51 protein-coding genes (2 of these 51 only partly in view) are annotated in these 56,871 nt (G+C 64.5%); 19 read left to right on the forward strand and 32 right to left on the reverse strand.

Annotated features, from left to right (window positions below; all coding sequences use genetic code 11):
* Both malQ and A3AS_RS0115670 read left to right on the forward strand, forming a co-directional pair.
* Positions 1-199 carry the 3' end of a 4-alpha-glucanotransferase gene (gene malQ / locus A3AS_RS0115665; protein ID WP_018318522.1) on the forward strand. The gene continues 1,763 nt to the left of window position 1, outside the view, so 199 of the gene's 1,962 nt are visible here — the last part of the coding sequence; the start codon falls outside the window, past its left edge; the stop codon is at positions 197-199.
* Between the two features lie 41 nt (positions 200-240).
* A complete protein-coding gene (locus tag A3AS_RS0115670; protein WP_026202032.1) occupies positions 241-2,043 on the forward strand; it encodes a glycoside hydrolase family 15 protein in 1,803 nt (600 codons plus the stop codon).
* A 16-nt stretch (positions 2,044-2,059) separates the two neighbouring features.
* On the opposite strand, the gene A3AS_RS0115675 is transcribed toward A3AS_RS0115670, so the two are convergent.
* Genes A3AS_RS0115675 through A3AS_RS0115705 form a run of 7 tightly spaced genes read right to left on the reverse strand, consistent with a single transcriptional unit; the run spans position 2,060 to position 10,277 of the window.
* Entirely contained in the window at positions 2,060-2,737 is a 678-nt protein-coding gene (locus A3AS_RS0115675) for a phytanoyl-CoA dioxygenase family protein (protein WP_018318524.1), read from the reverse strand.
* Between the two features lie 27 nt (positions 2,738-2,764).
* Complete coding sequence (locus tag A3AS_RS0115680) at positions 2,765-3,577, reverse strand: Cof-type HAD-IIB family hydrolase (protein WP_018318525.1); 813 nt, start codon at positions 3,575-3,577, stop codon at positions 2,765-2,767.
* Positions 3,578-3,599: 22 nt separating this feature from the next.
* A complete protein-coding gene (locus tag A3AS_RS0115685) occupies positions 3,600-4,130 on the reverse strand; it encodes a gluconokinase (protein WP_026202033.1) in 531 nt (176 codons plus the stop codon).
* Complete coding sequence (gene pgl, locus A3AS_RS0115690; protein ID WP_026202034.1) at positions 4,117-4,866, reverse strand: 6-phosphogluconolactonase; 750 nt, start codon at positions 4,864-4,866, stop codon at positions 4,117-4,119. Before pgl ends, A3AS_RS0115685 begins: the two co-directional genes overlap by 14 nt.
* On the reverse strand, positions 4,866-6,377 hold the full coding sequence (gene zwf / locus A3AS_RS0115695; protein ID WP_018318526.1) for a glucose-6-phosphate dehydrogenase: 1,512 nt from the start codon (positions 6,375-6,377) through the stop codon (positions 4,866-4,868). Before zwf ends, pgl begins: the two co-directional genes overlap by 1 nt.
* A 17-nt stretch (positions 6,378-6,394) precedes the next feature.
* A complete protein-coding gene (gene gnd / locus A3AS_RS0115700; protein ID WP_018318527.1) occupies positions 6,395-7,414 on the reverse strand; it encodes a phosphogluconate dehydrogenase (NAD(+)-dependent, decarboxylating) in 1,020 nt (339 codons plus the stop codon).
* A gap of 13 nt (positions 7,415-7,427) precedes the next feature.
* Positions 7,428-10,277, reverse strand: a complete 2,850-nt coding sequence (locus A3AS_RS0115705) for a bifunctional transaldolase/phosoglucose isomerase (protein WP_018318528.1) — start codon at positions 10,275-10,277, stop codon at positions 7,428-7,430.
* Between the two features lie 303 nt (positions 10,278-10,580).
* On the opposite strand from A3AS_RS0115705, the gene A3AS_RS0115710 reads away from it, so the two are divergent.
* The 4 genes from A3AS_RS0115710 (at position 10,581) to A3AS_RS0115725 (ending at position 16,319) form a co-directional block, all read left to right on the forward strand.
* Positions 10,581-11,246, forward strand: coding sequence for an STM3941 family protein (locus tag A3AS_RS0115710; protein ID WP_018318529.1), 666 nt, complete (start codon positions 10,581-10,583; stop codon positions 11,244-11,246).
* A 297-nt stretch (positions 11,247-11,543) separates the two neighbouring features.
* Positions 11,544-13,487, forward strand: coding sequence for a PrkA family serine protein kinase (locus A3AS_RS0115715; RefSeq protein ID WP_018318530.1), 1,944 nt, complete (start codon positions 11,544-11,546; stop codon positions 13,485-13,487).
* Positions 13,488-13,506: 19 nt separating this feature from the next.
* Complete coding sequence (locus A3AS_RS0115720) at positions 13,507-14,784, forward strand: YeaH/YhbH family protein (RefSeq protein ID WP_026202035.1); 1,278 nt, start codon at positions 13,507-13,509, stop codon at positions 14,782-14,784.
* Positions 14,781-16,319: a SpoVR family protein gene (locus A3AS_RS0115725; RefSeq protein ID WP_018318532.1), complete on the forward strand. Its 1,539-nt coding sequence runs from the start codon at positions 14,781-14,783 to the stop codon at positions 16,317-16,319. The genes A3AS_RS0115720 and A3AS_RS0115725 overlap by 4 nt, the downstream gene beginning before the upstream one ends.
* Before the next feature lie 207 nt (positions 16,320-16,526).
* Here A3AS_RS0115725 and A3AS_RS0115730 read toward each other — a convergent pair whose 3' ends face one another.
* The 6 genes from A3AS_RS0115730 to A3AS_RS0115755 form a co-directional block, all read right to left on the reverse strand.
* The gene (locus A3AS_RS0115730; protein ID WP_026202036.1) at positions 16,527-16,976 is read right to left on the reverse strand and encodes a DUF1801 domain-containing protein; all 450 of its coding nucleotides are present in this window, start codon (positions 16,974-16,976) and stop codon (positions 16,527-16,529) included.
* 14 nt (positions 16,977-16,990) lie between these two features.
* Positions 16,991-17,185, reverse strand: coding sequence for a hypothetical protein (locus tag A3AS_RS0115735; RefSeq protein WP_018318534.1), 195 nt, complete (start codon positions 17,183-17,185; stop codon positions 16,991-16,993).
* 59 nt (positions 17,186-17,244) lie between these two features.
* Positions 17,245-17,676, reverse strand: coding sequence for an SRPBCC domain-containing protein (locus A3AS_RS0115740; RefSeq protein WP_018318535.1), 432 nt, complete (start codon positions 17,674-17,676; stop codon positions 17,245-17,247).
* A complete protein-coding gene (locus tag A3AS_RS0115745) occupies positions 17,673-17,996 on the reverse strand; it encodes a helix-turn-helix transcriptional regulator (protein ID WP_018318536.1) in 324 nt (107 codons plus the stop codon). The genes A3AS_RS0115740 and A3AS_RS0115745 overlap by 4 nt, the downstream gene beginning before the upstream one ends.
* A 275-nt stretch (positions 17,997-18,271) precedes the next feature.
* Positions 18,272-18,721 (reverse strand): DsrE family protein, encoded by a 450-nt coding sequence (locus A3AS_RS0115750; protein ID WP_018318537.1) that lies wholly within the window; start codon positions 18,719-18,721, stop codon positions 18,272-18,274.
* Positions 18,722-18,759: 38 nt separating this feature from the next.
* On the reverse strand, positions 18,760-19,380 hold the full coding sequence (locus A3AS_RS0115755; RefSeq protein ID WP_018318538.1) for a hypothetical protein: 621 nt from the start codon (positions 19,378-19,380) through the stop codon (positions 18,760-18,762).
* A 302-nt stretch (positions 19,381-19,682) separates the two neighbouring features.
* On the opposite strand from A3AS_RS0115755, the gene A3AS_RS0115760 reads away from it, so the two are divergent.
* Both A3AS_RS0115760 and A3AS_RS0115765 read left to right on the forward strand, forming a co-directional pair.
* A complete protein-coding gene (locus A3AS_RS0115760; RefSeq protein ID WP_018318539.1) occupies positions 19,683-21,248 on the forward strand; it encodes an SUMF1/EgtB/PvdO family nonheme iron enzyme in 1,566 nt (521 codons plus the stop codon).
* A 17-nt stretch (positions 21,249-21,265) separates the two neighbouring features.
* Entirely contained in the window at positions 21,266-21,715 is a 450-nt protein-coding gene (locus A3AS_RS0115765; RefSeq protein WP_020508690.1) for a DUF4399 domain-containing protein, read from the forward strand.
* Here the strand turns inward: A3AS_RS0115765 and A3AS_RS0115770 are convergent, their stop codons facing one another.
* From A3AS_RS0115770 to pqqA, 10 genes are all read right to left on the reverse strand, one after another.
* On the reverse strand, positions 21,716-22,771 hold the full coding sequence (locus A3AS_RS0115770; protein WP_018318541.1) for a 2-oxoacid:ferredoxin oxidoreductase subunit beta: 1,056 nt from the start codon (positions 22,769-22,771) through the stop codon (positions 21,716-21,718).
* Positions 22,768-24,615, reverse strand: coding sequence for a 2-oxoacid:acceptor oxidoreductase subunit alpha (locus A3AS_RS0115775; protein ID WP_018318542.1), 1,848 nt, complete (start codon positions 24,613-24,615; stop codon positions 22,768-22,770). Before A3AS_RS0115775 ends, A3AS_RS0115770 begins: the two co-directional genes overlap by 4 nt.
* Positions 24,585-26,384 carry an FAD-dependent oxidoreductase gene (locus A3AS_RS0115780; RefSeq protein WP_018318543.1) on the reverse strand — a complete coding sequence of 600 codons (1,800 nt, stop codon included), beginning with the start codon at positions 26,382-26,384 and terminating at the stop codon, positions 24,585-24,587. Before A3AS_RS0115780 ends, A3AS_RS0115775 begins: the two co-directional genes overlap by 31 nt.
* Positions 26,385-26,620: 236 nt before the next feature.
* On the reverse strand, positions 26,621-27,298 hold the full coding sequence (locus A3AS_RS0115785) for a DUF4286 family protein (RefSeq protein WP_018318544.1): 678 nt from the start codon (positions 27,296-27,298) through the stop codon (positions 26,621-26,623).
* A 24-nt stretch (positions 27,299-27,322) separates the two neighbouring features.
* Positions 27,323-28,309 carry a prolyl aminopeptidase gene (gene pip, locus A3AS_RS0115790; protein WP_018318545.1) on the reverse strand — a complete coding sequence of 329 codons (987 nt, stop codon included), beginning with the start codon at positions 28,307-28,309 and terminating at the stop codon, positions 27,323-27,325.
* Positions 28,299-29,498: a pyrroloquinoline quinone biosynthesis protein PqqE gene (pqqE, locus tag A3AS_RS0115795; protein ID WP_018318546.1), complete on the reverse strand. Its 1,200-nt coding sequence runs from the start codon at positions 29,496-29,498 to the stop codon at positions 28,299-28,301. The genes pip and pqqE overlap by 11 nt, the downstream gene beginning before the upstream one ends.
* Positions 29,495-29,806 carry a pyrroloquinoline quinone biosynthesis peptide chaperone PqqD gene (gene pqqD / locus A3AS_RS0115800; protein WP_018318547.1) on the reverse strand — a complete coding sequence of 104 codons (312 nt, stop codon included), beginning with the start codon at positions 29,804-29,806 and terminating at the stop codon, positions 29,495-29,497. The genes pqqE and pqqD overlap by 4 nt, the downstream gene beginning before the upstream one ends.
* 12 nt (positions 29,807-29,818) lie before the next feature.
* A complete protein-coding gene (pqqC, locus tag A3AS_RS0115805; protein ID WP_018318548.1) occupies positions 29,819-30,598 on the reverse strand; it encodes a pyrroloquinoline-quinone synthase PqqC in 780 nt (259 codons plus the stop codon).
* Positions 30,595-31,524, reverse strand: coding sequence for a pyrroloquinoline quinone biosynthesis protein PqqB (gene pqqB, locus A3AS_RS0115810; RefSeq protein ID WP_018318549.1), 930 nt, complete (start codon positions 31,522-31,524; stop codon positions 30,595-30,597). The genes pqqC and pqqB overlap by 4 nt, the downstream gene beginning before the upstream one ends.
* Positions 31,525-31,641: 117 nt before the next feature.
* The gene (pqqA, locus tag A3AS_RS43480; RefSeq protein WP_007595659.1) at positions 31,642-31,722 is read right to left on the reverse strand and encodes a pyrroloquinoline quinone precursor peptide PqqA; all 81 of its coding nucleotides are present in this window, start codon (positions 31,720-31,722) and stop codon (positions 31,642-31,644) included.
* 248 nt (positions 31,723-31,970) lie between these two features.
* Between pqqA and A3AS_RS0115820 the strand changes: the two genes are divergently transcribed.
* The 5 genes from A3AS_RS0115820 (at position 31,971) to tarD (ending at position 35,965) form a co-directional block, all read left to right on the forward strand.
* Complete coding sequence (locus tag A3AS_RS0115820; RefSeq protein ID WP_026202038.1) at positions 31,971-32,228, forward strand: hypothetical protein; 258 nt, start codon at positions 31,971-31,973, stop codon at positions 32,226-32,228.
* A 208-nt stretch (positions 32,229-32,436) separates the two neighbouring features.
* Entirely contained in the window at positions 32,437-33,837 is a 1,401-nt protein-coding gene (locus tag A3AS_RS0115825) for an amidase family protein (RefSeq protein WP_018318551.1), read from the forward strand.
* Between the two features lie 2 nt (positions 33,838-33,839).
* A complete protein-coding gene (locus tag A3AS_RS0115830) occupies positions 33,840-34,316 on the forward strand; it encodes a glutathione peroxidase (protein ID WP_018318552.1) in 477 nt (158 codons plus the stop codon).
* Between the two features lie 11 nt (positions 34,317-34,327).
* A complete protein-coding gene (locus A3AS_RS0115835; protein WP_038950952.1) occupies positions 34,328-34,570 on the forward strand; it encodes a DUF3297 family protein in 243 nt (80 codons plus the stop codon).
* A gap of 225 nt (positions 34,571-34,795) precedes the next feature.
* On the forward strand, positions 34,796-35,965 hold the full coding sequence (tarD, locus tag A3AS_RS0115840) for a D(-)-tartrate dehydratase (protein ID WP_018318554.1): 1,170 nt from the start codon (positions 34,796-34,798) through the stop codon (positions 35,963-35,965).
* Between the two features lie 189 nt (positions 35,966-36,154).
* On the opposite strand, the gene A3AS_RS0115845 is transcribed toward tarD, so the two are convergent.
* Together A3AS_RS0115845 and A3AS_RS0115850 are read right to left on the reverse strand one after the other, a co-directional pair.
* Positions 36,155-37,507, reverse strand: coding sequence for a malonyl-CoA decarboxylase (locus A3AS_RS0115845; protein ID WP_018318555.1), 1,353 nt, complete (start codon positions 37,505-37,507; stop codon positions 36,155-36,157).
* Between the two features lie 320 nt (positions 37,508-37,827).
* Positions 37,828-38,652: a helix-turn-helix transcriptional regulator gene (locus A3AS_RS0115850; RefSeq protein WP_018318556.1), complete on the reverse strand. Its 825-nt coding sequence runs from the start codon at positions 38,650-38,652 to the stop codon at positions 37,828-37,830.
* 50 nt (positions 38,653-38,702) lie between these two features.
* Between A3AS_RS0115850 and A3AS_RS0115855 the strand changes: the two genes are divergently transcribed.
* Positions 38,703-39,875 (forward strand): MFS transporter, encoded by a 1,173-nt coding sequence (locus A3AS_RS0115855; protein WP_018318557.1) that lies wholly within the window; start codon positions 38,703-38,705, stop codon positions 39,873-39,875.
* A 218-nt stretch (positions 39,876-40,093) separates the two neighbouring features.
* Positions 40,094-42,361 carry a cation:proton antiporter gene (locus tag A3AS_RS0115860; RefSeq protein WP_018318558.1) on the forward strand — a complete coding sequence of 756 codons (2,268 nt, stop codon included), beginning with the start codon at positions 40,094-40,096 and terminating at the stop codon, positions 42,359-42,361.
* Between the two features lie 81 nt (positions 42,362-42,442).
* Here A3AS_RS0115860 and A3AS_RS0115865 read toward each other — a convergent pair whose 3' ends face one another.
* A complete protein-coding gene (locus tag A3AS_RS0115865) occupies positions 42,443-45,601 on the reverse strand; it encodes an efflux RND transporter permease subunit (protein ID WP_018318559.1) in 3,159 nt (1,052 codons plus the stop codon).
* Between the two features lie 11 nt (positions 45,602-45,612).
* Positions 45,613-46,806 (reverse strand): efflux RND transporter periplasmic adaptor subunit, encoded by a 1,194-nt coding sequence (locus tag A3AS_RS0115870; protein ID WP_018318560.1) that lies wholly within the window; start codon positions 46,804-46,806, stop codon positions 45,613-45,615.
* A gap of 252 nt (positions 46,807-47,058) precedes the next feature.
* Between A3AS_RS0115870 and A3AS_RS0115875 the strand changes: the two genes are divergently transcribed.
* Together A3AS_RS0115875 and A3AS_RS0115880 are read left to right on the forward strand one after the other, a co-directional pair.
* On the forward strand, positions 47,059-47,850 hold the full coding sequence (locus A3AS_RS0115875; protein ID WP_018318561.1) for an ABC transporter substrate-binding protein: 792 nt from the start codon (positions 47,059-47,061) through the stop codon (positions 47,848-47,850).
* 13 nt (positions 47,851-47,863) lie between these two features.
* Positions 47,864-48,382 (forward strand): GNAT family N-acetyltransferase, encoded by a 519-nt coding sequence (locus tag A3AS_RS0115880; RefSeq protein ID WP_018318562.1) that lies wholly within the window; start codon positions 47,864-47,866, stop codon positions 48,380-48,382.
* Positions 48,383-48,421: 39 nt separating this feature from the next.
* On the opposite strand, the gene A3AS_RS0115885 is transcribed toward A3AS_RS0115880, so the two are convergent.
* The 4 genes from A3AS_RS0115885 to A3AS_RS0115900 all read right to left on the reverse strand — a co-directional run bounded on the left by A3AS_RS0115885 (position 48,422) and on the right by A3AS_RS0115900 (position 52,726).
* Positions 48,422-49,420 carry an NAD-dependent epimerase/dehydratase family protein gene (locus A3AS_RS0115885; protein ID WP_018318563.1) on the reverse strand — a complete coding sequence of 333 codons (999 nt, stop codon included), beginning with the start codon at positions 49,418-49,420 and terminating at the stop codon, positions 48,422-48,424.
* A 65-nt stretch (positions 49,421-49,485) separates the two neighbouring features.
* Entirely contained in the window at positions 49,486-50,553 is a 1,068-nt protein-coding gene (locus A3AS_RS0115890) for a hypothetical protein (protein ID WP_018318564.1), read from the reverse strand.
* Positions 50,554-50,647: 94 nt separating this feature from the next.
* Complete coding sequence (locus A3AS_RS0115895; RefSeq protein WP_026202039.1) at positions 50,648-52,138, reverse strand: NAD(P)/FAD-dependent oxidoreductase; 1,491 nt, start codon at positions 52,136-52,138, stop codon at positions 50,648-50,650.
* A gap of 108 nt (positions 52,139-52,246) precedes the next feature.
* Positions 52,247-52,726 carry a cupin domain-containing protein gene (locus A3AS_RS0115900; RefSeq protein ID WP_018318566.1) on the reverse strand — a complete coding sequence of 160 codons (480 nt, stop codon included), beginning with the start codon at positions 52,724-52,726 and terminating at the stop codon, positions 52,247-52,249.
* A gap of 187 nt (positions 52,727-52,913) precedes the next feature.
* On the opposite strand from A3AS_RS0115900, the gene A3AS_RS0115905 reads away from it, so the two are divergent.
* Positions 52,914-53,939 carry an AraC family transcriptional regulator gene (locus tag A3AS_RS0115905; RefSeq protein WP_018318567.1) on the forward strand — a complete coding sequence of 342 codons (1,026 nt, stop codon included), beginning with the start codon at positions 52,914-52,916 and terminating at the stop codon, positions 53,937-53,939.
* Positions 53,940-53,949: 10 nt separating this feature from the next.
* Here A3AS_RS0115905 and A3AS_RS0115910 read toward each other — a convergent pair whose 3' ends face one another.
* On the reverse strand, positions 53,950-55,815 hold the full coding sequence (locus tag A3AS_RS0115910; RefSeq protein ID WP_018318568.1) for an ATP-binding protein: 1,866 nt from the start codon (positions 55,813-55,815) through the stop codon (positions 53,950-53,952).
* A gap of 237 nt (positions 55,816-56,052) precedes the next feature.
* Between A3AS_RS0115910 and A3AS_RS0115915 the strand changes: the two genes are divergently transcribed.
* Positions 56,053-56,871, forward strand: partial view of an FAD-binding oxidoreductase gene (locus A3AS_RS0115915; RefSeq protein ID WP_018318569.1) — the 5' portion only. The gene runs 510 nt beyond the window's last position; the window shows 819 of its 1,329 coding nt (coding positions 1-819); its start codon is at positions 56,053-56,055; the stop codon falls past the right edge of the window.

The following is a 56,871-nucleotide window of genomic DNA, read 5'->3' on the forward strand; positions in this document are numbered from 1 at the left end:
CACGCCGTCGCGGCTGCTCGCGGTCTCAATGGAGGATCTGCTCGGCGTGATCGACCAGCCCAACATTCCCGGCACGATCGACGAACATCCGAATTGGCGTCAGCGCTTGCCGGTCGCGCTCGACAAGATCGCCGCGAAGGTCGACCTCACGGCCTTGCGAGCCGCGACGCGGGAACGTTCGCTGAATGGCGGGAGTTGACGCGCGAGGGTTACAAGGGCTCTTTCAAGGCTCGCACGACATTGTCTCAGAGGATCGAGGACTATGCGCTGATCGGTGATTGCGAGACCGCGGCGCTGGTCGGGCGCAACGGCTCGATCGACTGGCTGTGCTGGCCGGCCTTCGATTCCGATGCCTGCTTTGCCGCCATCCTCGGCACCCACAAGAATGGCCGCTGGCTGATCGCACCGGGCGAGGACGTCACGAAGATTTCGCGCCGCTATCTCGGCAACACTCTCATCCTCGAAACGCGTTTCGAGACGAAGAGCGGCACCGTCGCGCTGATCGATTTCATGCCGCCGCGCGGCAAGGCGTCCGACATCGTGCGGCTGGTCCGCGGCGTCAGCGGCGCGGTGAAGATGCGGATGGAGCTCGTCATCCGCTTCGGCTTCGGTACCGATATCCCCTGGGTGCGGCGGATCGACCATTCGCTGATGGCAATCGCCGGCCAGGACATGACGGTGCTGCGCACGCCGGTCGAGACCCGCGGCGAGGATCTGACCACGGTGTCCGATTTCGAGGTGAAGGCCGGCGAGACGGTACCCTTCGTGCTGACCTACGGCCCCTCGCATCTGGAGCCGCCCGCGCCGATCGATCCGGAGATCGCGCTTCAGGACACCGAAAAGTTTTGGCAGGATTGGTGCGGCCACTGCACCCGCGACGGCGACTATCAAGACCTCGTCATGCGCTCGCTGATCACGCTGAAGGCGCTGACCTTCGCGCCGACCGGCGGCATCGTCGCGGCACCCACCACCTCGCTGCCGGAAAAGCTCGGGGGCAGCAGGAACTGGGATTATCGTTTCTGCTGGCTGCGCGACGCCACCTTCACGCTGCTGGCGCTGATGAACTCGGGCTATACCGAGGAAGCCCTGGCCTGGCACAATTGGCTGCTGCGCGCGGCGGCCGGCTCGCCGGCGAACATGCAGATCATGTACGGCATCTGGGGCCAGCGGCGGCTCTTGGAATGGGAGGCGGGCTGGCTCGACGGCTATGAGGGCGCGAGGCCGGTGCGCGTCGGCAATGCCGCGCATGCGCAGCTCCAGCTCGACGTCTACGGCGAGCTGATCGACGCCTTCCACCAGTCGCGCATGGCCAAGCTCAAGCTCGATGATGAAACGACATGGGCGCTGGAATGTGCCGTGCTCAATCATCTGGCCGAAGTGTGGGACCGGCCCGATCACGGCATCTGGGAGCGGCGCGGCCAGCCCAGGCACTACGTCTTCTCCAAGGTGATGACCTGGGTCGCCTTCGACCGCGGCATCAAGAGCGCCGAGACCTTCGGCTTCAAGGCGCCGCTGCTGCACTGGCGTACCTTGCGCGAGGCCATTCATCGCGACGTCTGCAACCGGGGGTTCGACGTGGAGGAAAATGCCTTCGTCGAATCCTACAGCTCGAAGCTGCTCGACGCCAGCGTGCTGCTCCTGCCGGCCGTGGGCTTCCTGCCGCCGTCGGACCCGCGCATCCGTGGCACCATCGCCGCGGTCGAGACATGCCTGATGCGCGACGGCTTCGTGCTGCGGCACGATCCGCGCGAGCTGCCTGCGGGGCAGCCGCCGCTCGAAGGCGCGTTTCTGGCCTGCAGCCTGTGGCTCGCCGATGCCCATGTGCTCGCCGGCGATCTCGACAAGGCGCAGATCTTGCTCGATCGCGTCGTGGGCATCGCGAACGATGTCGGCTTGCTGGCGGAGGAATACGATTCAGTCGCCCGGCGCCAGACCGGGAATTTCCCGCAGGCGCTGACGCACATCGCGCTGATCAACACCGCGCATAATCTGTCGGCGGCAAGACAGGAGAGCGAGAAGCCGGCGGTGCAGCGGTCGAAGTAGTCATAGCCGCTTGCCCCTAGACCCCGAGCCACTCTAGGCCGCCCGCAAGCTCGCCTACGGCAAAGTCTACTTGCAGGACGCGGCGATGCATCGGAGTGGTCGCCGCGTCGGATGCATGGAGAATCGGCGTCGCATAGAGCCAGATATCGCCTGCCTCGGCCACACACGCGATGGTGCCACAATGCCGGACGACGTCCTTTACGTCCTCCTCGGCAATCCGCCCAAGCTTATGCGATCCGGGCGCGATCAGAAGCGGCGCATTGCTTGCCGGGACAGGATCAATATGAACTCGCAAAGTTACCATACCCGATAGCAATGCGAAGGGCGGCTCGACGTGTTGCATGCCGCTCTTGATGCTCCATGTTTCGAAGCCGTCGACCGGTACGCGCGCTTTCACGGCGACCGTGCGATCCTGATGCCAGCCCAGCGCCCAGTTCGTCGCAGCTGTCTTGTCGAACAGGATGGCCCTGACCGGGCGGCAGGCTTCTCCGAGCGCCGACGCGGCACAGCTTCCGATATCTCCGCTCGTGGCCAGGAAGGGCGCGAGGCCTTCGACGCCTCTTAGTCTCAGGCCCGCGTGGTCAGGCGGCAGATGGGACAGAATTGCCTTGAGCTGGCTCACCGCATCTGAGGTCAGCGCCCGCCGGAATAGCTGCGCGCCATCATCCAGAAGAGTGAGATGTTCAATTCCCAAGATCGCACACCGAATTAGGCCGATCGCTCAGCCCACCCCATTCCGCTTCAAGATCATCTCCATCGCTTCGGCAAAACCATCCTGCTCGTTGCTCGCGGTGACGTGCGTCGCCTGGTCCTTGACGTTGTCGGTGGCGTTGCCCATGGCGATCGAGATGCCGCTGACGGCGAACATCGCAAGGTCGTTCTGCATGTCGCCGATGGTGGCGACGGCGCCGGTCGCAATGCCCAGGCGCCTGGCCATCGCCTCGACGAAGGTGCCCTTGTTGAAGCCGGGCGGGGTGATGTCGAGATAATAGGTCTGCGAGCGCACTGCCGTTGCCTCGTTGCCTAGCGCCTCCTGCATCGCCTTCTCGCAAGCCTCGAGCCTGGCGGCGTCGGCGCTGGCGCCGACGATCTTGCAGGCGCTCGAAAGGTAAGGCGAAAAGTCCGTCACGATGGTGGGATCGGAGCGGATCGTATGCTGCTCGTGCGCGACGTATTTACCGCTGGGGTTGTCGATCAGCCACTTGTCGGTGGTGAACAGCCAGATGTCGGCGCCGAACTTGCGGAGGATCTGCAAGGACCGCTCGGCCGCGCTGGCCGGGATTAGGTGCTGCTCGACCGGCCGCATCTCCGGATCGACGATCGAGGAGCCGTTGAACGGGCCGACCGGCAGCCAGAGCGCCAGCGGCTCGATCAGGAAGCGCATGCCGATGGCCGGACGGCTGGAGGTGATGGTGAAGCCGATGCCGGCCTTGTGCAGCCGCTGCACCGCACTCCTCGCGCGTTCCGTCAGCGTCTTGTCCTTGGTCAGCAGCGTGCCGTCGACGTCGGACACTACGAGTGAGATTTGCGTCATGACAGGACCTAACGGTTTTGCCTCAGCGTTTCGCAGTACCCAGTTTCAGCTGCCGCACCACGCCGTCCACGATCGCTTCGACGGTCTCGTCGATCGAGACGGTGATGACGTGCTCGCCCGCCTCCGGCGGCTCCAGCGTATCGAACTGGCTCGTCAGTAGCCCAGGCGGCATGAAATGCCCCTTGCGCTGCGCCAGCCGTTCGGCGATCAGCTCCTTGGTTCCCTTCAGGAACACGAAGCGGACGTCGTCGCGTCCACGCAGCAGCACGTCACGATAGGTGTGCTTCAGCGCCGAGCAGGCGATGATGATATGCCCGCCCTTATCGCAAACCTGTGCGATTTCGTCGGCGATGGCGTTGAGCCAGGGCCAGCGGTCCTCGTCGGTGAGGGGATGGCCGGCCCGCATCTTCTCGACATTGCTGGCGGGATGAAAGCTGTCGCCGTCTTCGAAGCGCCAGCCGAGCCGCTCGCCGAGTGCTTCCGCAACCGTGCTCTTGCCCGAACCCGACACGCCCATCACGATCAATGCACAAGGTGCTTCAACGCCCGCCACGAATTCCCTCCGGAAGCGCGGCCCTGTCGACCAGCCAGACGGTCTCACCATTCGAGCGCGCGCGTAAGGCCGGCAGAGTCTCGCCATTGACGAGGCGCGTCAAGATCGGCTGCTTGTCATGCCCGGCAATCTCGAACAGCATTTCGTGGCAAGACGCCAAAGCGGGCAAAGTGAGCGAGACCCGCGGCACGAAAGGCGCGACATTGGCTTTGGGCACCCCGACGACCCAGCGTTCGGTCTCCTCGATTTCGGGGAAGCCCGGGAAGAGCGAGGCGGTGTGACCGTCAGGGCCGGCGCCCATCAGGACCAGGTCGAACAACGGCCGCGCCGGATCGAGACTTTCAGAACCGTAGAAGGCCTGCAGCTCGCGCGCATAGGCCTCAGCGCTTCGGTCCGGATTGTCAGCCGTGGTCGGGATCGGGTGGATATGGCCGGAGGGCGCATTGCGGTCGAGAAAGGCCGCGCGCGCGACCGCCATGTTGTTGAGCGGATCGCTCTCAGGCACGAAACGTTCGTCCCCGATGAACCAGTGTACGCGGTCCCACGGGATCTTGCCGCGGCAGGGGTCGCTGCCGAGCAATTGATAGAGCTTTTTCGGGCTGGAGCCGCCGGTGAGGCAGATCGCGATGCGCGAGGGGTTGGCCGTGATCCGCGCCATCACCCGTTCGGCCGCGGCTTGCGCCAGCGCCCCGGCGTCGGCCGCGACGATCAGCTCCGGCAGTCCGGCCGCCGCCATCACGAAAATTTCCGCCAGCTTCGTCCGTCGCGCCGGAGCAGCTCGTCGGCGCAGGCCGGGCCGTCGCTGCCGGCTTCATAGGTCTCGATGCCGTTGGTGCCCGCGCTTTTCCAGGCGTCCAGGAACGGCTGCACTGCCTGCCATCCGGCCTCGATGCCGTCGGCGCGCTGGAACAGGATGTTGTCGCCGATCATGCAGTCGTAGATCAGCGTCTCGTAGCCGGTCGAGGGATCGGCGCGGAAATAATCGCCGTAGCGGAATTTCATCTCGACGCCGTCGATGGTGACGCTCGGCCCCGGGATCTTGGCGTTGAACTGCAGCTCGATGGTCTCGGTCGGCGCGATGCCGATGGTGAGAAAATTCTGCGACAGGCGATCGACGGTCGTGCCTGAGAACATCGACAGCGGCGCCTGCTTGAACTTGATCGCGACTTCGGTGCGCTTGTGGCCCAGCGCCTTGCCGGTGCGCAAATAGAACGGCACGCCGGCCCAGCGCCAATTGTCGATCATCAGTTTCAGCGCAACAAAGGTCTCGGTGCTGCTGCCGGGCTTGACGTCCTGGGTCTTGTGGTAGTCCGGGATATCGTCGTCGCCGACGCGGCCCGCGAGATATTGCGCGCGGACCGAGTTTTTCAGCGCATCCTCCCGGCTCGGCTGCTGGATCGACGTGAGCACCTCGGCCTTCTCGGAGCGCACGGAATGGGCGTCGAAGCGCGCCGGCGGCTCCATCGCCACCAGCGACATCAGCTGGAACAGATGGTTCGGCACCATGTCGCGCAGCGCGCCGGTGGCATCGTAGAAGCCGCCGCGATGGCCGACGCCGAGCTTCTCTTCCACGGTGATCTGGATGTGGTCGATGTGGTTGCGATTCCAGATCGGCTCGAACATGCCGTTGGCAAAGCGCAGCACCAGGATGTTCTGCACGGTCTCCTTGCCGAGATAATGATCGATCCGGTAGATCTGGTGCTCGTCCATAATCTTCAGCAACTCGGCGTTCAGCGCCTTGGCCGAGGCGAGGTCGGTCCCGAACGGCTTTTCGATCACCAGCCGCCGCCAGGCGCCGTTCTCCTTCATCATGCCGGTGCGGCCGAGCTCGCGCGCCGTCGGTGCGAACGCAGTGGGCGGCGTTGCCAGATAGAACAGCCGGTTGCCGCCGGTATCCTGCGCGCATTCCAGCGAATCCAGGTGCTCGCGCAGGCGATCGAACGACGGCGGGTCCTTCGGATCGGCCTCGACGAAGGTCACGCATTCCAGCAGCTTCTTTGCGATGTCGTCGTCCACGGGACGGGTCGCGAACTGGCGCAGTCCCTTCAACAGGCTGTTGCGCAGTTCGTCATCCGACTGCCCCCTGCGGGCCACGCCGACGACGCAGAACTTTTCCGGCAACAGATGCTCGGCCGCCAGATTGTAGAGCGACGGCATCACCAGCCGATGAGTGAGGTCGCCGGTCACGCCAAAGATGACGAAGGCGCAATTTTCCGGCTTGCGCTTTACTTGCGGGTCTTTTGTCACGAATTGTCGGCCTTCGCTTAGTTACGCTTACTGAGCTCTAATTTGGGCTTCGCGGCGCCCGGCTGCTTCGGCTCCTTGTGACCGCCAAAACCTGCGCGCATCGCGGAGAGAATTTTTTCGGCGAAGGTGTGTTCCTGGCGGGAACGGAAACGTGTGTAGAGCGCCGCGGTCAAAACTTCGGCCGGCACGGCCTCGTCGATCGCCGCATTCACGGTCCAGCGTCCTTCGCCGGAATCTTCGACGAAGCCGGAATATTCCGTCAGCTGCGGACTGTCGGCGAGCGCCGTCGAGGTGAGATCGAGCAGCCAGGACGGGATCACGCTGCCGCGCCGCCACACTTCGGCGATGTCGGCGAGATCGAAATCGTAGCGGTGATCTGCCGGGAGAGCCGCGATGTTGGCGTTCTTGAGGATGTCGAAACCTTCGGCATAGGCCTGCATCAGGCCGTATTCGATGCCGTTGTGGATCATCTTGACGAAGTGGCCGGCGCCGACCGGGCCGGCATGGATGTAGCCCTGCTCGATGCGGGGATCGCGGCCCTCGCGTCCTTCCGTGCGTGGAATGTCGCCGGCGCCGGGCGCCAGCGCGGCGAAGATCGGATCGAGCCGGTCGACCACCTGCTTCTCGCCGCCGATCATCATGCAATAGCCGCGGTCGAGGCCCCAGACACCGCCCGATGTGCCGACGTCGACATAGTGGATGCCGCGTTCCTTCAGCGCCTTGCCGCGGCGGACATCGTCCTGCCAGAAGGTGTTGCCGCCATCGATGATGACGTCGCCTGGCTGCATCACGCCCGCGATCGTGTCGATCGTGGTCTGGGTGATGTGCCCCGCAGGCAGCATCACCCAGGCCGTGCGCGGCCGCTCAAGCTTCGAGATGAAGTCTTCGAGCGTCGAGGAGCCGACCGCACCGTCCGCGGCAAGGCCCGCTACGGCCTTGGCGTCCTTGTCATAGACCACGGTCGAATGTCCCTGGCGCATCAGGCGGCGAACGATGTTGCCGCCCATTCGGCCGAGGCCGATCATGCCGAGTTGCATCTGCGATATTCCCTTAGTTCAGCGCGTCGTTGAGTGCCGCATTGAGTGTCGCGAGACCCTTCTTGAGTCCGCCCTTGAGGTGCACGCGCAGCGCGCGCCGGCCGCGTTCGGTGAGCACGTCGAAATCGCCGCGTGCCTGCGCCGCCTTGATCACGCCGAAGCTGGCCTTCTGGCCCGGCACCGCCAGGTCCTTGGCATCATCGGCGGTAATCTGGAGGAACACGCCACTGTCGGGCCCGCCCTTGTAGGCTTGCCCCGTGGAGTGCAGGAAGCGCGGTCCGAATTCGGCACAGGTTGCGACCTGCCGCTTCTCGCGGACCTCTAGCCGCATGGCCTGAAGCGCGTCGATAGTCACCTTGTCCCGCGCGATGTAGCCGAGCAGGGCGACGTAATCGCCGTCGCCGGAGCGCGACAGATGCGCCTTGAGCCACGAGGTGAGGTCGCCGTTGGCGCCGGCGGCGCGCAGCGCGGTGGCGTTGGCCTCGTCGGTGTAGAGATCGGCCTCATCGGTGCTGACCACCGGCTGCTCTTCCGGCAAGGCGCCGGTCTTCTCGAACGACGCCGTGAGCTCGCGGGTCTTGATCTTGGCGGCTTCCACGTCCGGCTGGTCGAACGGGTTGATGCCGAGGATCGAGCCCGCCACAGCGGTCGCCATCTCGAAGCGGAAGAACTCCTGGCCGAGATGGTCGATCGACTTCATCACGATGCGCACGACGGGGTGGCCGGCCGCTTCGATCGCGGCAAGCTTGGAGTCATGCGCGGCATCCGCTTCGCCCTCGACGCGGATGTCGATGAAGAACCGATCGTTGCCGTAGACGGAAGGATCGCCCAGCGGCTCGCCCTCGATCGGGATCAGGCCCTTGCCTTCCTTGCCGGTCGATTCCGCGATGAGCTGCTCGGCCCAGGCGCCGAAATCGGCGATCTTCTTCGACGACAGGATCGTCACCTTATCGCGGCCTTCGAGGCCGGCGAGGCCGATGGCAAGGCCAAGCTGCACGCCCGGGTTTTCGCTCGGCGGCACGTCCGGTCCGCAGGAGCGCGCCATGGCCAGCGCATGCTTGACGAAGGTCTTGACGTCGATGCCGGCGGTCGCCGCCGGCACGAGGCCGAATGGCGACAGCACGGAATAGCGTCCGCCGATCGAGGGCTCGCCATGGAAGATGCGGGCGTAGTTCAGCTTCTTGGCGGCCTTCTCCAGCGATGAGCCGGGATCGGTCACCGCGATGAAGCGGAAGCCGGTCTTCGCCTTCGGGCCGAGTGCTTGCGCAACTCGCTCATGGAAATAGTCCTTCATCGCGTTCGGCTCGGTGGTGCCGCCGGACTTGCTGGAGACGATGAACACGGTGTTGGAGATGTCGATCCGGGCCTCCATCGCCCGCACCTGCGCCGGATCGGTTGAATCAAGCACATGCAGCTTCGGGAAGCCGGGCTTTTTCCCAAAAGTCTCGGCCAGCACCTCCGGCCCGAGGCTTGATCCGCCCATGCCGAGCACGACGGCGTCGGAGAACTTCTGCCCCTTCACGCGGCCGGCATAGTCCTCGTAATCGGCGACGTCGGCCTTGGCGGCGCTGTCGAGCCAGCCGAGCCATTTGTCCTCGTCCGTGCCGGTCCAGACCGACTTGTCGCGCTGCCACAGCCTGCGGATTTTCGCGGACGCCCGCCATTCCTCCGTGCTCTTGGTTACGGCCTTGTCGAGCCCGTCGCCGAGCGAGAGAGACTGGCGGTCCAGCGCGGGCCCAAGCACCGTGGCGCGCTTGTGGGCGACGGCGCCGTAGAGCTTGTCGGCGGCGTCCGCGAACAGCTTGACGCCGTCCTTGACGAGCTCCTCGGTGATGTCGTCGAGCGAGACGCCGGAGCGCTCCAGCTCTTCCAGCACGCGGTAGGCGTCCTCGACGTTCTCTTCCAGGCTGTCGCGCGGCTTGCCGTGGTCGCGGAACGCATCCAGCGTTGCCGGCGGCACGGTGTTGATGGTGTCTGGACCGATCAGCTCCTCGACATAGAGGACGTCGCTGTAATCCTTGTTCTTGGTGCCGGTCGAGGCCCACAGCATCCGCTGCGGCTTGGCGCCCTTGGCGGCGAGCTTGTCCCAGCGGGGACCCGAGAACAGGCGCTTGTAGTCCTGGTAGGCGACCTTGGCGTTGGCGATCGCGACCTTGCCCTTGAGCGCGGCGAGCCGCTCCTTCTCGGACGGATCGTTGGCGCGGGCGATCTTGTCGTCGAGCTGCTTGTCGACCACGCTGTCGATACGGCTGACGAAGAAGCTGGCCACGCTCGCGACATGCGAGGGGTCGCCGCCGCCTGCGACGTATTTTTCGAGGCCGGCGATGTAGGCTTCGGCCACCTGGAGGTAGACCGCCTTGGAGAACAGCAGCGTGATGTTGATGCTGATGCCGTCTCCGATCAGCTGCTCGATCGCCGGCAGGCCTTCCGGCGTCGCCGGCACCTTCACCATCAGGTTCTTGCGACCAACATCATTCCAGAGCCGGCGAGCCTCAGCGACCGTGCCTGATGTGTCCATGGCGAGATAGGGCGAGACCTCCAGGCTGACATAGCCGTCGCCGCCCTCGAGGCGGTCATAGACCGGGCGCAGCACGTCGGCTGCGTTCTGGATGTCCTCGATCGCGACGGCCTCGAACAGGTCGGTCACGGTCCGGTCGCCGCGCTTCAGCGCCTTGCCGATCGGGGCGTCATATTCGTCCGAGCTGCCGATCGCCTTCTCGAAGATCGAGGGGTTGGAGGTGACGCCCTTGACGCCGTCGGTCTCGATCAGCCGCTTCAGGTCGCCCTTGGCAATGAAGCCGCGGGCCAGGAAGTCCAACCAGACGGCTTGTCCGTGCTTTTCCAGTTCTTTGACGGGATTCATGATGCTTATTTATCTCCAAGCCTGCGGGCGAGGGGTTTCCGCGCCGGTCCTGACGCGCTATCCTCTAGCTTACATGCACCCGGGAGGGAACCAATCAAGGGTACAGGCGTCATACCTCCAGTGTAACTCCGTCGCGATCATGGCGATCCGGGCGGGAGTAGCGGTTGTTGCGTAAAAAGTCGTTGGCCGAAGGTTCGGCCGGGTCTCGTTGCGTAATGCCGGCCGCTTCGTCGTCAGCCAGTGGCTGCGTGGAGTGCCATCAGCGGATTCCGGTCCGTCTGGTGCATCGTGGTTCGGCCGCGAATGGCCATGCTGGGGAAGAGCATGCACGCCCATCCTGAAGGTCTGGCGTTTGGTGTCGCCGACAGCCAGCAATCTGCCATGACCATCGACGCATCCCGCGATCTCGAAATCAGGCGATGCGCGACGCGGTTGCGGCTGCTGGTCGCGGCGGGCTTTGCGATGACCCTGCTCAGCGCCAGCCTCGCCTTCGACTTGTGGGACGGTTTGGGCGACTACGACACGACGCTCGGCTATGCCGGCGTCGCGCTGTTCGGCCTGGTGACCTGTTGGCTGATCTGGATGCTGCCCGCAGAACGGGGGGCGGTGGTGGTCGTCACCCCCTACGGCATCCGCGATCTCCGCATCGGCAATGAATTTCTGCCGTGGGATTCGATTGCAGAGATTTCGGCTGAGGAAAGCCGCGGCCACAAGATGATCGTGCTGACGCCGACGCCGGCCTTGCAGCAGCAGCTCTGCGGCATCCGCGATTTGGCCCGTTGCGTGCGAAACGATCGTATCGTCATCCTGTCGGACGGCCTGGCGACCGATTTTGATACATTGCTGCTCGCTTGCCGCGACTGTCACGCTGCCAGCACTCCGCGCGCCGCATTGCAGCAGGAAGATGAACGCGGCACCCAAGGTGGAAACCAAGGCGGCGCTCAAGGCTTCGCCGTACAAGCGTCATAAGATCGCCGCTCGCAGATCGCTATGCTGCAACGCCGGATGGACTCATCCCCGGTAACGCCCGGATGTTGCGACTGAGTGACATTTTCTGGAAATGAGCCAATATAGACAGAGATTCGCACAAAATACGGGCAGGTGCCTGTTCGTAACTCAACGAGTGCCTACGTTGTGCGTTGCGTGGTGTCGGCACCCGGGTGTCCAATGATCGTCATGTGCTCACGCTGATTCGAAACGGCCTGAGGAACGGTCCGGTAACTGCTTTCGTTTCAGCTTGTAGCGGAACTCACGCGGAGAGGGATCATGTACAACGATTCTCTATTCAACGCTTTCGCTCGGTCGTTCGAGGCGAGAAGCCAGCACGACATGTCGATGGCGGAATATCTGGAATCGTGTCGAAGCGATCCCATGAAATACGCGAACGCGGCCGAACGACTACTAGCGGCGATCGGCGAGCCCCACACGATTGACACGGCCAAGGACCCACGCCTTGGCCGTATTTTTTTGAACCGCACGATCCGCACCTATCCGGCCTTCGCCGGCTTCTACGGCATGGAAGAAACCATCGAGCGCATCGTTGGTTTCTTCCGCCATGCGGCGCAGGGCCTAGAGGAGCGCAAGCAGATCCTCTATCTGCTCGGGCCGGTCGGCGGCGGCAAATCCTCGCTCGCCGAGCGGTTGAAGTCGCTGATGGAAGTGCATCCGATCTACGTGCTCAAGGCCGGCGACGAGCTCTCGCCGGTGTTCGAGAGCCCGCTCAGCCTGTTCGATCCCGATCATCTCGGACCGATGCTGGAAGAGAAATACGGCATTCCGCGCCGTCGTCTCACCGGCCTGATGAGCCCGTGGTGCTACAAGCGGCTGGAAGCCTTCGGCGGCGATATCTCCCAGTTTCGTGTCGCAAAAATCCAGCCGTCGCGGCTGCGCCAGATTGCGATCTCCAAGACCGAGCCCGGTGATGAGAACAACCAGGACATCTCCTCGCTGGTCGGCAAGGTCGATATCCGCAAGCTCGAAACCTACGCACAGAACGATCCCGACGCCTACAGCTATTCCGGCGGCCTCAACCGCGCCAACCAGGGCGTGCTCGAGTTCGTCGAGATGTTCAAGGCGCCGATCAAGATGCTGCACCCGCTGCTGACCGCGACGCAGGAGGGCAACTATATCGGCACCGAGAACATCGGCGCGATTCCGTTCACCGGCGTCATCCTCGCGCACTCCAACGAGGCCGAGTGGGCGAGCTTCAAGGCCAACAAGAACAACGAAGCCTTCATCGACCGCATCTGCGTGATCAAGGTGCCTTACTGCCTGCGCGTCACTGAAGAGCAGAAGATCTACGAGAAGCTGATCCAGGGCTCCGAGCTCGCGTCGGCGCCTTGCGCGCCTTCGACGCTGGAGACGCTGGCGCGGTTCTCGGTGATGTCGCGCCTGCGCAAGCACGAGAACTCCACCCTGTTCGGCAAGATGCGGGTCTACGACGGCGAGAGCCTGAAGGAATCCGATCCGAAGGCGCGCAGCGTCCAGGAATATCGCGACGCCGCCGGCGTCGACGAGGGCATGGACGGCGTCTCCACCCGCTTCGCCTTCAAGATCCTGGCTGCGACCTTCAACCACGATCCGCAGGAAGTCGCCGCCGACGCCGTGCATCTGATGTACGCACTGGAGCAGTCGATCCGCCGGGAGCAGCTGCCGGAGGAAGTCGAGAAACGCTATCTCGAATTCATCAAGGCGGATCTGGCGCCGCGCTACGCCGAGTTCATAGGCAACGAAATCCAGAAGGCCTATCTGGAATCCTACTCGGATTACGGCCAGAATCTGTTCGACCGCTACGTCGACTATGCCGACGCCTGGATCGAGGACCAGGACTTCAAGGATCCCGACACCGGCCAGCTGCTCGATCGCGAGCTTTTGAACCAGGAGCTGACCAAAATCGAGAAGCCGGCGGGCATCGCCAACCCCAAGGACTTCCGCAACGAGGTCGTCAAATTCTCGTTACGCTCGCGGGCCCAGAACGGTGGCAAAAATCCGACCTGGACCTCCTACGAGAAGATTCGCGACGTGATCGAAAAGAGGATATTCTCGCAAGTCGAGGACCTGCTTCCGGTCATCTCTTTCGGATCGAAGAAGGACGGCGAGACGGAGAAGAAGCACGGCGAGTTCGTCGCACGCATGGTGGAGCGTGGCTACACCGAGCGTCAGGTTCGCCGGCTCGTCGAATGGTACATGCGTGTGAAGCAGGCCGGTTGAGGCGGATGGTAAAGTGCCCATTCACATTATTGACAGGCGCCTGAATCCAGGCGGCAAGAGTCTTGAGAACCGCCAGCGGTTCTTGCGTCGGGCCAAATCCCTGGTGCAGGGCGCCGTCAAGAAGACCTCGCAGGAACGCGACATCAAGGACGTCCTGGAGGGTGGTGAGGTCACGATCCCGCTGGACGGCATGCACGAGCCGCGCTTCCGCCGCGAAGGCGGAACGCGCGACATGGTGCTGCCCGGGAACAAGAAGTTCATCGAGGGGGACTATCTGCAGCGCTCCGGCCAGGGCAGCGCCAAGAATTCCGGCCCGGGCGAAGGCGACAGCGAGGATGCCTTCCGCTTCGTGCTCTCCCGCGACGAGTTCGTCGATCTCTTCCTCGACGATCTCGAGCTGCCGGACCTGGCCAAGCGCAAGATCGCGCAGACCGAGAGCGAGGGCATTCAGCGCGCCGGCTACACCACGTCGGGCTCGCCCGCCAACATCTCGGTGAGCCGGACGGTGAAGCTGGCGCTCGCCCGCCGCATCGCGCTCAAGCGTCCCCGCAAGGAAGAGATCGAGGAACTGGAAGCCGCGATCGCCGCCTGCACCGACGAGGACGAGCTTGGGGTGCTTCTCGCCCAGCTCGAGAAGCTGAAGGCGAAGACCAAGCGGATTCCCTTCATCGATCCGCTCGACATCCGCTACCGCCGCTTCGAGACGGTGCCGAAGCCGGTGGCGCAGGCGGTGATGTTCTGCCTGATGGACGTGTCGGGCTCGATGTCCGAGCACATGAAGGATCTCGCCAAGCGCTTCTACATGCTGCTCTACGTGTTCCTGAAGCGCCGCTACAAGCATGTCGAGATCGTCTTCATCCGCCACACCGACCGCGCCGAGGAGGTCGACGAGCAGACCTTCTTCTATGGCCCGGCCTCGGGCGGCACGCTGGTCTCGAGCGCGCTGCAGGCGATGCACGAGATCGTGCGCGAGCGCTTCAATCCGTCGGACTGGAACATCTACGCCGCGCAGGCCTCCGACGGCGACAATTCCTATTCCGACGGCGAGCTCACGGGGCTGCTGCTGACCGACAAGATCCTGCCGGTCTGTCAGTTCTTTGCCTATCTCGAGGTCGGGGAATCCGGCGGCAGCGCCTTCGATCTCTCCGACTCCTCGCTTTGGACTCTCTACGACCGCCTGCGCAACAGCGGCGCACCGCTCTCGATGCGCAAGGTCAGCGAGCGCAGCGAGATCTTTCCGGTGTTCCACGATCTATTCCAGCGCCGCGAAACTGCCCAGGAGAAAGCCGCTCCATGACGGAACGATTGTTCGAAGGCGCGGATTGGGATTTCCACACCTTGCAGCGCATCACCGATGCCTGCGAGGCGGTGGCGACGAAGGATCTCGGGCTCGACGTCTATCCGAACCAGATCGAGGTCATCACCGCCGAGCAGATGCTGGATGCTTACTCCTCCGTCGGCATGCCGCTGTTCTACAAGCACTGGTCGTTCGGCAAGCAATTCGCTTACCATGAGGCGTCCTATCGCAAGGGCCTGATGGGGCTCGCCTATGAGATCGTGATCAACTCCTCGCCCTGCATCTCCTATCTGATGGAGGAGAACACGGCGACGATGCAGACTCTGGTGATCGCGCACGCCGCTTTCGGTCACAACCACTTCTTCAAGAACAATTACCTGTTTAAGCAGTGGACTGACGCCGACGGCATCCTGGATTATCTCGACTTCGCCAAGACGTATGTCATGCAATGCGAGGAGCGCTACGGCCGCGTCGAGGTCGAGCGGACGCTCGATGCCGCGCATGCGCTGATGTCGCACGGCATCGACCGCTATCCCGGCAAGAAGAAGCTGGATCTGCGGGCCGAAGAGAAGCGGGCAGGGCGCCGTCGCCAGCACGAGGAGGAGGTCTTCAACGACCTCTGGCGCACCGTCCCCAAGGGCGCGGCCAAGAGCCGGTCCGCGCTCAGCATCGAGCGCCGCCGCAAGCTGCTCGGCCTGCCGCAGGAAAACCTGCTCTATTTCCTGGAGAAGAGTGCGCCGCGACTGGCGCCGTGGCAACGCGAGCTGCTGCGCATCGTCCGCCACATCGCGCAATATTTCTATCCGCAGAGCCAGACCAAGGTGATGAACGAGGGGACGGCGACTTACGTCCACTATCGCATCATGACCAGGCTGCACGAGCAGGGCCGCATCACCGACGGCAATTTCCTCGAATTCCTGGGATCGCACACCAATGTGGTGTTCCAGCCCGAATTCGACGACCCGCGCTTCTCCGGATTCAACCCCTATGCACTCGGCTTTGCCGTGATGCAGGACATCGAGCGCATCGTCACCAAACCGGAGGACGAGGACCGCGAATGGTTCCCCGACATCGCCGGCAAGGGCGACGTGATGGGCGTGCTGCGCGACGTCTGGGCCAACTACCGCGACGAAAGCTTCATCGCCCAGTTCCTGAGCCCGAAGCTGATGCGGCACTTCCGCATGTTCCATCTGCACGACGATCCCGAGGAGCGCGCCGGCATCCGGGTCGATGCCATCCACGACGAGCGCGGCTTCCGCCGCGTCCGCCGCGAGCTGGCACGGCAGCATGATGTCGGCTTCATCGACGCCAATATCGAGGTGGTCGACGTCGATCTCTCCGGCGACCGCCGGCTGATCCTGCACCACCACGTCATCAAGGGCTCGCAACTCAACGAGACCGATGCCAAGCGGGTGCTGCAGCACCTGGCCGATCTCTGGACCTACGACGTCGCGCTGATCGAGGTCGATGCCAACGACAAGGTCATGCGCGAATACGTCGTGAGCCCGCGCCCGATCCCGGCGGCGGTGGCGTGAGGCTGCCGTCTGCGCGGCAATAAGGCGAGATGCGCGTTGATGTGCCCTCGCCCCTTGTAGGAGAGGGCAGGGAGGACGGCAGACACAAGCTCACTTCGGTGAGGGGTATCTTTCCACACCTTCCACTGCCGATAGAGACCCCTCATCCGGCGCTTCGCGCCACCTCCTCCTACAAGGGGAGAAGGAAGGCACTGCACTACGGCTGTTCTATGCCGAGCGCTTTACCGGCTTCTTCGCCGCCTTCTTCTTCGACCCATTCAGCTCCACCGCCGCGCGGATCAGCGCCTTCAACGCCTTCTCGTTGATTTTCTCGCCTTCGCGAATGTCGATGGCGCGCCGCACGTTGCCGTCGAGGCTGGAATTGAACAGGCCGGCCGGGTCGTCCAGCGCCGCGCCCTTGGCAAAGGTCATCTTCACCACTTCCTTGTAGGTCTCGCCGGTGCAGATGATGCCGTCGTGCTCCCAGACGGGAACGCCGCGCCATTTCCATTCCTCGACAACTTCAGGATCGGCCTGCTTGATCAGGCCGCGGACCCGCGCCAGCATTTCGCCGCGCCAGTCGCCGAGCTCCTTGATCCTGCCGTCGATCAGCTTGGAGGGCGACGGCCCAGTCGCGTCCTTGGTGCTGCTCTTCTTCTCCGCTACTGCCTTCTTCATCGTCTCGCCTCGCATCACGCGTTGCCGCGGCGGCCGAGATAGGGCAGCGCGAACAGATAGAGCCCGGTCGCCAGCAGCGGGATCAGCGGGACGAGCGCCAGGAAGCCTATCCAGACCGCCTGGAGCTGCATGGTCATGGCGACGATGTTGGCGATGACGGCGAGCGTGAAAGCCATCGACAGCCAGCGATGGATCTGACGAATCCACATGTCTGTGCTCACTGGGGTCTCCCTCTAGAAATGATTGGAATGGATACGGCCGGCCGGGGCTATTCCTCCCGCGCCAGCACCTCGTCCAGCTTGGCAAGGAACTGCTTCCAGCCGGCATGCGCGCCGCCGTAAGCCTGCTTTTGCGTCGGGCTGAAGCCCGCCTGCTCGACGCGTAAGTGAGTGCCCGCGCCGGTCGGCGTCAGCGTGAAGGTCACGACGCTCCTGAGGTCGAACGCCGCGTCCTCATGCGAGAAATTCCAGGTGTAGGCGAGCGTCTTCTGCGGCTCGATGGTGAGCACCTCGCAGTCCAGCACGCCACCCCATTCACCGCGAAGATTGAAGCGATGACCGACTGACGGCTTGAAGTCGTTCTTCATCAGCCATTCCTCGATCAGATGCGGCTGCGTCAGCGCGCGCCAGAGCCGCTCGGCCGGGAAGGCGAATTCGCGCTCGACGACGACGGAACGTGTTTCGCTTGAGGCTTCGGTCATTGGTCCATCCTCTTCAGGAGATCGTCGAGTGCGTCGAGCCGCCTCTGCCAGAATCCGGTCATCTGGCTGGTCCAGTCGCGCAGCGGATCGAGTGCGCCGGGCTGCGCGCTGTAGTGGGTCTGCCGCCCCTCATGGCGGTCCCGCACGAGGCCGGCCAGCTTCAACGCGCCGAGATGTTTCGAGACGGCCGGCTGGGAAACGCCGGATCTCACGGTCAGGGCCCCGACCGTCTGCTCCCCCTCGCGGCACAGCCGCTCGAAGATCGCCCGCCTTGTGGGGTCGGCGAGCGTCCGGAACAGGAGGTCGGGGGCGAGAGACATGGGAATCCATAACCAGGAAGTTATAGGTTAACTCATAACCGCGGGGTTATGGGTGAGTCAAGCGGGATGAAGATGAGTTTGGGGGGCGCTGCGAGCTCCGCCTTACCTCTCCCGCTTGCGGGAGAGGTCGGCGCGTCCGGCGATGCAAAGCATCGACCCGCGCGCCGGGTAAGGGCTTTTTCCTCTAGGGGATTGTCCCTCTGCGGAGCCACCCTCTCCCGAACCCTCGCAGGCGGGGGAGGGAGTGCACTTGTCGTGTGGGTAAGAAGCAGCCCCTACGGCCGCAGATAAAGATACCCCTGCGACTGCAGCTCAGCCAAACGAACCACGCCGCCCTTTTCCGCGCTGACGAAGCCCGGCAGCAGCTCGGTCAACGTCACGTTCTGCGCCTTCATCGTGTTGCCGCAGGCGGCGAGCTCGACGCCGTCCTTGGAGAATTCGCCGACGCGCTTGCTGATGTCGGGGTTCGCCTGCGCCGAGTGGAATGCCTTCAGCGCCGGGCCGTGGATCACCAGCGCGATCGTGACGTGATCAGGACCGCCGACGCCGTCGATGTGGTTCTGGATGTTGCCGAGCACGAAGTTGACCTTCTCGGCATCGCTGAGATGGTAGACCACTTTCAGCTTGTTGCCCGCGCCCGCTCCCGTCGCGGCTTTCGCGCCGGAGGCACCGAATGCCGCGCCGAGGGCCGAGATTGCGCTCCACAAGATGTTCCGCCGGTTCATGGCGATCTCCCTCGACTGACTTTGCCGGAGACATATCATCATTTGTGGCGGAGCGCGGCGAGTTCCTTGCGGTCGGTCACCAGCGAAGCGCACTCGCTGTTGTCGGTGCGATCAAGCCGAAAGATCCTGTCGTCGGCACCGCCGACCAGCGACCGCTCGGCCTCGTCATCCGGCTTGTTGTTCTGCCAGACCCGGACGCGTTCGAGCCGCACGATCGTCGACTTGTCGTCTTTGGACAGCGCAACGCCGATGCCACCGCCTTCGCAATCGACACCGCAACCGAGGCGAACCTCGTTGCCGTCCTTGGTGAATACGGCGTGGTTGCAAGAACCGCTGGAGTCGAAATCGCCGGAGCGATGGCGGTACCTGAAACCGAGGCGGAAGGAATTGTGCAGCTCCTTGTCTTCCTTGTCCAACTCGGCCGAGATCAGCAGCTTCATCGAAGCAACCTTCTGCTTCGGATGCCGCGCCAGGTGCTCCGCATCGTAGCGGCGGACGAAGCAGGCATAGGCCTTGTTGCCGGGCGCGCCCGCATACATGCGCGTGTTGAAGGTCTCGGCTTCGGCCTTGCTGGCTTCGCGGACGTCGTCGGCCTCTTCCGCGTGGGCCGTACTGATGAGTGCGGCAACGGCGAGGGCAGTCAGGAGAGAAAGCTTCATGATGGCCTCGAACGCAGGAGCGAGCTGTAGGCTTTAGACGCGGCCCAGGTGCGACGCGTTCAACCCGCGCAAGTCGTACATGATCATCACAGCGCGGAGCGGGATGGACAGTTCCAGGCACGGCGTTAGTCACCGGGAGGGCGAGGAAGGTTCAACCGATGCGATGCCTTCGCCTTCCGGAACTCGATCCCTGCGAGTCCTTCGACATTGCTCCATTTCATCAATGTGATAGCCTTCACAGACGATCGCCTTTAGCGGTCGTAAGCTGGGGCTGCCTTTGTAGGTTTGTGGAGTCCCCCGCAATGGGCGAAATTCGCAACTTCAGATCCGGAAATCAGGACGAGCCGCCTCCACACGGCCCCATGCCTCGTCGCCTCGCGGCGATCATTGTCGGCGACATCGCTTCCTACAGTCGCATCATGCAGGCCGACGAGGAGGGCACGCATGTCCGCGTCAAGCGGATCGAGCGGGATATCATCCAGCCCAGCATCGTCGAGCACCATGGCACGCTGGTGAAGACGACGGGCGACGGCTTCATCGCCATCTTCGACAGTCCTGTCGAGGCCGTTCGATGCAGCATCGTCATCCAGCAGAATCTCATCGGCCGCAACGCCCCGCTTCCCAAGCATTCACGGCTCGAATACCGGATCGGCGTCAATCTCGGCGACGTCATCGTGGAGCCGGACGATGTCTACGGCGACGGGGTCAACATCGCCACACGTATCGAGGGTATCGCCGAGCCCGGTCACGTCTATATCTCAGGCGCGATCTACGAGCAGATCAAGCACAAGGTGGTGTGCGGCTATGAGTCGCTCGGGGACCGCAAGGTCAAGAACATCACGGATCCGGTGCGCGTCTATCGCGTGCTGCCGGACGCAGACGCAGTCGGCAGGACGCGCGGCCGGCGCGAGAGCATGCTGCTCTTTCTTCTGATCATGGCATTGCTGGTGATTGCCGGCTACGTGCTTTGGTACGTGCTGGTGCAGCACCGCAGCCAGGTGGGGCAACAGGCTGCCGCTCCTCCGATCGCGGCGCCGTCGGCTTCGCCGATGCCGCAATCCGTTCCGTCGTTACCGAGCCCGGCGGCACCGGCGCCCCAAGCTGCACCCGCGGCTTCTCCCTTGCCCACAACGACGCCGTCGCCCGCAGCATCGCCTTCACCATCTCCGGCATCCGCTCCATCGGTGACGGCGGTCCGAGAACCCGAGATGATCCCCATTCGCGGCGGCAGCTTTGCGATGGGAAGCAATGACGATCCGACCGAACGTCCTGTCCACCAGGTCACGGTCAAACCGTTCTCGATCGGCAAATATCCGGTGACGGTGCAGGAATGGAACGAATGCGCGGCTGCAAAGGCGTGCGGCTTCACCGCCACCGGCAAAGAGGATGCGCCGATCGGCAATGTGAGCTGGACCGACGCGCAGCAATATGCCGCCTGGCTCGCGCAGGCGACGAAGAAGCCTTACCGGCTTCCGAGCGAGGCCGAATGGGAATATGCCGCGCGCGGCGGCACGCAGAGCAAATATTGGTGGGGCGACAAGCTTCAGCCAGGCATGGCCGGCTGCAAGGATTGCGGTGACCTCGCGGCCGAGCAGCCGGCGAAGGTCGGCAGCTTCAAGCCGAATCCGTTCGGCCTCCACGACATGGGTGGCGGTATCGATCAGTGGGTCGAGGACTGCTGGCACAGGACCTATCAGGGCGCACCCACTGACGGCTCGGCATGGGGTGGCGGCGACTGCAGCTCGCACGTTCTGCGCTCGGGCTCGTGGAAGAACGATGCGAGATATGTGAGGCCATCCAACCGCGATGGTTACGACACCAATGTCCGTTACCCCACGCATGGATTCCGCGTCGCGCTCAGTCCGTAAGTGCTGGAGTGGATTTGATGAAGATCATTCATTGTGTCGCACTGGCGACTGCGATCGCAGTGCACCCGGGCGCAGCCTGCTCGCAGGGAAAGACGGCGCCAAAGGACGCAAAACTGTATTTCATCACGCCGCACGATGGGCAGAAGGTTCGCGGTGGATTCTGGGTCCGGTTCGGCCTGCGCAACATGGGCGTGACGCATGCCGGCGACGATTACCAGAATGCCGGTCATCATCATCTGCTGGTCGACGTCAACGATCCCATCGATCCCAAGGAGCCGATCCCGCAGGACAAGTCGCACCTGCATTTCGGCGCAGGGCAGACCGAGACCATGCTGGACCTTGCGCCGGGGACTCACACCCTGCAACTGGTGCTCGGCGACGCCAAGCACTATCCGTTCGAACCGCCGGTCGTGTCGGAGAAGATCACGATACGCGTCAGGTCGCCGGCTTCGGCGCGGAGCAAATGATCAGCGCAGGCTGGCGTTGATCTTGTCCAGCACCGCCGAGCCCGGGCACAACGTGTCCGCTTCCAGCGTGTTGAGCGGCGTCTCGACCGTGTTGAGATGCTCGTGCAGATCTTCCGCGTCGGGGTCGACGTAAAGGAGACCGGTGACGATCTGCCCCTTGGCGGCGTGCCGCGCAAGGAAGGTCTGGGCGCCCAGCCGGTCATGCGGATCGTAGTCGGCGTCGATCTTGCGCAGCGCGATCTTGCTGCCGTCATGCTGCTCGACCATCTGCACGGTACCCGGCGCATAGTCCACCGCGATGGGATCGCGGCCGACCAGAACGTCGAGGCGGTTCACGGCGTCGTTGTGCTCGCGGACATAGTCGAAGCTCTTGGTCGAGCCGGCGTGGTTGTTGAAAGCGATGCAGGGGCTGATGACGTCGATGAAGGACGCGCCCTTGTGGCGGATCGCAGCCGCGATCAGCGGCACCAGCTGGGTCTTGTCGCCGGAGAAGCTGCGCGCCACGAAGGTGGCGCCCAGCTGCAATGCGATCGCAACGAGGTCGATGGCGTTGTCGGTGTTGGTGACGCCCTTCTTCGACTTCGAGCCGCGGTCGGCGGTGGCCGAGAACTGGCCCTTGGTCAGGCCGTAGACGCCGTTGTTCTCGACGATATAGGTCATGTTGACGCCGCGCCGGATCGAGTGCGCGAACTGGCCGAAGCCGATCGAGGCGGAATCGCCGTCGCCGGACACGCCGAGATAGATCAGATCGCGGTTGGCGAGGTTGGCGCCGGTCAAGACCGATGGCATGCGGCCGTGCACGGAGTTGAAGCCGTGCGAATTGCCGAGGAAATAATCCGGCGTCTTCGAGGAGCAGCCGATCCCGGAGATCTTCGCCACCCGGTGCGGCTCGATCGAGAGCTCGTAGCAGGCCTCGATGATCGAAGCCGTGATCGAATCGTGACCGCAGCCGGCACACAGCGTCGAGATCTTGCCCTCGTAGTCGCGATGGGTGTAGCCGAGCTCGTTCTTCTTCAGCCCCGGATGATGGAATTTTGGCTTTGCGATGTAGGTCATGACACGGCCTTGCGGAGCGGGGTCACCTTGAGGTGATCCTGGTGGTCGCCAATGGCTTTTGCGATGAAGCGGGCGGTGATCGGCGAGCCGTCGTAATGCACGATCGGCACGAGGCGCACCGGGTCGATGCCGTTCTCGTTGACGATGAGCTGGCGCAGCTGGCTGTCGCGATTCTGCTCGACGACGTAGACGAAGTCGTGCTCGGCGAGGAAGCTCGCCACGCTCGAATGGAACGGGAAGGCGCGGATGCGCAGGCGGTCGAGCTGATGCCCTCGCGCTTCCAAAAGGCCGATCGCCTCGTCCATTGCCGGTGAGGTCGAGCCGAAATAGATCACGCCGTATTTGGTCGGCCGTTCCGCATTGGCCTGCAGCGGTCGCGGCACCAGGTCCTGCGCGGTCTCGAACTTGCGCATCAGGCGCTGCATGTTGTCGGCATAGACCGAGCCTTCCTCGGAATAGCGCGCATAGCGATCACGCGAGGTGCCGCGGGTAAAATAGGAGCCCTTGGTCGGGTGCGTCCCGGGATAGGTGCGGTAGGGAATGCCGTCGCCGTCGACGTCGAGATAGCGGCCGAAGTCGCGGCCTTCCTCCAGCATCTCCGCGGTCATCACCTTGCCGCGGTCGTATTGCTTGGCATCGTCCCATTTCAGCGGGCGGCAGAGCCGGTGATTCATGCCGATGTCGAGGTCGAGCATCAGGAAGATCGTGGTCTGGATCCGCTCGGCGAGATCGAACGCGGCGGCCGCGAATTCGAAGGCCTCGGCGGGATCCTCGGGGAACAGCAACACATGCTTGGTGTCGCCGTGCGAAGCATAGGCGCAGGCGATGATGTCGCATTGCTGGGTGCGGGTCGGCATGCCCGTGGAGGGGCCGGCGCGCTGGATGTTCATGATCACGGCCGGAATCTCGGCGAAGTATGAGAGGCCGATGAATTCGGTCATCAGGGAGATGCCGGGGCCCGATGTCGCGGTGAAGGCGCGGGCGCCGTTCCAGGAGGCGCCGATGACGATGCCGATTGAAGCGAGCTCGTCCTCGCCCTGCACGATGGCGTATTTCGCCTTTCCGGTTTCAGGGTCGTGCCGATACTTCTTGCAATGGGCGGTGAAGGCCTCCGCCACCGACGAGGACGGCGTGATCGGATACCAGGCGCATACCGTGGCGCCGCCATAGACGGCGCCGAGCGCGGCGGCGCTGTTGCCTTCGATGAAGATGCGGTCGCCGACCTTGTCCGACTTTTTCACCCTGAGGCCGAGCGGGCATTTCAGGTTCTGCAGCGCCCAGTCGCGCCCAAGATGCAGCGCGTGGACGTTGGAGGAGAGCAGCTTTTCCTTGCCCTTGTACTGCTCGCCGATCAGCTGCTCGATCAGCTTCGGGTCCATGTCGAGCAGCGCCGAGAGTGCGCCGAGATAGATGATGTTCTTGAACAACTGGCGCTGGCGCGGATCGGTATAGGTCGAGTTGGTGATGGCGGTGAGCGGCACGCCGATCACCGTGATATCGTCGCGGAATTTGGTCGACGGCATCGGCTTGGTGGAATCGTAGAACAGATAGCCGCCCGGCTCGATGCCGGCGACGTCCTTGTCCCAGGTCTGCGGATTCATCGCCACCATCATGTCGACGCCGCCGCGGGCGCCGAGATGGCCGTCCTCGGTCACCCGCACCTCGTACCAGGTCGGCAGGCCCTGGATGTTGGAGGGGAAGATGTTGCGTGGGGAGACCGGAACACCGTGGCGCAGGATCGCCCGCGCGAACATCTCGTTGGCGCTGGCCGAGCCCGAGCCGTTCACGTTTGCGAAGCGGACGACGAAGTCGTTTACGCTGCTGATCGGCTTTTTGTCGGGCATGTCGAACCTGCGTGAGTCATGTCGATGAAATATTTCTGCATGTCCCAGGCGCCGGTGGGACACCGCTCGGCGCACAGCCCGCAATGCAGGCAGACGTCCTCGTCCTTCACCATCACGCGGCCGGTCTTGAGATCCGAGGAGACGTAGAGGTCCTGGTCCGGATGCGGCGAGGGCGCCTTCAGGCGCTGGCGCAGATCGCTTTCTTCTCCGTTGCCCGTGAAGGTGATGCAATCCATCGGGCAGATGTCCGCGCAGGCATCGCACTCGATGCAGAGCGAGGTCGAGAATACGGTCTGCACGTCGCAGTTCAGGCAGCGCTCGGCTTCGCCCAGCGCCAGCTTGACGTCGTAGCCGAGCTCGACCTCGGCGCGGATGTCCTTCAGCGCGATCACCTTGTCGCGATGCGGCACCTTGTAGCGCTTGTCGATCGAGATGTCGTTGTCATAGCTCCATTCGTGAATGCCCATCTTCTGCGATGAGACATGCACCTCAGGCAGTGGCCGCTCGGTGATGTCCTCGCCCGAGAGCATCTTGTGGATCGACAATGCGGCGTCATGGCCATGCGCGACCGCCCAGATGATGTTTTTGGGGCCGAACGCGGCATCGCCGCCGAAGAATACTTTTGGATTGGTCGAGACGAAGGTCTTGGGATCGACCTTCGGCATGTGCCATTTGTCGAACTCGATGCCGCAATCCTGCTCGATCCAGGGGAAGGCGTTTTCCTGACCGACCGCGACCAGCACGTCGTCGCAGGGAATGGTCTGATCGGGATCGCCCGACGGCACGAGGTTACGGCGGCCTTTGGCGTCATATTCGGCTTTGACGTGCTGGAAGGTGACGCCGATGAGCTTGCCGGCGACGTGCTTGAATGCCACCGGCACCATGTAGTTGAGGATCGGAATATCCTCGTGGAGCGCGTCCTCCTTCTCCCACGGCGAGGCCTTCATCTCCTCGAAGCCGGAACGCACGATCACCGTGACTTTCTCGCCGCCGAGCCGGCGCGCGGTGCGGCAGCAGTCCATTGCGGTGTTGCCGCCGCCGAGCACGATCACGCGCTTGCCGATCTTGTCGATATGGCCGAACGAGACCGAGGCCAGCCATTCGATGCCGATATGGATATTGCCAGCCGCTTCCTTGCGGCCGGGGATGTCGAGCTCTCGGCCGCGCGGCGCGCCGGAGCCGACGAAGATCGCGTCATATTTCTCCGCGAGCAGCGACTTCATGCTCTCGATGCGGTGGCCACCTTTGAACTCGACGCCGAGACCCAGGATGTAGCCGGTCTCCTCGTCGATCACCGAATTGGGCAGGCGGAATTTCGGGATCTGCGTGCGCATCATGCCGCCGGCTTCCGGATCGGCATCGAATACGGTGCAGTGATAGCCGAGCGGCGCGAGATCGCGCGCCACCGTCAGCGAGGCCGGACCGCCGCCGACGAAGGCAACGCGCTTGCCGTTCTTCGGTGCAGGGCGCGGCAGGCGCTGCTTGATGTCGTCCTTGAAATCGGCGGCGACACGCTTGAGCCGGCAGATTGCGACCGGCGTCTCCTCGACGCGTCCGCGGCGGCACGCCGGCTCGCAGGGACGATCGCAGGTGCGTCCCAGAATTCCGGGAAACACGTTCGACTTCCAATTGATCATGTAGGCGTCGCTATAGCGGCCTTGTGCGATCAGTCGGATATATTCGGGAACCGGGGTGTGCGCAGGACAGGCCCATTGGCAATCGACCACTTTGTGAAAGTAGTCGGGGGCCGCGATATCGGTCGGTTTCATTCCTACCCTGTCCGCGCAGGCTCAAAGACCCGGCGGCCTCTTCTGAGCTTGGCGAACGCTTAACGCGCTGCGATCTGGTTTCTGAATGACGTCATTGGGTTAGCTTATTAGAACCTTTCCGAAGTACAACGGCAAAGTTCGGTGCGTCCCCGCTTTCATGGGAGCTACGCGCGCACAGCATTAACGGCCGCGCGCGATGCGCGTGCGGTGCAATATGTTGCGATGCAGATGGTTGTTCAGCCGCGCGCGATGTCGCTCTTTGCGAGGTCCCACATCAGGCCGTAAGTGCCGACCGAGACGGGCAGCGGGAAGGGCGATGCAGCAGGGCCGGTGAAGCGCTCGGCGATCACGGCCGAGACCGCGCCGACATGCGTGCCGTCGATCAGCACGAACCAGTCGCGTGCGCCTTCGTTGCGTACCGCCGGAATGTCCGCGGTCGCGCCAGACAATTCCGGCTCGCTTTCGAGCAGATGCATCGAGATGATGCCGTCGCGCCGCTCCGGCGCCAGCTTTTCTTGCAGCGCATCACGCCATGCGCCAGCATTGTCAGCTGTGGGCCGCAGCCGCACGAGGCCGAGCGCAGCGCCGCGGCCGGTGCCGTTGCTGATGGTAATGCGCGCGACGACACGGAGCATGTCCTTGAAATGCGCCATGCTTTGCCGCGACCATTCGGTCTGGTTGGCCAGGCGCGCCCGATAGGCGGGACTGTCGAGCACGTCGAGCGTCGCGGTCGCGTACAGCGAGAGATATTTGGGATTGGCGGCATGCGCGACATAGCGCCGCGCTTCCAGGAAACCGTCGATCGCGACGCGCTCTTCCAGATGCTCTCGATCGTACCAGCGATTGAAATCGGCCTCATTGGCTGCGTCGATATTCATCGACGTCAGCAGCATGCCCTTTCCGGCGAGTGGCATTTTCTTGTTGTCCTTTTTCGCGCATTAGCGCGCGGCCTTCGACGCAAGGTCGGCAATCGACTTCATGACCGCATCCCTCACGCCGGCATCATAGAGCGAATGTCCGGCTTCTTCCACGAGGCGAATCTCGGAACCCGGCCAAACTTTCGCGAGCGCGTGTGATGTCTCAGGAGGGCACAACAGGTCGTAGCGGCCCTGCACGACAATGCCGGGAATCCCGGCGAGCCGGTCCGCGTTCCGCAGCAGCTGGGCTTCGTTCATGAAGGAGTTGTTGATGAAGTAATGCGCCTCCATGAACGGCGTCGCCGGCAGCGTGCGCCAGACGTTTAGCGACGCCAGGTCCAGCCGCATCTTGGCGGCCTTGTGCTCCGACAGGGCTCGCTCGGTGTCGTGCCAGGCGCGGGCCGCAGGTCCGTGAACGGCCGGATCGGCATCGAGGATGCGGCGATAATAGGCCTCCACCGGGCGCGCGCGTTCCTCGGGCGGCAGCACGCTCAGAAAATCCTCGTAGAGCGCGGGATAGAATTGCGGCAGGCGCACCGTGAAGGCCGTCTCGACCTCCGCTCGCGTGCCCAGAAAGGTCGCGCGGAGTGCAATGCCGGAGACGCGCTCGGGATGGGCCTGCGCATAGGCTAGCGCCAGCGTCGCACCCCAGGAGCCGCCGACCACCATCCAGCGGTCAAAGCCGAACTTTTCGCGGATTTTCTCCATGTCCGCGATCAGATGTGCCGTGGTGTTGTGCTCGCGCGATCCCTTGGGCCGGCTGCGGCCGCAGCCGCGCTGGTCGAACAGCACGGCGCAGAAGCGATCAGGGTCGAACAGCCGGCGATGATCGGGCTGGCAGCCGCTGCCGGGCCCGCCGTGCAGGTAGACCGCGGGAATGCCGTCGCTGCGGCCGACGCTCTCGACATAGAGCTCATGGCCGTCGCCGACGTCGAGCATGTCGGAGGTCAGCGGCGCAAAGGGATCGGCGCGCCTCGCGGCTGTACCTGCGTCGGCGTCAGGCCCCATTCTCGGATTCCAGGGTGCCGCCGGCGAAGTTGCGATAGAGGAAGCGGCTGGTCTCGCCCTCGGCCTCACGCTCGGCCTGCTTGAAGATGGTCTCGTGCAGCGGCGACAGCGCGCAGGCGGGGTCGGTGTTGGCGGCATCGCCGGTCAGCGCGAAGGCCTGGCAGCGGCAGCCGCCAAAATCGATCTCGCGGAATTCGCAAGACTTGCACGGCTCCTTCATCCAGCCGGTGCCGCGATAGCGGTTGAAGGCCTCGGAGTTCTGCCAGATCCAAGCGATCGAATGATTGGAGCGGACCGATTCGAAGTCGAGCCCGGTGATGCTCTCGGCGGCGTGACAGGGCAGCACCTTGCCGGCGGGCGAGATGTTGAAGAACTGCCGGCCCCAGCCGCCCATGCACTTCTTCGGCCGCAGCGCGTAATAATCAGGGACGACGTAGTCAATCGCGAGCGTACCCTTCAGCCGCTCGCGCGCCTCCTCGACGATGCGCGTGCACTCATCTAACTGCGCCACGCTCGGCATCAGCGCGGCACGGTTCTTCAGCGCCCAGCCGTAATACTGGACATTGGCGACCTCGAGCCGGTCGGCGTCGAGATCGACGGACATCTGGATGATGTCAGGCAACTGGTGCAGGTTCTGGCGGTGCATCACCGCGTTCACGGTGAGCGGCAGATCGAGCTCGCGCGTCCACTTTGCGACCTCGAGCTTCTTGCGGTGCCCGTTCTTGTAGCCGGCGACGCGATCGGCGAGGCCTTCTTCAACGCCCTGGAAACTGATCTGCACGTGGCAGAGCCCGGCATCGGCAAGCTCGCCGAGCTTCTCGCGCGTCAGCAGCACGGCCGAGGTGATCAGGTTGGTGTAGAGGCCGACGTCGCTGGCATGCTTGACGAGGTCGACGAGGTCCTTGCGCGCCGTCGGCTCGCCGCCGGAGAAATGCACCTGGAGCACGCCGATCTCGGCAAGCTCGCTCAAGACCTTCTTCCATTCCTCGGTGGTCAGCTCCTTGCCCGAGCGATCGAGCTCGACCGGGTTGGAGCAGTAGGGGCATTGCAGCGGGCAGCGATGGGTGATCTCGAGCAGCACCGCGAGCGGAATGCCAAAGGTCTCCGCCGTCGAGCGCTGCTTCTCCAGCACCGCGAGGCTGTCGCTGGCATCAGGGGGGATCATGGGGTTGCCGAGCACATCGCTCATGACGTCTTCTCCCGGGCCTCCGTGAGAAAGCCCTTGTCGGCGAGATCCTGCAGCATGACGATGACGTCGGCGAGGATCGCCTCGCGTGGCGCGGCGTATTTCACCGCCAACGCGTCCGCAATGTCGCCGACATTGCGCTCGCCGTTGCAGAGCTGCAAGACCTCAACGGCAATCTCGTCCGGCGCCAGCACGCGTTCCGGCGCCAGGATCACCCAGACCTTCCGCGTCTCGTCATATTTCAGCTTGGCATGCCGCGGCAGCACGGGGCGGCTCGTCTCGCTGACGCTGATGTTCCGCGGCCCGGCCATTGCAGCTCCTCTTCAGCCCGCTTTGGGCACGAACGCGCCCGGCGGAATGTTGCCCTCGACATAGGCGTGCTGAAGTGCGTCGAGTTGCACCCATAGCACGTTGGTCTTGAAGATCAGCGCGTTGCACACTTGCGCGCGCTGCTCCGGCGTCGTGGCATGCGCCTTGACATAGTCGAGCGCAAAGCCGGCATCGCGCGGCGCCTGCGCCAGGCGGCGCTTGAAGTAGCTCATGATGTCGGGGTTGACGAAATCATAGTGCTCCAGCATGCCGGAGATGCGTTCTTCATGCAGGTTCGGCGCGAACAGCTCGGTGAGCGAGGAGGCGATCGCCTCCAGCGGGCTTTTTTCGCGGCAGTAATGCACGTAGGCCTCCACCGCGAAGCGCGTCGCCGGCAAAATGCCTTCGGTCGATTCCACATAGGCCGTGTCGAGGCCGAGGCCTTCGGTCAGCTTCAGCCAGCGCTCGATGCCGCCTTCGCTGCCGACGTCGCCGTCATGATCCTCGATGCGGTGGCGCCATTCCAGGCGCGTGGCGCGGTCGCGGAAACGCGAGATCACCACCGCGTCCTTGATCGGGATCGTGCTCTGGTAATAGTAGCGGTTCAGCGCCCAGGCCTGCACCTGGCCCTTGTTCAGCTTGCCGCCGTGCAGCAGCTTGTGGAACGGATGCAGGCTGTGATAGCGCGTCGCCCCGATATGGCGCAGCGTCGCCTCGAGCTCCTCGGCCGAGTTGAGCCTCAGATCCTTGCCGATCGAGAGCGCAGTCATTCCAGTCATTGACGCCGCATTCACAGCACGATCTCCGTTCCATCCGCCGGTATCTGCCAGCCCGCCGCCTCGACGGCCTTGCGCTCGGATGAGGCAGGTAGCAGCGCCGGGTTCGAGTTATTGATATGCAGAAATATCTTCCTGTCGATAGCGAGGTCGGCCAGCCGTGCGATGGCGCCGTCCTCGCCGGACATGGCGACATGTCCCATGCTCTTGCCGGTCTTGTGGCCGAGCCCGCATTTGATCATCTCGTCGTCCTGCCAGACCGTGCCGTCGAAGAACACGAGCGAAGCGCCGTCGATCTCGGCCTTCAGCGCGTCGGTCACCTCGGCGCAGGCGGCGATGAAGTAGAAGCACTTGCCGGTGGCCTTGTCGGTGATCTTCAGGCCCAGCGTGTCGCCGTCGCCGCTGTCCCCCCCGGGATGCGCCTTGCCTTCCAGATACCAGGCCGATTTGCCCGAGACCGCGAAGGACAGCACCTCCAGTCCGGAGCGGGTGCCGTCGGGCAGGCGCGGCTCGAATGGCTCGCGGATTGCCATCGGCTGGCGCCGCACGTGCTTCTCGTTCAGCACGTTGAAGATGCTGTTGCTGGCAAGGATCGCCAGCACCTTCTCGTGCGCATAGACCGTGAACGGCGAGCCCTCGCGCATCGAGAGCAGGCCGGCCACCGCATCCACTTCGCTGTTGGTCAGGATCACGCCCGCAATCGGCGTATCGCGCAGCGCCCCGGCCTTGGGGTGCAGTTGCGGCGTGGCATTCAGTTGCTGGCGGAGGTCCGGTGAGGCATTGATCAGGAACCAGTGCTCGCCATCGCCGCTGAAGGCGACCGAGGCCTGGGTTCTCAAGAGCTCATGGCCGTTCTCTCGGGCCGCCCGGCAGCCCTCGCAGCCGCAATTCCATTGCGGCACTCCGCCGCCGGCTGCGGCGCCCAGGACGACGACGCGAAGCATGATCCGTCTCCTGGAAGCAACGTCGCGAGGTGGATCTCAGGCCGACACGATTTCCCTCATTCGGAAACCGGTCGTGACCGAAAGACCCACCTGCGCTGAACGCAGATCACCAACCGCTTACTTGCGGGTGGCGCTCACATACATGTTGATTTCCATGCCGCAGGGCACTTCGACGATCTTCGGGGCTTTCCAAGCCATTTTGGCACTCCATTTTCGCGAATTCGGACGTATCGCCCACCCGTTAAATTAGTGCGCGCTGAGAAGTTCGCCAGTGAAATTTTCCCGAGAAGCCCATGTTGCGCCGCGAAAAAAGGCCATCGGGAACACCACTTCTGAGACGCTGCCTTGCGTTCGGCGCATTCGGTCGCGAACCCTGTCCTGATAAAGCAGTTGTGAGTGCAGTGCAGCTTTCAATCCGGTACAGGCGACCCAACTGGATCTCGATGATGCCCAGATACTACTTCAATACCCGTATCGGCGACGAACTGATCGTGGATCCCGAAGGCGAGGATCTGCGCAACCCCGACCGCGCCTGGGAAGTCGCCCGCCAGATGATCCTTGAAGTGGTGAAATCCGAGGGCACCCAGCGCGCCCTGCTGGACGCCGTGATCGAGGTGACCGACGCCGAAGGCGAGATCGTGCTGGAGTTTCCCTTCACCGAGGCGCTGCTCGACATCCCGGACGCGTCCGCGACGCGGCATTAGCGGGCGCTCTCTCCGGTCATTGCGAGCGCAGGAAGCAATCCAGAGACTCTCCGCGGAGGAAGTCTGGATTGCTTCGTCGCAAGGGCTCCTCGCAAAGACGACGGAGAATGAGGCTCCACCCGGCGCCCCAGCGCCTTCGCCCCTGCGAAATCCGCATGGCTTTGCCGCGTTCCCGGCGCTAAAAGACGCCGGTTACACGGAGCAAGCCATGCAAGATCTCTGGCGCCTGTCGGCTGCCGACCTCGCCTCCCTCGTCAAGTCCAAAAAGGTGTCCGCCCGGGAGGCGGCCAAGGCCGGGCTCGCCCGCCTGGACGCCGTCAATCCCCAGCTCAACGCGGTGATCGACCACCGGCCGGACGACGTGCTCAAGCAGGCCGACGCCGTCGACGCCGCCATCGCGCGCGGCGAGGATCCCGGCGTGCTCGCCGGCGTGCCCGTCACCATCAAGGCCAATGTCGATCAGGAGGGCTTTGCCACCACCAACGGCCTCAAGCTCCAGCGCGAGTTGATCGCGCGCGAGGACAATCCGGTGGTCGCCAATTTCCGCAAAGCCGGCGCCATCCTGCTCGGCCGCACCAATTGCCCGGCCTTCTCCTATCGCTGGTTCACCACCAATCTCATCCATGGCGACACCAAGAACCCGCGTGACGCCTCGCTGACCCCGGGCGGTTCGTCCGGCGGCGCCGGTTCGGCGGTCGCGGCCGGTATCGGCCACATCGCCCACGGCACCGACATTGCCGGCTCGATCCGCTATCCCGCCTATGCCTGCGGCGTGCACGGTCTGCGCCCGACGCTCGGCCGCATCCCCGCCTTCAACCCGGCGCTGCCGGAGCGTCCGATCGGGCCGCAGATCATGGCGGTCTCGGGTCCGCTGGCGCGCACCGTCAACGACCTCAGGATTTCACTGGCTGCGATGTCGGCCCGCGACATCCGTGATCCCTGGTTCGTGCCGGCGCCGCTGGAAGGCCCCGCACGGGACAAGCGCGCCGCGCTCTGCCTCAATCCTGGCGGCCTTGCGACGACGCCGGAGGTGAAGGCGGCGGTGAGCGATGCCGGCAAGCGGCTGGAGCGCGCGGGCTGGACCGTCGACATCATCGAGGACACGCCGCCGATGCGCGAGGCGGTCGAGTGGCAGATCAAGCTCTGGCTCGGCGACGGCTACGAGGCCCAGCTGGAGATGGCCGAGCGCGAGGGCGATCCCGGCGCGCTGGCGTGCCTGCGCGGCAACCGCGCCAGGGTCACGCCGATGGACCAGGCCAATTACGCCAAGGCGCTGACGCGGCGAGCCACTCTGACCCGCGACTGGATGCTATTCTTCGAAAAGTACGCGGTGCTGCTGACGCCGGTGTCCGGCGAGCTGCCGTTCCCCGATCATCTTGATCGCAAGGACGACGAGTCGTTCAAGCGGGTCTGGGAAGCGCAGCTGCCGCAGATCGCCATTCCCTTCATGGGTCTGCCGGGCCTTGTGGTCTCCACCGGTCTCGTCGGCAAGGCGCCCGTCGGCGTGCACATCGTCTCCGGCCGCTATCGCGAGGATTTGTGCCTGCTCGCAGGCGAGGCGATCGAGGCGGGCGGCGTGCCGCCGTCGCCGATCGATCCCGTGGGTTAGCGATGTCCGTGATCTACGATTTCAAGGCCAACTCGCTTGCCGGCGAGGAGGTCGCCCTGAAACGTTTCGAGGGGCAGGTGCTGCTGATCGTCAACACCGCGAGCAAATGCGGCTTCACGCCGCAATATCGCGGCCTGGAAGATCTGCATCGCGATCTCTCGCCGCGCGGCTTCTCGGTGCTCGGCTTTCCCTGCAACCAGTTCGGCGCGCAGGAGCCGGGGCGGGCGGACGAGATCCAGGCGTTCTGCTCGACCCATTACGACGTCACCTTCCCGCTGTTCGAGAAGATCGACGTCAACGGCGCCAATGCGCATCCCCTGTATGAGTACCTGAAACGCCAGCAATCCGGGCTTCTCGGCACCGCCATCAAATGGAATTTCACCAAATTCCTGGTGGACCGTGCCGGCAAGGTGGTCGCGCGCTACGCGCCGACCGCGCGGCCCGAAGGATTGCGGAATCAAATCGAAACACTGTTGTGAGCGAGACAATCATGAGCGACGAATTTCCGGACCGCCTGTCGGTCGATCCGAACAGCCCCTATTACAACGCGGACATCCTCGCGCGCGACGTCGGCATCCGCTTCAAGGGCGTCGAGAAGACCAATGTCGAGGAATACTGCATCAGCGAAGGCTGGGTCCGCGTCACCGCCGGCAACGCCAAGGATCGCCATGGCAACCCGCTGACCATCAAGGTGCACGGCCCGGTGGAGCCGTATTTCAGGGATAAGAAATAGACCACCGTCATTCCGGGGCGATGCGAATCCGCCGCGCGTCCAAATGCAAGACCGTCACCCTGAGGTGGCCGCTCCTTCAGCGGCCCTCGAAGGGCGACAGCCCGGCTGCACCTCGGCCGTTCATCCTTCGAGGCTCCCGATGGGGCGCTGAGCGCCCCATCACTCGCACCTCAGGATGACGGGGAGACAGTCCGGCGAATTCCTCTCAACACCCAAGGCCACCCCATGTCCGTCCGCATCGTCGACGTCCGCGAAATCACCAAGCCGATCTCATCGCCGATCCGCAACGCCTATATCGACTTCACCAAGATGACGACCAGCCTCGTTGCCGTCGTCACCGACGTGGTGCGCGACGGCAAGCGCGTGATCGGCTACGGCTTCAACTCCAACGGCCGTTACGGGCAGGGCGGCCTGATCCGCGAGCGCTTTGCCTCGCGCATCACGGAGGCCGATCCGGAATCGCTGCTGAATGCGGCCGGCGACAATCTCGACCCCGACAAGGTCTGGGCTGCGATGATGACCAACGAGAAGCCGGGCGGTCACGGCGAGCGCTCGGTTGCGGTCGGCACCATCGACATGGCGGTGTGGGATGCGGTGGCGAAGATCGCCGGCAAGCCGCTGTTCCGCCTGCTCGCCGAACGGCACGGCGTCAAAGCCAATCCGCGCGTGTTCGTCTACGCCGCCGGTGGCTATTACTATCCCGGCAAGGACCTCTCGATGCTGCGGGCTGAGATGCGCGGCTATCTCGATCGCGGCTACAATGTCGTCAAGATGAAGATCGGCGGCGCTGATATCGACGAGGACCGCACCCGCATCGAGGCGGTGCTGAAGGAGATCGGCAAGGAGGCGCAGCTCGCCGTCGACGCCAACGGCCGCTTCAATCTCGAGACCGGCATCGCCTATGCCAAGATGCTGCGGGACTATCCCTTGTTCTGGTACGAGGAAGTCGGCGATCCCCTCGACTATGCGCTGCAGGCCGCGCTCGCCGAATTCTATCCGGGCCCGATGGCCACAGGCGAGAATCTCTTCAGCCACCAGGATGCCCGCAATCTGATCCGCTACGGCGGCATGCGCCCCGACCGCGACTGGCTGCAATTCGACTGCGCGCTGTCCTATGGCCTCTGCGAATACCAGCGCACGCTGGAAGTCCTGAAGACCCACGGCTGGTCCCCCAGTCGCTGCATCCCGCACGGCGGCCACCAGATGTCGCTCAACATCGCAGCCGGCTTGGGCCTCGGCGGCAATGAGAGCTATCCCGACCTGTTCCAGCCCTACGGCGGCTTCCCGGATGGCGTGCGCGTCGAGAACGGCCACATCACCATGCCAGACCTTCCGGGCATCGGCTTCGAGGGCAAGTCGGATCTCTACAAGGAAATGAAGGCGCTGGCGGAGTAGCGTTGGGGCTCCGGCGTTTGCAACAACTCGGTGTTGTCCCCGCGAACGCGGGGACCCATAACCCCAGAGTGAGGTTATGGAGCGAGCTGGTCACTCCGAGTCTTCGCCAAACCCAATCCTGTGGTTTTGGGTCCCGGATCTGCGCTCCGCTTCGCTGCGCTTGTCCGGGACGACGACTGACTGTGTGGCCTACGACAGCCGCATATCCAGCAGCCGTCGCCCTTCGCCCTTCAGCAGCTTCTTCACCGCACTGGACGCCACCACCTCGCCGTCATTGGCGTAGGCTTCGTGGTTCTTCTCGATGTCGTCGAGGCGATAGAGGTAGTTGACCATCACGCCGGCGGATTCCCGCACGCCCTTCGGCGAGAGATCGCCCAGCCAGTTGATGCGCTCCAGCCTGGCGCCGTTGCCGAGATGGAAGCGGGCGACGGAATCGATCAGCTTGCCCTTCGGCGTGCGCGCCTTGAGGAAGTAGTGTGCCGCGAGCGGCTCGATCACGGCGCGGAGCTGTGCCGTCGTCTCGGGGCTCTCGAACCATTTGGGATCGTCGAGGCGCTTCAGCACCTCGCGGTCCTCGTCGGACAGCGGCAAGTCCTTGTCCTGCTTCAGCCATGGCATGAAGCCCGGCACCGGTGACAGCGTCACGAAAGTGTCGAGCTTGGGCGTTTCACGGCGCAGCTCCTCGACCACCTGCTTGATCAGGAAGCTGCCGAAGGAGATGCCGCCGAGACCGCGCTGGGTGTTGGAGATCGAATAGAACACGGCGGTGCGCGCGCGCTCGATCGGCAGATGCTGGCGGTCGACTGCAAGCAGCGGCGCAATCGCGCCCGGGATGGTCTCGGTCAGCGCCACCTCGACGAAGATCAAGGGCTCGTCGACCATCGCGGGATGGAAGAAGGCGTAGCAGCGGCGGTCGACCGGATCGATGCGGCGGCGCAGATCGTCCCAGTCCGAGATCTCGTGCACGGCCTCGTAGCGGATGATCTTTTCGAGGATGTTGGCCGGGGACGACCAGTCAATCCTGCGCAGCACGAGAAACCCCCTGTTGAACCACGAAGAGAGAAGATGCGAGACGTCGCGATCGAGCGCGGCGAGGTCGGTGTGGCCGTTCATCATGCCGAGCAGATCGGCGCGCATGTTGACGAGATCGCCGGTGCCGCCGGGCGCGCGGTTGAGGCGGCGGATCAGCTCCTGCCGCCGCGGCTCCGAGGCGAAATGCAGCGAGCTCGCGTCCTCGTCGCTCGGCGCGGCGCGCCATTTCTCGATCGCCTTGGCCAGGCGCTCCCGGTCCGGGCCGAAATCGCGCACCAGCCCGTGGAAGAAGGCGCGGCGTCCCGCCGGATCCAGCTCACGGTAGATGTCGAGCACCTCACGCGCAATGGCGATGCCCGATGCCTCGCCCCGGCCCGACAGCAGCGCATCGCAGAGATCGATCAGCCCGTCGGCATCCCGTCTGGTGTCGGCGGACTCGCCGCGACGAAGCAGCGTGCGGCCGCGCTCGGAGATCGTGGCGAGCAGGTCGGAGAAGAAGGCGTTGGCCATCGGGGCTTTCGTATCAGGTTTGTGCGTTGCCGAAGCTTACACGGGATTTGGGCGGAAACCGATCACAATCAAGCGGAGGAATGCGGCAACTTTAGTTGGGCCGTGCGTTTGGGGAATGACGGCATAGCGTGGGCGTTGAGGGAGCGGGTGTGCTCACCCCAAACGAGCTGCCGTAGGGTGGGCAAAGGCGCCCTTGCGCCGTGCCCACGATCCTTTGACTGCAGCGAAGGAATCGTGGGCACGTTTCCGCCTTCGCTCTTCGAGCTACGGCGGCGCTTTGCCCACCCTACGAGTTCTGTGCTCGCAATGCCGAGGCTGCCTCAAGCTTTGCCGGCAAACTCCGTCGGCGTCCGCCCCGTCACCCGGCGGAACGCGGCCGAGAACGCGGGCACGCTGGCATAGCCGAGCTGGGTTGCGAGCTGCTTCACCGACACATTCGCATCCGTCGACAGGCGCTGGATCGCCGCAGCAATCCGCGCGCGCTGGCACCAGCTCTTGAAGCTCAGCTGCGTTTCCGTCGAGAACAGCCGCGACAGCGTCCGCGCGGAAGTTCCGACCTCGCGCGCGAGCGTGTCGATGTCGTGCAGGCCGGTCGGATCGTCGAGCACGATCAGGGCGGCGCGGCGGCAGCGCGACTCGCGCGGCAGCGGCACGAAGGTCGCGGAATCCTCAGCCTGGTGCAATTCCAGCATGACGAGGCGAACCAGCAGCTCGGTGCGCTCCTCCGTGTTGCGCACGTCGAACAGCGCCAGGATCGCCTGATTGAGCAGCGGCGACACCCGCACCACGAATTCCCGGGTCAGGCCGTCATAGCGCTGCTCGCGCTTGAGCCAGGACAGGTCGAAATACAGCGTGCGCATCTCGATGTCGGCGAGCAGATCGATGGCATGCTGGAGCCCGGCCGGGACCCAGACCGCGCGGTCCGGCGGCACCAGCCAGCGTCCCCCGGGCGTCGTCACCTGCATGGTGCCCTTGGCCGCATAGATCAGCTGCGCCTCGCGGTGCAAATGCGGATCGATCCGCAAACCCTTGGGGTAGTCGCGCGCGACCAGGTGCACGCCCGCGGGCGAGCGGTGGTTGCTCCGGACCTCCCGCAGGATTGGCGTTTCCAAGATTGGCGTTTCCAAGACAGTCATTGGCAGCATCCCGTCATGGGGAGGACATATAACTCATTTCGGAGCAGGAGAGGATTCGTATGAACAGCCCCAGCCGGGTCATCAGTTTCGTCAACGCAGGCCATTTCATCGACCATTATTCGATGCTGATCTTCGCCGCCGCCGTCATCATCATGGGACCGGCGCTCGGCATGGCCTATTCGGAACTTCTGCCCTACGCGACACCTGGCTTTGTGGCTTTCGGCGCCGGCTCGCTGCTCACCGGCTGGCTCGGCGACCGCTGGAGCCGCCGCCACATGATGCTGATCTTCTTCGTCGGCATCGGCCTCTCCATGATCGCGGTCGGCTTCGTGCAGACCCCGGCGCAGCTCGGCGCGGCGCTGCTGGCGATCGGCATCTTTGCCTCGATCTACCATCCCGTCGGCACCGCCATGATCGTGTCCTATGCCGACCGGCTCGGCCGCGAGATGGGCATCAACGGCGTCTGGGGCAATCTCGGCGTGGCCTCATCGGCGCTGGTGACAGGCGTGATCGGCCAATATCTCGGCTGGCGTTTCGCCTTCATCGTTCCCGGCGTGGTCACGATCCTGATCGGCTTCGCCTTTGCGATGATGGTCGTGCACGAGGACCGCAAGGGCACCAAGCAGGCCGCGGCGCAGGCGCGGGTGGCCAAGCAGGACATGTGGCGCGTGGTGCTGTCGCTGCTGATCGTGGTGATCGCGATCTCCACGACTTTCAACGCGGTCACCGTGGCGCTGCCAAAGCTGTTCGCGGAGCGTCTCGCGGATTTGACGAAGAGCCCGGCGCTGCTCGGAATCATCGCGGCCTGCGTCTACGTGTTCGGCGCGATGACGCAGTACACGATCGGCCGGCTGCTCGACCGTTACTCGCTGAAGACGGTGGCATTGCCGCTGTCCTTCATGCTGGCGCCGTTCCTCTATCTCGCCGCCAGCCTGAACAATCTGCCGCTGATCCTGGTCTCGATCGGCATCGTCATGGGCGCATTCGGGCAGGTCACGGTCAACGATGCCATGGTCGGCAAGTACACCAGCGAGGAATGGCGCTCGCGCGCCTACGCCGTGCGCTATTTCATCGGCTTCACCGCGGCCGGCGCCTCGGTCGGCCTGGTCGCCTGGCTCTACGAGCAGGGCGGGTTCGTCACCATGCTGCACGCCTTCGCCGCGCTCTGCCTGCTGGCAATCGCAGCCGCCATCATCCTGCCGCGCGAGATCCGGACGCCACAGCCGGTGTGAGGCGCCTCGTGTCCCGGACAAGCCGCAACGCGTGATTGCAGCGCAGAGCCGGGACCCAGAGTTGCGAGTCCCCTTCGCCAAGGCTTCGGCGAACAAGTCGCTGCGCTCGCAATGACGGTGAATATCCCGCCCCGTGAACCGGGAACCCGCTCCACGTCCCGCGGGTTCTATCCTCGTGGCCCCAACCTCGGGGCAGGCAAAGGGGGAAAGACACCTGCATGCCATGGCGCCTGCTCCGTCCGGTCGGCCTCGTCCCCGCGGCGCTTGTCCTCACCACCATTGCGGCCGGTGCCGAGGGCGGCAAATCGGCCGGCCCGTCCGAATTCCTGCTGGTGGCGCAGATCGTGCTGTTGATCGCTGTGGGGCGCGGTCTTGGCGAGATCATGCAGCGGATCGGCCAGCCCTCGGTGATCGGCGAGTTGCTCGCGGGCATCATCCTCGGACCGTCGCTGTTCGGCTGGATCTGGCCCGAAGCGCAGCACGCGATCTTCCCCAAGACCCCCGAGCAGAAGGCGATGATCGACGGCATTGCCCAGTTCGGCATCCTGCTCCTGCTGCTGCTCACCGGCATGGAGACCGACCTCAAGCTGGTCCGGAAAGTCGGCAGGGCCGCGATCGCGATCTCGATCGCCGGCATCCTCGTGCCCTTTGCCTGCGGCTTCGCGCTCGGAGAGTTTCTGCCCGATGCGCTGCTGCCCGATCCGCAACAGCGCCTGGTCGCTTCGCTGTTCATGGGCACGGCGCTCTCGATCTCCTCGGTCAAGATCGTCGCGGTGGTGGTGCGCGAGATGAATTTCATGCGCCGCAATGTCGGGCAGATCATCGTGGCGACCGCCGTCATCGACGACACCATCGGCTGGATCATCATCGCCGTCATCTTCAGCCTGGCCTCGCACGGTACGCTGGATATCGCCTCGGTGGCGAAAGCCGTGCTGGGCACGCTCGCCTTCCTGGCCGTCAGCTTCACCATCGGCCGCCGCCTGGTGTTCCAGCTGATCCGCTGGGCCAACGACAATCTCGTCAGCGCGGCGGCGGTGATCACGGTGATCCTGCTGTTGATGAGCGTGATGGCGCTGATCACGCATCTGATCGGCGTGCACACCGTGCTCGGGGCCTTCGTCGCCGGCATCCTGGTCGGGGAATCCCCGATCCTGACGCGGCAGATCGACGAGCGCCTGCGCGGGCTGATCTCCGCCTTCTTCATGCCGGTGTTCTTCGGCCTTGCCGGCCTCAGCGCTGATCTGTCGGTGCTGCGCGATCCCAATCTCTTGATGCTCACCGGCCTGCTGGTCGTGATCGCCAGCGTCGGCAAGTTCGGCGGCGCCTTCGTCGGCGGCACATTGGGCGGCCTGAACCATCGGGAATCGCTGGCGCTGGCGAGCGGCATGAATGCCCGCGGCTCGACCGAGGTGATCATCGCGACCATTGGCCTGTCCATCGGCGTGCTGAGCCAGAACCTGTTCACGATGATCGTGACCATGGCGATCGTGACCACGATGGCGATGCCGCCGATGCTGCGCGCGGCGCTGGCAAGGCTGCCGATGAACAAGGACGAGAAAGAGCGGCTGGAGCGGGAGGAGTTCGAGAAGCGCGGCTTCCTCGCCAATCTCGAGCGCCCTCTGCTGGCGGTGGACGAAAGCGCCAACGCCACCTTTGCCGCGCACATCGCCGGCCTGATCGCGGGCATGCGCGGCCTGCCGATCACCGTCCTGCATATCGGCAAAAGCGCGAAGGAGCGGGAGAAGGGCCGCGACCAGGAGGAGAGCCACGAAGCGGTGGTGAAGAAAGCCGCCGAAGTCGTGTCCGCCCATGGCGACGGCGAGGCCGGCAACGTCGATGTCGTCACCCGCGCGCGGCAAGCGGAGCTCGGCGAGACCATCGCCGATGAAGCGCGCAAGGGTTTTGATCTTCTGGTGGTTGGCATCGACAAGGTCATCGCGACCAAGGACCGTTTCGACCGGAGGATCGACGACATCGCCGCGAAGTTCGAAGGGCCGCTCGCGATCGTCGCGGCCAAGGGCAAGCACCTGAAGCAGCCGGCGCCCGAGGCGCTCAACATCCTCGTTCCGGTCTCCGGCAGTGGCATCTCCAAGCGCGGCGCCGAGGTCGCGGTCGCGTTGGCGCAAGGAGGATCAGGCTCGCTGCGAGTGATCTATGTCGCGACCACGCGCGACAAGGGCGCGCAGCGTGGCGCCTCCCGTGGCCTCGGCCAGGAGGCGGGCATTCTCAAGGACGCCAGCGATCTCGCCGCCCGCTATGACGTTGACATCACCACCACGCTGCGGGTGAACCGGGCGCCCGAAGCCGCGATCCTGCGCGAGATCGACACCACCGACGTCGATCTCGTCGTCATGGGCGTCGACCGCATCCAGGCCGACCACCTCTCCTTCGGCGGCGTCGCCGACGCCGTGCTCCGGCAGTCGAAGGTCTCGGTGCTGCTGGTGTCGAGCGGCGAGGCAAGGCAGGCTCCGGCGGAGAAGACTTGAGGTCGACTGCTGGTGCGCTCCCTCTCCCGCAAGCGGGAGAGGTTACACCGAACTCGCGGCGCCGCTGATCCAAACCAACCCTTACGACTTCACCTCCGCCACAGTCTCCACCTTCACCGCCTTCTTGCTCGCCCGCCAGTTCTCGAAACGCTGCACCACCACGAAGAAGGCCGGCACGAACAGCACGGCGAGGCAGGTCGAGGCCAGCATGCCGGAGAAGACGGTGATGCCGATCGACTTGCGCGCGCTGGCGCCGGCGCCGGTGGCGAGCACCAGCGGCACCACACCGAGGATGAAGGCGAAGGAGGTCATCAGGATCGGGCGGAAGCGCGCACGCGCCGCCTCGATCGCGGCCTCCACCACCGGCTTGCCGTCGCGGCCGTGCAGCTCCAGCCCGACCTCGACGATCAGGATCGCGTTCTTGGCCGACAGCGCGATCAGGAGGATCAGCCCGATCTGGCAATAGAGGTTGTTGTCGATCTTGAGCCCGGAGAGGATCAGCATCGGCCCCAGCAGCGACAGCGGCACCGCGAGGATCACCGAGATCGGCGCGTACCAGCTCTCATACTGGCCGGCGAGCACGAGATAGACCAGCAGCATGGCAAGGCCGAACACCCAGTAGATCTGGTTGCTGACCGCCTTCTCCTGATAGGACATCGCGGTCCACTCGTAGCCGGTGCCCGGCGGCAGCGTCTTGTCGGCGATCTCCTCCATCAGCTTCAGCGACTGGCCGGAGGAGTATCCCTGCGCCGGCAGGCCGATCACGGTCGAGGACGGATAGAGATTGTAGAGGCTGATCAGTGACGGTCCCGTGGCCGGCGTGATCTTGGCGACGGTGCCGATCGGGATCATGTCGCCGTTCGAGTTGCGCACCTGCATGTTGGCGATGTCGCGCTCGGTGACGCGGAAGGCGGGATCGGCCTGGGTGTAGACCTGGAACACACGGCCGAACTTGTTGAACTGGTTGACATAGGACGAGCCGAGATAGGTCGACAGCGCCGAGAACACCTGGTCCGTCGTGACGTGCAGCGTCTGGGTTTTGACCCGGTCGATCTCGACGTTGAACTGCGGCACCGAGGAGCGGAACGAGGACTGCACGCGCTGCAGCGCGCTCTGGCTCTGGCCGTTGCTGACCATCGCGCCGGTGATCGCCTGCAGCTTGGCGAAATCGCTGTTGCCGTCGCGCAGCTCGACCTGCATCGAGAAGCCGGCGGCGTTGCCGATGCCCTGGATCGGCGGCGGCGGCAGCACCAGCGTGCGCGCCTCCATGATGGTGGCGAGCTTGTCGTTGAGCCCATAGACCAGCGAGCGCAGATCCTCGCCGGGTCCTTTGCGCGCATCCCAATCCTTCAGGATGATGTAGGCGACGCCGGCATTGGCAAGGCTGGCGCTGTTGTCGAGCGCGGAGATGCCGGCGATGGTGATGACCTGCGCCACGCCAGGCGTCTCCTTGATCAGCCCGCTCGCTCTGTCGAGCACGGCTTGCGTCCGCTCCAGCGCGGCGCCGTCGGGCAGCTGCACGGCGGCGATCAGATAGCCCTGGTCCTCGATCGGCAGGAAGCCGGTCGGCACCCGCGACAGGCCGTAGCCGCTGGCGCCGATCACCAGCAGCGCGAACGCGACCGAGATGGTGGCGTGCTTGACGAGGAAGGTGATCAGTCGTGTGTAGCCGCGCTCGACGCGGTTATAGACCGCGTTGAAACCTCTGTAGAAGAAATTGCGCTGCTCGGGCGGCACCGTCGGCCGCAGCCACAGCGCGCATTGCGTCGGCTTCAGCGTCGCCGCGTTGATGGCGGAGAGCAGCGCGGTCGCCGCGATCACCAGCGCGAATTGCGAATAGATGCGCCCTGTGAGCCCGGCGAGGAACGAGGCCGGCAAAAACACCGAGATCAGCACCAGCGTGATGCCGACGATCGGCGCGAACAGCTGGTCCATCGCCTTGATCGCGGCGTCGTGGCCGTTCATGCCCTGCTCGATGTTGTGGGCGGCGCCTTCCACCACGACGATGGCGTCATCGACCACGATGCCGATCGCGAGCACGATCGCGAACAGCGTCGACATGTTGATGGTGAAGCCGAGCGCCGCCATCGCGGCGAAGGCGCCGATGATGGTGACAGGCACGGTCGTCGCCGGCACCAGCATCGCGCGCCAGTCCTGCAGGAACACCAGGATCACGACCAGCACCAAGAGGCCGGCCTCGATCAGCGTCATGTAGACCTCGTGCACCGAGGCCTCGACGAATTTGGTGGTGTCGAACGGCGTGTCGTATTTGATGCCTTCCGGGAACCGCTTGGCGAGGTCCGCCATCTTCTTCTCGACGGCCTGCTCGACCTGGAGCGCGTTGGCGCCGGGCGACTGGAATACGCCGATGCCGACGGCCGGCTGCTTGTTGAGCGAAAAGATCTGGCTGTAGGTCTGCGCCCCCAGCTCGACCCAGCCGACGTCGCGGACCCGCGTGACGTCGCCGCTGCTGCCCGACTTGACGATGATGTCCTCGAACTGGCTGGTGTCGTCGAGCCGTCCGTTGACGTTGAGCGTGTACTGGAACGCCTGTCCCGGCGGTGTCGGCGGCGCGCCGACCTGGCCGGCGGAGACCTGCTGGCTCTGCTGCTGGATTGCGTTGATGACGTCCTGCGGCACGAGGCCACGGACCTGCAGCTTGTTCGGATCGAGCCAGACCCGCATCGAATACTGGCCGGCGCCGAACACGGTGACGTTGCCGACGCCGGGCAGGCGGGAGAGCTCGTCGCGGATGTTGATGGTGGCGTAATTGCTCAAATAGAGGCTGTCGTATCTCGAATCCGGTGAGGTCAGCGTCACGAACAGCAGGATCGAGGTCGACCGCTTCTGCACGGTGACGCCCTGGTTCTGCACGGCCTGCGGCAATTGCGACAACGCGCTGGAGACGCGGTTCTGCACCAGCACCTGCGCGAAGTTGAGGTCGGTGCCGATCTTGAAGGTTACGGTCAGCGTATAGGTACCGTCGGAGCCGCTGTAGGACTGCATGTAGAGCATGTCCTCGACGCCGTTGACCTGCTGCTCGATCGGCAGCGCCACGGTGTCGATCACGGTCTTGGCGCTGGCGCCGGGATAGCGCGTGGTGACCTGCACGGTCGGCGGCACCACGTCGGGGTATTGCGCGATAGCGAGATTGAACAGCGCGACGCCACCGATCAGGATCATCAACAGCGCGATGACGTTCGACAGGACCGGCCGCTCGATGAAGAATTTTGAGATCATGGCTGGCGCTCCTACTTGGCAGACGCCTGCGGCTGCTCGATCTTCGTTGTTTGCGGATCGATCTTCTGGCCAGGGATCACCCGCAGCAGTCCCGCGATGACGACGCGGTCGTCCGGCTTCAAGCCGCTTTCGATGACGCGCAGGCCGTTGTCGACGGGGCCGATCTGCACCTTGCGCTGCTCGACGACGTTGTCGCCGTTGACCACCAGCAGATAGCGGCCGCCCTGGTCGCTGCCGAGCGCGGTGTCGGGGACGAGCAGGGTGCTCTTCTCCTGGTCGAACGGCACGCGCACCCGGACGAAATAACCGGGCAGCAGCACCCGCTTGTCGTTGGGCACGACGCCGCGCACCGCGAGCGTGCCGGTTGATGTATTGAGGGTCGGCGAGACGTAGTCGAGCTTGCCCTCATGCGGATAGCCGGTCTCGGTCTGCAGTCCCACCTGAATCGGGAATTGCTTCATGTCGGCGGGGGTCAGTCCGCGGCGGGCCGCTTCGGCGCGGATGCGTAGCACGTCCTGCTCGTTGACCGTGAAGTTCACCCAGATCGGGTCCATGGCGACGATGGTCGCGAGCTGGGTTGGCGAGGAGACGCCGACGAGCTCGCCGACCGAGACCAGGTGGGCGCTGACGATGCCGTCGAACGGCGCTGTCACCCTGGTGTAGCCGTAGTTGACCTCGGCCAGCCTCGTATTGACCTGGGCCTGCTGGAGGTTGGCCTGCGCGTTGTCGCGGGTCGATGTCGAGGTGTCCAAGGTGGATTGCGAGACCGCCTGGCGCTGCACGAGCTCGACCTGCCGCTTGAAATCGGCTTCGGCCTGCTTGACCGTGGCCTGCGCGCCGACCTCGGCCGCCTTCGCCTGCTCGACCTTGAGCTTGTAGGTCTCGGGCTCGATCGTGAAGAGCTGGGTGCCCTGCTTGACGAAGGCGCCGTCCTGATAGTCGATTGATTGCAGGAAGCCCTGCACCCGCGCCACGAGATCGACGCTCTTGATCGGCGCGGTGTTGCCGGTGGCTTCGATGTAGCGCGTGACCGGACGCTGCACGGGCGTTGCCACGTCCACCTTGGGCGGCGGCGGTGCCACGAACGTGTTCTTGTCCTCGCAACCGGCCAGCGCGACCACGGCCGCAGCGGCGGCCAGTGTCCGCCCGGCCTGTCTCCACGCTTCATTGCGCCGTGCAGGAGACGCGGGATTCGATGAGGTCATTCGGTAGCCCCCGAGTATCGTCTGTCGGTGCGGCAGGCTACCAACAAATGACCGTCCGTGGAACACCATAGCCATGGCAGTCGCCGGCCTTGCGCTGCACAGGGCGGTGTGGCCTTTGACAGATTTGTCATGACAAAACGCTTTTCACCGAGCGCACGATCGACCAGAATTGTGTCAAAGACCGTGTGACGCTACGCGAGTCAGCCGGGAAGAAGCCAAGAAGAAAAGAAGAAAAGGTGAGGAGAACATGACATGCCCACGTCCCTCCACTCGGGCCTTGCCGGCCTCGTTCTCGCAGCGATGGTCGCCATGCCGGCGCTAGCAGACGGTCTGAAGGACGAGATCGCACCGACCGGCAAGCTGCGGGTCGCGATCGCCATCAGCCCCGCAGGCGGCGCATTCTGGTCGACCAAGACCGAAGCCGGCTATGCCGGCGTTCCCGTCGATCTCGGCAAGGCGATGGCCGCCCAGCTCGGCGTCCCCGTCGAATATGTCGTCCACCAGAACTCCGGACAGATCACCGACGCGGCTGGCAAAGGCACTTGGGATGTCACCTGGCTTCCTAAAGATCCCGAGCGCGAGACCAAGATGCTGTTCGGCCCGATCTACGAAGTCGCGGACGCCACCTACATCGTCAAGCCCGGCTCGAACGTCACCAATTTTGCGACGCTCGACCAGCCCGGAATCAAGGTCGCGGCCGTCAACGCCACCACCACCATGCGCGGCGCGATCGCGCATCTGAAGCATGCGACGGTCACGGGCTATCAGACCTATGACGAGATCTTCGGCCTGCTCAGGAGCGGCGAGATCGACGCCTTCGCGCTGTCGCGCGACCAGCTCAACAAGATGGCCCAGAAAATTCCGGGGACCAAGGTGCTGGACGAGGCGTTCAAGAAGACAGTGACCGCCGTCGCCGTGCCCCTCGGCCATGAGCAGGCGTTGGCCTTCGTCACCAAATTCATGACCGAGGCCACAACGAACGGCACGCTGCGGAAGGCCTATGACAATAATGGTTTGAAGGATTCGCCGATCCGGACGGAGTAATGCGCGCGGCTCCATGACAAGAGAGATTCAGATTCGCGCCTTCTCACCGCCCGATGCAGTTCCTGTGCGGGAGCTGTTCATCCGGGTAAATCGTCTGTTGGCGCCAGCGCGCTTGGAGGAGGCGTTTGAAAGATACATTAGTCGCTCGCTCGCAGAGGAGATAGATCGGCTCTCCGATTATTATTCGAGCCGGAACGGCGGTTTTTGGGTCGCTGTCGATGGCGACGAAATCGTTGGTATGTTTGGACTAGAGGCCCTTGGCGAGCATGCGATGGAGTTACGGCGCATGTACGTCGCTCCCGCGGCGCGGCGCCGCGGCATTGCGCGAAAGATGCTGGCGTTTGCCGAGCAGGAGTGCCGCCATCGCGATCGTCTGCAGTTGCAGCTGAGTACGTCCGAGCTTCAGGAGGATGCGCTGGCGCTGTATCGTAACGCGGGATATGAGAACGTGCGCGAAGAGATCGCCGATGCCTCCAGCAACAAGACGCTGGGCGGCGGCATTCGCCGCTACCATTTCACCAAGCGACTTTGAGGCGGATTTCGTCGCCTTCCTCAAGACGCTGACAGACAGCTACAGGCCGGAGACTTGGGTCACTCTTTTCGCGTGCCACGCGGCGAGCACGTCCTTCTCTTCATCGCCAGTGAGCCCGAAGACCGGGCCGCCGCTGATGTGAAGCCAATGCAGCGTATCGCGCGCGGTGTCTCCCGGCGGTCGCGAGATCAATCCGGCCGCGCGCGCGGGCGAGGTGTCGCGAGTCAGGAAACCGGCGAAGTCGGGCAGCGGCAGCCACAGCGGTAATGACCGCGGACCCGCCCAGCGCCGCACGTCGTGTGCCTCGAGAAACGCCCGATCGACCCAGGTGAATGTGCAGGATGCGTTCAGCGCCGATGCGCATTCGGCCAGGAATTCGCCGCGCGAGCGCACTGGTCCAATCCCGTCATAGATGCCGGTGAGGCGAACTTCCGCCGCATGCACGATCCATTGCGCGAGGTCGCGGACATCGATGAACTGGACGGCGTCGTCAGGCGATCCCGGCGCAAGCACCTCGCCGCCGCGCGCGAGCCGCGCCGGCCAATAGGCGAAGCGCCCGGTCGGGTCCTCCGGCCCTGCGATCAGGCCGGCACGGCAGATGAAGGCATCGCCGCCGACCGCCTGTTCGCAGGCGAGCTTGGCCGCGCCGTAAATGGCATCGGTGCTGTGCTCCAGATCCTCGGCCGCAGGCTCGCGCAATGGCGCCGTGTCGGCGCGCTGTCCCGGTATCCGGTTGTCCGCATACACGCTGATCGTGGAGACGAAGGTCCAGTGCACGCCCGGCCGCTTCAGCGCCGCGACCGCGCGGCGGACCTGGCCGGGATGACGCGAGACGTCGACGACAGCGTCGAACGTTTCGCCGGGCAGTGGCGCAAGACCGTCAGCTACGTCGCGATCGATCCGCACAAAGCGTGCGCCCGGGGCGATCGGCCCCGCGAGCCCGCGGGCTGCGCAAGTCACGTCGTGGCCTGTGGCGCAGGCGTGGGTGGCGATCGCGCGCCCGAGAAACTGGCTGCCGCCGAGAATGAGCATGCGCATGACATTGTCCGTGCCGTCGATAAGATCGCGAGGCTACAATTTCTGGTAGCATTTGCAACCGATCGTCAGCGCCCCTTGATCTCCGCATATTTCGCCATCGCCTTCTCGAACTTCCGGTTGAACAGCCACATCGCGGCGAGGATCTCGCGGAAGCTTGCCGAGCTGCGCGCCCGGTCGGCCTGTCCGAAAGCAAAGATGCTGTTGTTGCGCAGATGCTTCATGATCGTCGGGCTCGACACCCTGTAGTTCAGGAGGTCGCCCGACTTCAGCGCCGATCTCGTCGGGGTGGGCACGATCTGGATCAATTCGAACAGCTTCATCTGGTCGATCGGGTCGGGTAGCGTCTTCACGATTCCAGGGATCTCACGGAATACATCCGCATGTGCGTTCATCAGCCCGTTGCGCACATTGGTCCAGTGATTGAAGCGGTGATCGGTGCCGCGCGCCCGCGCCTCCTCCTTGTCGTCGCGCGCGCTTAAGGCCGGATCGATCGCGGCGATCTCGCCCTTGATGGCCTCCCATTTCCTGCGGCCGTTGCGGTCTTCGGAGGGGCCGGTCTGGAAGCTGCCCATATAGGTGTTCGAGCGTCCGTTGCGGACGTTCTGCTTGCCGTTGGTCTCGGCAAAGAACAGCCCGAGACTGATGCGCCCCGCAGCAGCTGCGTGTTCAGGCGCAAGCCCCTTGGCGCGCGCGATCACTGTCGCGAGATCGACGACGTCCTTGAACGGCGTCGGCGAGTTCTGGGCATTCGCCGGCGGCGCCTCCATGACGTCGAACAGTTTTGAATATTCGTCGATCAGCGGCTCGATGTCGGCATCGAAATAGGCCGGAGGAATCTCGAACTTGTTGGGCCTGCCGATCCGTGACGGCATGGCGTCGGTGAGATCCTTGTAAGAACTGATCACGGCGACGCGGGCGAGATAGAGCGCCTGTCCAGGGAGATTCGGCAGCGGCTCCTTGGCATCGATCTGGCGCCGACGCTCGGCGAGGATCGACTTGAAATCGCCGAGCGCCCGCTCATAGGTGGCGACCGCCTCGGATTGGCGAGGCGTGAGCGCGCGCTGTTGTCCGACGGCCGGCGCCGCGACGAAGAAGGCAACAGCCGCAAGGGCGGCGAGACGTCTGGATCCCATGGCGGTTTCCCATCGATTCGATGCCAGGGAGATCGTAAGCATTGGAGGCGAGGGCTGGCGAGATGCAAATCCCGCTCGGCCGCAATTCTTCTGCTCAGGCCGCGCGATAGTCCGGCGCCGTCGCCAGGAATTTCGCATAGGCATCCGCATCCGGCGGCTGGAAGCGCCCTTTGAGCCCGCCGGTCTTCTGGTTCTTGGTGCCGATGTCGGCCATCAGCTCGTCGAAATGGCGGTAGTGATAGGGCGCGACGCAGAGGCCGCCATAGACGCCCGCGGCCGGCCGCTCGATACGCTTGAAGTGCAGCATCATCTCGATGTTGTCGTGCATCTGCCGCGCCGTCGGCTGGTTCGCGAGCTGGCCGTCGGCATAGCGTACCAGCCAGTTGGCGGCGAGGTCGGCGCAGAGCACGGTGCAGAATGACGAGTTGAAGCCGACGAAGCCGAGCTCGGGCAGGTCAGGGTTGGCGATCAGGCGGTAGAGCCGGTACTGCCCGTCGGCATCGACCAGCTTCTGCTTGTAGGCCTCGGGCAGGAACGGCACGCCGAGCTTGTAGCCGATCGCGAGCACCGCGACGTCGGCATCGATGCGCTCGCCGCCGCTCATCACGATGCTGTCGCCGTCATAATGGCCGAAGGTGCCGAACACCGCCTTGATGCGGCCGTCGGCGACCATCGGGTAGAACCCGGGCGTTGCGATCGGAACCGAGCAATTGACGCCGTCCTCGATCCGCTCCTTCGGCACCATCTTGCAGCGGCCGAGCTTGAGCTGCGCCTTGAGCAGGCTCTCCAGCCCGCGCCAGTTCGCCCAGACCAGCGGCGCGGCGATGCGGTGCGCGAGCCGCGTCATCGCGCCGATGCCCCAGCCTGGAAACATCTCCTCCTGCGCGCGGATGTAGAGGATGCGCTTGAAGTTCACGAGCCCGCCGATGAAATAGGGAATGCGCCAGACCGGCTCGCGCATCACGATGGTGACCTCGCGCGCGCCCGATTTCACCGCGTTGACGGCGATGTCGGTCGCGGACTTCGAGCCGCCGAGTACGACCACGCGGCGTCCCTTCGCCAGCGTGGGATCGCCGTATTTCGACGAATGCAGGATCTGCCCGCCCTGGGCCAGAAAGGCGTCCTCGCCGGGGCAATGCAGCTCGCGCGGCTCGTTGAACTGCCCGGTGCAGACCGCGACGAAATCGAAATCCTCGTTCGTGGTCGCGCCGTCCTTGTTTTTCAATGCGAGGGTCCAGCCCGGCTTGCCGTCGGCGCGGCGCGCCATGCCGGCGACCTCGGTGCCAAGGCGCAGCATGCGGTCGAGACCGAAGCTCCTGGCATAGTCGGCGAGATAGGCGTGAACCTGGGGCCCGGTCGGCCATTCCGGATAGGCCTCCGGCATGGCGCGGTCGGTGTAGCGATAGAGCTCCTTCGGGCTCTGGGTCTGCACGTCAGGGTAGGAGCGCGCCGGCTCCCAGACGCCGCCGAGATCGGCGCTGCGCTCGACGATGGTGACGCGGTGGCCGCGGCTGGAGAATGCCTTGGCGGCAGCAAGGCCGGAGACGCCGGCGCCGATCACGCAGACATGCTTGGGGCTGACCATGGGATTGGCTCGCAATCAATGTGTTTTCCGCGGGCAAGCGGCCACGTTCGGCCGCAAGGCGCGGCCGGCGGAGCTGCAAGCAGATGAAAGTGGACGAGGGGCCCGTGCCTAGTCGTTGGCCTCGGGCGGCAGGAAGTCGACCTCATGCAGCGCCGAGATGCGCACGACTTCGGCAGGGTCGGTCAGATTGTGCAGCTGGTTGAACAGCGCCTCCAGCTTCTGCATCGGCGAGACCCAGAACAGCGCGCGGCACGGCTTGTCGGACTTGTTGAAATAGCCGTGCGGGATGCCGCGGGGCATGCGCACGAGATCGCCGGCATGGGCCTTGACCCATTTTCCGTCGAGCTTGAGGTCGAGCGTGCCCTCCTGCACCAGGATGAACTCGTCCTGGGTCGGATGGATGTGCACCGGTACGAACTGGCCGGGATCGCTGTTGGTCTCGAACGCAAAGGTGGAGTCGGTGACGGCCTTGGGGAAGTAGACCTGGCCCAGAATGTTCCAGCTCTTGCCGCCGTAGCCTGTGCCAGCGGCGGTAATGCCCTTTTCGAGTGCAGTCTTTTCAGGTGCAGACTTTTCAGGTGCAGTCATGGCGCTCTCCCATGGATTCCGGCGAGGATGGAGCTTCAGTCAACAATGGGTCGCCTGTCTATCCGCTAAACGAATCCGCGAGCGCCTGTTGCCCTGCAGCATGACGATTTTGCCGAAGCCGCCCTTTCCGCGTCTGGGGAACTATTATAGGCTTAAAGCAATTCCGTGACGCGAAGCGTGGTCGACCATGTCCGCAGCCGTGCTGGAAATGAACGCAAGGGCGCCCGCGGCCGAACGGCTCGCAGATTTCGCCCGCGTCACCACCGACGATGTCGACGAAGCGGCCGAACAGATCGGGCGCATCTTCTGCCCGCACGATCTCAAGCCGGCACAGGCGCGCGCGGCCGGCTTCTCCGCCCGGCACAATTGCGCCGGCTTCGACGGCTTTTCCATCAATTACGTGGCCTATGGCGGATCGGTAGGCATCGATCCCGGTTGCCTCGAGCGCTTCTTCCTGGTGCAGGTCCCGCTCACCGGCACGGCCTATATTCGCGCCGGCACGACCGAGCTCGACGCCGCGCCGGAGCGGACGGCGTCGCTGCTGTCGCCGACGATCCCGACCCGGATGATGTGGCGCGACTGCGCGCAGGCGATCCTGCTGTTTGACCGCCGCGTGGTCGAGCAGCGCGCCGCGGCGCTGTCGGGCAGGGCATCAGGCACTGTCGAGTTCGATCCCGTGATCGATTTGGAGGCGCCGGCCGGGCGCGCCTTGCGCGGTAGTCTCGCCGAGCTGATGATGCTTGCCGAGCGTCTCGGTCCCTCCGGCCGGCTGTCGGCGGTCGCGATGGCCGATTGGCGCGAGCGGCTGCTCGATCACCTGCTCAACGGTCAGCGCCATGGCCTGTCGGATGCGATTCAAACGTTTTCGGGGCAGGCCGAGCGGCTGCCGCGCGCGCTCCGCGCTGCGCGGGACCATCTTGCGGACAATGCCGGCGAGCCGCTCGACCTTGCGCAGCTCGCCTGTGCCGCCGGCATCGGCATCCGCGCGCTCCAGCTCGGCTTCCGCCGTCACTTCGGCCTGTCGATCTCGCAGATGCTGCTCGACATGCGGCTCGCCGGTCTGCACGCCCGCCTCGCGCAGGCCGCGCCCGATGCCTCCATCACCGACATCGCCTTCGATCTCGGCTTCACCCATCTCAGCCGCATGGCCGGCGCCTACCGCGAAAAATTCGGCGAGACGCCATCGGCGACCCTGCGGCGACGGATGAGCTAGCGCGAGAGAGCTATTTCCGCGGCCGCGTCGTGCCGTTGTCTTCCGCCGCCGGTCTGCGCAGGAACGCCTCGACATCAGCCTGCACCGAATAGGGCGTCGGGATCGCGTCGCCGGCGGAATCGACGGCGGTGTCGAGGCAGCGGCGCAGCATGCGGGCGAGCTCGGCCTTGCGGTAAGGCTTTCTCAAGAGCGGCGCGCCCATCGTCGCACGTCCCTGCGCGTGCAGCGAATCGTAGGCGTAGCCCGACGTGAACAGCACCCGCAGAGAGGGGCGCGCCGCCACCATCTGCTCGGCGAGCTCGCGTCCATTCATGCCGCCGGCCATCACGATGTCGGTGAAGAGCAGGTCGAACGGCGTGCCTTCGGCCGCAATCGCGAGCGCCTCGGTCGCATTGGCGGCCGGGATGACCTTGTAGCCGAGGCCTTCGAGCTGCACCGTGACGTATTGGCGGACGTCGCGGTCGTCTTCGACGCAGAGCACGGTTTCCTTGCCCCCGATGATCTTGCGGTCGTCATAGCCGGTCGGGCGCAGCGCGCTCGCCTCCGCCTTCGGCAAATAGAGCGTAAAGATCGTGCCGCGTCCTTCTTCGGAGGCGACCTTGATGCCGCCGCCGGACTGCTTGACGAAACCGAACACCATGCTGAGCCCGAGTCCCGTGCCCTTGCCGACGTCCTTGGTGGAGAAGAACGGATCGAAGATCCGCTCCAGGATGGCCTGCGGAATGCCGGTGCCGGTGTCGGCAATCTCGATCTCGACATAGTCGCCGGCATAGCCGGCGCCGACCGCGACGGCCTCGCGCACGCCGAACACGACGTTGCGCGTCGTCAGCGTCAGCCTGCCGCCGTCCAGCATGGCGTCGCGCGCGTTGATCGCGAGGTTGAGCAGCGCCGAGCTCAGCTGGCCGCGGTCGGCATAGGCAAGCCAGACGTTGCGGTCGAGCCTGGTCACGATCTCGATCTTCTTGTCGAAGGTCGCCAGCAGCAGCTTTGCCAGCTCTTCCAGCAGCTCGTTGACGTCGATCTCGGCCGGCTGCAGCGCCTGCTTGCGGGCAAAGGACAGCAGGCTCGAGGTCAGCGCGGCGCCGCGATCGGCGGCCTCGCTGATCAGCTTGGTGATGGTCGCAAGCGGCGGGTTGTCCCTGACGGCGTCGGCCAGGATCTCGATCGTGCCTGTGATCACCGTGAGCATGTTGTTGAATTCATGTGCGATGCCGCCGGTGAGCTGCCCGACCGCCTCCATCTTCTGGGACTGCACCAGCTGCTCCTCGGCAGCGCGTTTCTGGGTGATGTCCCTGACGAAGGTGTTGATGACGGCGCGTCCACCCAGCCGCAACACCGTGCTGGACGCCTCGGCCAGGATCTGGTCGCCGTTCCTGTGGATCAGGGCGAGCTCGAAGCGCAGGCCGGACGGCGTGTCCGACAATTCAGGCACCAGCCGCGCCATGCGCTGCCTGAAGGCGGTTCGCAGCGGCTCGGCGACGATGAGGTCGACGACGTCGGCACCGAGCGCCTCCTCGCGTGTCCATCCGGTCAGTGCCTCGGCCTGAAAGCTCCACTCCAGCACGGCGCCGCTGTCGTCGATCTGAATGAAGGCATCGAGCGCGGTCTTGATGACGGCTTGCATCATCTGCGCGCTGTCGCTGCGTGCCCGCCCCAGCTCGGTCGATTGCGTGGCGGCGCGCTTGTCCTCCGATCTCTCGATCGCGCGATTGCAGAGGTGCACGAGCAGCGCGGCAACGGCGGCGCTTGCGATTAGGGCTGCGATCTGGGCCATGCCGAACCCGGGTCCGGCCACCGCATAGGAGGCGAGGAGGGCCGCCGCGGTCACCACGACCTGTGCGGCCATCGCGAGTGTCAGAAGCCCCCTGAGTTTCATGGTCTCCCACCAAAGAAGACTACCGCACTGGCCGCCCGGTCCCGGGTGCCGCTTTGATGTGAGCTACAGACTCCGCGCGGCGGCGTCGAGGGGCAATTTGCGGTGGTGTCGGCCGCCAGCCTTTCTTCGGCCTCAACCTGCGGGCGAATCGCATGGCAAGGAGGCGCGCGCATACAAGCAATGCGATTGACAGCTGTACTGAGGCGTGTTCGTTCGAACTGAACTCCAGGAGTGCCCATGTCTCCGCCGCTCAACCGTATCAACAGCGACGAACGCCTGCCGCAGCAGGTCGATGTCGTCGTCATCGGCGGCGGCGTCATCGGTGTCTCCGCGGCCTATCATCTGGCGAAGAAGGGCCTTTCGGTCGCGCTGGTCGAGAAGGGCCATGTCGGCGGCGAGCAGTCGAGCCGCAATTGGGGCTGGTGCCGCCAGCAGGGCCGCGCGCGCGAGGAGATCCCGCTGGCTCGCGAGGCGCTGCGGCTGTGGGAGGACATGCAGAACGACGCCGGCGTCGATGCCGGCTTCCGCCGCACCGGCGTGCTGTTCCTGACCAAGAGCAAGGACGAGCTTGCGAGCTGGGAACGCTGGGCCGCGGTCGCGCGCGAGATGCAGGTCCACTCGACCGTGCTGACGCCGGCCGAGGTTGCCGAGCGCATGCCGGGCAATACCGACACCTGGGTCGGCGGGCTGCATACGCCGAGCGACGGGCGTGCCGAGCCGTCGATGGCCGTGCCCGCGCTCGCCACCGCCGCGCGAAAGCACGGCGTCACCATCCATCAGGGCTGCGCCGCGCGGGGACTGGAGACGACTGGTGGGCAGGTCAGCGCCGTCGTCACCGAGAAGGGCACCATCCGCACCCGGTCCGTGCTGTTGTCGGGCGGCGCATGGTCGTCGCTGTTCTGCCGCCGTCATGGCATCGAGCTGCCGATCGGTCTCGTCAATGCGACGGCCTGCCGGACCACGCCGGGACCGGAGATCACCTCGGGCGCGCTGGGCACCGATCTCTACTGCGTCCGCCGCCGTCTCGACGGCGGCTTCACGCTGGCGCTGCGCAAC

It is taken from the genome of Bradyrhizobium sp. WSM2793 (genome assembly GCF_000379585.1).
Taxonomy (GTDB): Bacteria; Pseudomonadota; Alphaproteobacteria; order Rhizobiales; family Xanthobacteraceae; genus Bradyrhizobium.

Excerpts from the sequence above, each read along its gene's own strand:
- A3AS_RS0115765 (WP_020508690.1), top strand. The coding sequence starts at position 21,266 with ATGAAGATCATTCATTGTGTCGCACTGGCGACTGCGATCGCAGTGCAC.
- A3AS_RS0115825 (WP_018318551.1), top strand. The coding sequence starts at position 32,437 with ATGCAAGATCTCTGGCGCCTGTCGGCTGCCGACCTCGCCTCCCTCGTC.
- A3AS_RS0115835 (WP_038950952.1), top strand. The coding sequence starts at position 34,328 with ATGAGCGACGAATTTCCGGACCGCCTGTCGGTCGATCCGAACAGCCCC.
- pqqE (WP_018318546.1), bottom strand. The coding sequence starts at position 29,498 with ATGAGCGATGTGCTCGGCAACCCCATGATCCCCCCTGATGCCAGCGAC.
- pqqA (WP_007595659.1), bottom strand. The coding sequence starts at position 31,722 with ATGGCTTGGAAAGCCCCGAAGATCGTCGAAGTGCCCTGCGGCATGGAA.
- A3AS_RS0115730 (WP_026202036.1), bottom strand. The coding sequence starts at position 16,976 with ATGAAGAAGGCAGTAGCGGAGAAGAAGAGCAGCACCAAGGACGCGACT.
- A3AS_RS0115880 (WP_018318562.1), top strand. The coding sequence starts at position 47,864 with ATGACAAGAGAGATTCAGATTCGCGCCTTCTCACCGCCCGATGCAGTT.
- A3AS_RS0115865 (WP_018318559.1), bottom strand. The coding sequence starts at position 45,601 with ATGATCTCAAAATTCTTCATCGAGCGGCCGGTCCTGTCGAACGTCATC.
- A3AS_RS0115910 (WP_018318568.1), bottom strand. The coding sequence starts at position 55,815 with ATGAAACTCAGGGGGCTTCTGACACTCGCGATGGCCGCACAGGTCGTG.
- A3AS_RS0115710 (WP_018318529.1), top strand. The coding sequence starts at position 10,581 with ATGGCCATGCTGGGGAAGAGCATGCACGCCCATCCTGAAGGTCTGGCG.
- A3AS_RS0115760 (WP_018318539.1), top strand. The coding sequence starts at position 19,683 with ATGGGCGAAATTCGCAACTTCAGATCCGGAAATCAGGACGAGCCGCCT.
- A3AS_RS0115860 (WP_018318558.1), top strand. The coding sequence starts at position 40,094 with ATGCCATGGCGCCTGCTCCGTCCGGTCGGCCTCGTCCCCGCGGCGCTT.
- A3AS_RS0115785 (WP_018318544.1), bottom strand. The coding sequence starts at position 27,298 with ATGCCACTCGCCGGAAAGGGCATGCTGCTGACGTCGATGAATATCGAC.
- A3AS_RS0115870 (WP_018318560.1), bottom strand. The coding sequence starts at position 46,806 with ATGACCTCATCGAATCCCGCGTCTCCTGCACGGCGCAATGAAGCGTGG.
- A3AS_RS0115775 (WP_018318542.1), bottom strand. The coding sequence starts at position 24,615 with ATGCCCGACAAAAAGCCGATCAGCAGCGTAAACGACTTCGTCGTCCGC.
- A3AS_RS0115740 (WP_018318535.1), bottom strand. The coding sequence starts at position 17,676 with ATGACCGAAGCCTCAAGCGAAACACGTTCCGTCGTCGTCGAGCGCGAA.
- A3AS_RS0115745 (WP_018318536.1), bottom strand. The coding sequence starts at position 17,996 with ATGTCTCTCGCCCCCGACCTCCTGTTCCGGACGCTCGCCGACCCCACA.
- pqqD (WP_018318547.1), bottom strand. The coding sequence starts at position 29,806 with ATGGCCGGGCCGCGGAACATCAGCGTCAGCGAGACGAGCCGCCCCGTG.
- A3AS_RS0115750 (WP_018318537.1), bottom strand. The coding sequence starts at position 18,721 with ATGAACCGGCGGAACATCTTGTGGAGCGCAATCTCGGCCCTCGGCGCG.
- A3AS_RS0115830 (WP_018318552.1), top strand. The coding sequence starts at position 33,840 with ATGTCCGTGATCTACGATTTCAAGGCCAACTCGCTTGCCGGCGAGGAG.
- pqqB (WP_018318549.1), bottom strand. The coding sequence starts at position 31,524 with ATGCTTCGCGTCGTCGTCCTGGGCGCCGCAGCCGGCGGCGGAGTGCCG.
- A3AS_RS0115875 (WP_018318561.1), top strand. The coding sequence starts at position 47,059 with ATGCCCACGTCCCTCCACTCGGGCCTTGCCGGCCTCGTTCTCGCAGCG.
- pgl (WP_026202034.1), bottom strand. The coding sequence starts at position 4,866 with ATGGCGGCGGCCGGACTGCCGGAGCTGATCGTCGCGGCCGACGCCGGG.
- A3AS_RS0115755 (WP_018318538.1), bottom strand. The coding sequence starts at position 19,380 with ATGAAGCTTTCTCTCCTGACTGCCCTCGCCGTTGCCGCACTCATCAGT.
- A3AS_RS0115715 (WP_018318530.1), top strand. The coding sequence starts at position 11,544 with ATGTACAACGATTCTCTATTCAACGCTTTCGCTCGGTCGTTCGAGGCG.
- A3AS_RS0115820 (WP_026202038.1), top strand. The coding sequence starts at position 31,971 with ATGCCCAGATACTACTTCAATACCCGTATCGGCGACGAACTGATCGTG.
- A3AS_RS0115770 (WP_018318541.1), bottom strand. The coding sequence starts at position 22,771 with ATGACCTACATCGCAAAGCCAAAATTCCATCATCCGGGGCTGAAGAAG.
- A3AS_RS0115850 (WP_018318556.1), bottom strand. The coding sequence starts at position 38,652 with ATGCTGCCAATGACTGTCTTGGAAACGCCAATCTTGGAAACGCCAATC.
- A3AS_RS0115885 (WP_018318563.1), bottom strand. The coding sequence starts at position 49,420 with ATGCGCATGCTCATTCTCGGCGGCAGCCAGTTTCTCGGGCGCGCGATC.
- A3AS_RS0115905 (WP_018318567.1), top strand. The coding sequence starts at position 52,914 with ATGTCCGCAGCCGTGCTGGAAATGAACGCAAGGGCGCCCGCGGCCGAA.
- A3AS_RS0115845 (WP_018318555.1), bottom strand. The coding sequence starts at position 37,507 with ATGGCCAACGCCTTCTTCTCCGACCTGCTCGCCACGATCTCCGAGCGC.
- A3AS_RS0115900 (WP_018318566.1), bottom strand. The coding sequence starts at position 52,726 with ATGACTGCACCTGAAAAGTCTGCACCTGAAAAGACTGCACTCGAAAAG.
- A3AS_RS0115705 (WP_018318528.1), bottom strand. The coding sequence starts at position 10,277 with ATGAATCCCGTCAAAGAACTGGAAAAGCACGGACAAGCCGTCTGGTTG.
- A3AS_RS0115725 (WP_018318532.1), top strand. The coding sequence starts at position 14,781 with ATGACGGAACGATTGTTCGAAGGCGCGGATTGGGATTTCCACACCTTG.
- pip (WP_018318545.1), bottom strand. The coding sequence starts at position 28,309 with ATGGGGCCTGACGCCGACGCAGGTACAGCCGCGAGGCGCGCCGATCCC.
- A3AS_RS0115735 (WP_018318534.1), bottom strand. The coding sequence starts at position 17,185 with ATGTGGATTCGTCAGATCCATCGCTGGCTGTCGATGGCTTTCACGCTC.
- A3AS_RS0115780 (WP_018318543.1), bottom strand. The coding sequence starts at position 26,384 with ATGAAACCGACCGATATCGCGGCCCCCGACTACTTTCACAAAGTGGTC.
- A3AS_RS0115680 (WP_018318525.1), bottom strand. The coding sequence starts at position 3,577 with ATGACGCAAATCTCACTCGTAGTGTCCGACGTCGACGGCACGCTGCTG.
- tarD (WP_018318554.1), top strand. The coding sequence starts at position 34,796 with ATGTCCGTCCGCATCGTCGACGTCCGCGAAATCACCAAGCCGATCTCA.
- A3AS_RS0115890 (WP_018318564.1), bottom strand. The coding sequence starts at position 50,553 with ATGGGATCCAGACGTCTCGCCGCCCTTGCGGCTGTTGCCTTCTTCGTC.
- gnd (WP_018318527.1), bottom strand. The coding sequence starts at position 7,414 with ATGCAACTCGGCATGATCGGCCTCGGCCGAATGGGCGGCAACATCGTT.
- A3AS_RS0115895 (WP_026202039.1), bottom strand. The coding sequence starts at position 52,138 with ATGGTCAGCCCCAAGCATGTCTGCGTGATCGGCGCCGGCGTCTCCGGC.
- A3AS_RS0115855 (WP_018318557.1), top strand. The coding sequence starts at position 38,703 with ATGAACAGCCCCAGCCGGGTCATCAGTTTCGTCAACGCAGGCCATTTC.